Raw genomic sequence first — 56108 nt, forward strand, 5'->3', positions numbered from 1 at the left:
TTGCCCTCCTCCGGGCTCTCGCTGGCCCAGGGTATCCCGAGGCCGGTCGGTGCATGGGAACGAGCCCGACGTCGGTGTCGGGCCCCTGGCGTGGTGCTCGTCACATGCTGCTGCGGGTCCGCCTCAGCCGCGCCGCGCGGCGTCCCACACCCCCAGAAGGTACTGGATGCCCAGCGCCCGGTCGTACAGACCGTATCCCGGCCGCGGCCGGTTCGTGGTGTTCTCGTCCCACAGGTGCCGGCCGTGGTCCGGCCGCACGTAGCCCGTGTACCCCGCCTCGGCGTAGGCCCGCATGATGCCCACCGTGTCGACGTCGCCCTCGCACGCCCGGTGCGCCACCTCGGTGAAGTCGCCGCCGGGGAGGTGCTTGATGTTGCGCACGTGCGAGAAGTGGATGCGGTCCATGAACGTGCGCACCGCGTCGACGGCGTCGTGCGCCGGGTCGGCGGAGAACGAGCCGAGGCACAGCGTCAGGCCGTGGTACGGGCTGTCGTGCAGGGAGAGCACGCGCGCGAGGTCCTCCTTGGTGGACACCACGCGCGGCCAGCCGAACAGGTCGAAGGGCGGGTCGTCCGGGTGCACGCCCAGCTTGACGTCGTGCTCCTCGCAGGCGGGGATCACGGCGTCGAGGAAGTACCGGTAGTTGGCGTACATGTCCTCGTGGGTCACGCCCGCGTAGGCGGCGTCGAGTTCGCGGAAGTGCGCCAGGCGCTCCGGCTCCCAGCCCGGCAGCGTCAGGCCGCCCGCGCCGGCCTCCATCTCTGCGATGAGCGTCTCGGGCGACATCCGGTCGACCACGGCCTTCTCGTAGAACAGGGCGGTGGAGCCGTCCGGCAGAGGGTGCCACAGGTCGGTGCGCAGCCAGTCGAAGACGGGCATGAAGTTGTAGCAGACCACCTTGACCCCGGCCCGGCCGAGGCGCTCGATCGTGGTGACGTAGTTCTCGATCGCCTCGTCGCGGCTCATGCCCAGGACCGTCCTGCCGAGCTTGATCGACTCGTGGACGTTGACGGACTCGACGACCTCGGCGTCGAAGGTCCGCGTGATCCCCGCCATCCGGTGGGCGTCGGTGAGCGTGGTGATCCGGGCGACCTCGGCGTCGATCTCCGCCTGCTCCCAGACCTCGCCGGCCTGCTTGTGGTGCAGGCTCCAGACGATCGTCTCGACGCCCGGGACCTGGCGGACGTGGTCGAGGGTGACGGTGTCGTTGCCCTCGCCGTACCAGCGGAAGCCCATCTTCATCGGTAGCGCTCCTCGTGCTCGTGCTGTCGTGGCGGCGTCGTCGCCGGGGTGCTCCGGCCCCGGGGTGCTGCGGGTGCCGGGGTGCTGCGGGTGCCGGGGTGCTGCGGGTGCTGCGGGTGCGTCAGCGCAGCTCCTGGCCGCGGGCGGCCAGGGCCTCGGCGTGCTCGACGACGGCGGCCACGAGCCGCGCGTCGGTGCCGGCGCCGTCGGGCAGCAGGCCCGGCAGCGCGACGAGCGCCGCCGCCACCGCGGCGACGTCGTCGGCCCCCGCCTCCCGCACGGCTCCCGTGAGCCGTGCGGCGCCCGCCGGGTCGCCCAGGTCGACGCCGTCGCGCACGGCGCGGCGCACGAACTCGGCCCAGGCGGCGAGCCCGTGGGCGACGCCCTGCGGGACCCGGTCGCGCCCGAGGTGCCAGGCCGCCACGGCGCCCCAGCGGACGGGGATCTTCTGCGTGCCGTCGGTGGACACCTGGGTGGTGGTGTGGCCCGTCGCCGGGTTGGCGAACCGGCGCAGCAGCTCCGCGCCGTACGCGGCCAGGTCGGCGCCGGCGGGCGGCACGAGCGTCGGCTGCGCGTCCTCGAACAGGTAGGCCCGCGCGTGCGCGGCGACCCGCGGGTCGGTGACCGCCTCGGCGAGCGTCGCGTGCCCGGCCAGGCGCCCGGCGTAGGCGAGCAGCGAGTGGGTGCCGTTGAGCATGCGCAGCTTGGCGGCCTCCCACGGCGCGACGTCGTCGACGAGCTCGGCGCCGGCGCGCTCCCACGCGGGCCGCGGCCCGGCGAAGCGGTCCTCGATCACCCACTGGCTGAACGGCTCCGCGACGACGCCGGCCTCGTCGCGGGCGCCGACGGCCTCGGCGATCGCCTCGAGCGCCGCGGGCGTGGTGGCGGGCGTGATGCGGTCGACCATCGAGCTGGGGAACGTCACGGACGCGGCGAGCCAGCCCCGCAGGGCGTCGCCGGCGGTCCCGGGCAGCGCCGCGTCGACGAGCTCGGCCACGAGCCCGGCGAGCACGCGGCCGTTGTGCGCGAGGTTGTCGCAGCTGAGCACCGTGACCGGGGCGGCGCCGGCGCGGCGGCGGGCGGCCAGGCCGCGCACGAGGAGCCCGAGCGCCGTCGCGGCGGGCCGCGCGTCGAAGGGCACGCGCTGCTCGCCGGCCGCCTCCTCCGCGGCGAGCACCGTGACGTCGTGGGCCACCTGGGCGGCGTCGAGGCGGCCGTCCGGGCGGCGGCAGTAGCCCTTCTCGGTGACGGTCAGCGTGACCACGTGCGTGGTGGCGGCGGCCAGCGCCGCGAGCAGGCGCGGCGTCTCGTCGCGCGGGGAGGCCACGTCGACGACGGAGCCGACGACGCGGGCGGACGCGAGGCGCCCGCCGTCCTCGCCGGCCCCCACGGTCAGCACCGTGTAGCGCCCGCCCTGACGGCGCGCGGCCCGCGCCGCCCGCGAGGGGCGGGTCATCCCCGCGACGCCGAGGACGCCCCAGCGCAGGTCGCCCGTGGCGGCCATGGCGTCCTCCGTGGCGACGGCCTGGTGCGCCCGGTGGAACGCGCCCCAGCCGAGGTGCACGATCCCCACCTGCTCCGGCACGGCGCGCGGGCCGGCGACGTCGCCGGGCAGCGGGGTGGCGGGGCCCAGCAGGGGCAGGTCGGTCACGGTCATGGAAGGTCCCTCCGGGGGGCGTCGGCGGCGGGGCGCGCACCGGCCGGCACCGCGGGCGCCGGGGCGGTCGACTCGCGCACCGTCAGGGCGGCGGGCATGAGCACCGGCTCGGCGCCGGGCTGCCCCGCCACCTCCGCCAGCAGCTCGGCCTGGGCGGGGTCGAGCGCCTGCACGAGCATGTCGGTGGCGCGCATGCCGAGCTCGCGCAGGTCGGTGTGCACCGAGGTCAGCGGCGGGGTGGTGAGCGTGGCGACGAACGTGTCGTCGAAGCTCACCACGCTGAGGTCCTGCGGCACCCGGACGCCGAGGGCGGCGGCGCGGCGCACCAGGCCCACGGCGACCAGGTCGTTGAACGTCACGGCGGCGGTGGCGCCGGAGGCCACGACGACGCCGGCCGCCTCGTGCCCGCCGTCGGCGTCGGGCCAGAAGGGGCCGAGCGGGACGAGGTCGAGGTCGGGGAGCCGCTCGGCGACGGCGGCGAGGCCCGCGCGGCGCTGCCCGTCGGACCAGGAGCGCGCCGGGCCGCCGACGTAGGCGATGCGGCGGTGGCCGAGCGCGTGCAGGTGCTCGACCGCGAGGCGGACGCCACCGGCGCCGTCGGAGCCGACGGACAGCGTGCGGGCGGTGCGGTGGTTGACCACCACGACGGGCTTGGTGCCCAGCACGTCCCGGTCCTCCAGCACGGCGCGCGGCGAGCACAGCACGACGCCGTCCGTCTGGTGCACCGCCGAGTGCAGCAGCTCGGCCTCGAGCGCCGGGTCCTCCTCGGAGTCGACGACGAACACGCCGAGCCCGTGCGCCCGCGCCCGCTCCGCGACGCCCTTGGCGACCGCGGCGAAGTAGGGGTTGGACAGGTCGGGCACCAGCAGGCCCACGGTGCGGGTGCGGCCCGCGCGCAGCCCGCTCGCGGCGCGGTTGGGCAGGTAGCCGAGCGCGTCGGCGGCGGCCGTGACGCGGTCCCGCGTGGCGACCGCGACCTTGTCCGGGGCGGTGAGGGCGCGCGAGACCGTCGAGATCGACACCCCGGCGGCGCGCGCCACGTCGTGCACGGTGACCACAGCGGCCCCTCCCGGGCTCGGGGCCGCGTCGGTGCGGCCACGTCTGCAAACGTTCGCAGCGACTGTACCGCGCGCGACGGCCCGGCGTCTGCACCGCCGCGCGGGCGCGTGACCGCGGCGGCTCGGCGCGCTACGCTGCAAACGTTCTCAGACGACGAGGAGCACAGCGACGTGACCCCTACCCCGACCGCCCCGGCGGCCGAGCAGGCCCCCGCCACCCACACCGACCGGCCGACCGCCGGGCTCGCCGGGCGGGCGAGCCCCTGGACCCTGCACGAGGACCGCGCCCTGCCCGCGGACCCGGTGACCCGCCCGGTCGCGCGCGAGATCTACCGCGCGGTCCGGGACCTGCCGATCGTCTCGATGCACGGGCACGTGCCGGTCGAGTGGTTCGCCGACGACACCCCCTTCCCCGACCCCGCGCAGCTGCTCGTGGTGCCGGACCACTACCTGCTGCGGCTGCTGGTGTCGCAGGGCGCCACGCTGCCCGAGCTGGGCGTCGGGGCGCTCGACGGCTCCGTCCCGGCCGAGGCCGACCCGCGCGCGGTCTGGCGCCGCTTCTGCGCCGGGTGGCGCCACCTGCGCGGCACCCCCACGCGGTTCTGGCTGGAGACCGAGCTGGTGGAGATCTTCGGCGTCACGCAGCGCCCGTCGGCCGAGACCGCCGACGCGATCTACGACCAGGTCGCCGCGGCGCTCGCCGACCCCGGGTTCCGCCCCCGCGCGCTGCTCGACCGGTTCGGCATCGAGGTCATCGCCACCACCGACCCGGCGTGGTCCTCGCTCGAGCACCACCACCGCCTGCGCGCCGAGGGCCTGGGCGCGCGCGTGCTGCCGACCCTGCGGCCGGACGCGGTGCTGACCCTCGACTCCCCCACCTTCGCCGCCGACGTCGCGCGCACCGGCGCGGCCGCCGGCGTCGAGGTCACCTCGTACGCCACCTACCTCGAGGCGCTGCGCGCCCAGCGCGCGCGGTTCAAGGCGGCCGGCGGGCGGGCCACCGACCACGGCCCGTTCCTGCCGGACACCACGCCGATGGACGACGCCGACGCCGCCCGCCTGCTCGACCGGGCGCTGCGGGCGTCGTCGGGCGGGGCCGACCCCGTGACGCCGGCGGAGGCCGCGGCGTTCGGCGCGCACATGCTGTTCCAGACGGCGGCGATGGCCGCCGAGGACCACCTGGTGATGCAGATCCACCCGGGCGTGGCCCGGGGCCACGCCGCCGCCCGGACCCGGCAGTTCGGGCCGGACAAGGGCTACGACATCCCCGTGGCGGTGGAGTTCACCCGGGCGCTGCAGCCCGTCCTCGACGCGTTCGGGCACCACCCGGGGTTCCGGGCGATCGTGTTCACGATCGACGAGGACGTCTACAGCCGCGAGCTGGCCCCGCTGGCCGGCGTCTACCCCGCGCTGCGGCTCGGTGCGCCGTGGTGGTTCCTCGACTCCCCCGACGCCATGCGCCGGTTCCGCGAGGCCGCCACCGAGACCGCCGGCTTCTCCAACACCTCGGGCTTCGTCGACGACACCCGGGCCTTCTGCTCGATCCCCGCGCGCCACGACCTGGCCCGCCGCGTCGATGCCGGCTACCTCGCCCGCCTCGTGGCGGAGCACCGCCTGGACCTCGACGAGGCGGTCGAGACCGCCGCCGACCTCGCCTACCACCTGCCGCTCGCCGCGTACGCGGCGGCCTGACCCCGGGAGGACCGACGATGGCCACCCCCGCACCGACCACCGACCGCACCGTGCGCACCGCGCCCGGCCCCGCCGCCGTCCCCGTCGACCCCGCCGTCCACCCCGCGTGGCTGCCCGACGCCGCCCTCGCACCCCTCGGCCGCCGGCAGGTCGCCGTCGTCGTCCCCGACGGCGTCGCCGACGCCCTCGCCGACCCGGTCGTGCGCACCGTGCGCGCCGAGGTCACGGCCGCGACCGCCGCGCACGGCGGCGCGGCGCCGGAGCGCGCCGACGACGCGGACGTCGCGCTCGTCCTGGACCCCGGCGCCGCCGGGCGCCTCGGCGGCCCGGAGGCCTTCGAGGTCGCGCGCGCCGCCGGCCGCGTCACCGTGACCGCCGGCACCGGCGCCGGGCTGCTGCACGGGTTCTTCCACCTCGTGCGCGGCGGGGAGCCGGCGCTCGCCGGCGACGGCGACGGCGCCGTCGAGCGGCACGCGCCGGCCACCACCCTGCGGATGCTCGACCACTGGGACAACGTGGCCGTGCACCCGGCGATGGGGCAGGTGGAGCGCGGCTACGCCGGCGGCTCGATCTTCTACGCCGACGGCGAGGTGCGCGCCGACCTGACCCGCGTCGCGCAGTACGCCCGGCTGCTGGCGGCCGCGGGCGTCAACCGGGTGGCGATCAACAACGTCAACGTGCACGCCCGCGAGGCGCGGCTGCTCACCGACGACCTGCCCGAGGTGGCGCGCATCGCCGCCGCGTTCCGGCCCTACGGCATCCGCACCCACCTGTCCGTGAGCTGGGCGTCGCCGGTCGTGCTCGGCGGGCTGACGACGTCGGACCCGCTGGACGAGGACGTGCGCGCGTGGTGGCGCGCGGCCGCCGCGCGCGTGTGGGACGCGATCGAGGACTTCGGCGGCTTCGTGGTCAAGGCCGACTCCGAGGGCCAGCCCGGCCCGTTCGCCTACGGCCGCAGCCACGCCGACGGCGCGAACATGCTCGCCGAGGCGGTGGCCCCGCACGGCGGCCTGGTCCACTGGCGGGCGTTCGTCTACAACCACACCCAGGACTGGCGCGACCGCGGCACGGACCGCGCCCGGGCTGCGTACGACCACTTCGTGCCGCACGACGGCGAGTTCGCCGACAACGTGGTCGTGCAGGTCAAGCACGGGCCGATCGACTTCCAGGTGCGCGAGCCGGTGTCCCCGACGTTCGCCGCGATGCCGCGCACGCGCCTGGCCCTGGAGCTGCAGGTCACTCAGGAGTACACCGGCCAGCAGCGGCACGCGGTGTATCTGGGCCGGCCGTGGAGCCAGGTGCTCGGCTTCCGGTTCTGGGGCGACGGCTCGCCCACCGTGGCCGACGTCGTCGCCGGGCGCGGGCCCGGCGCGGACGGCGGTACCGGTGACGGCGGTGCCGGTGGTGGCGCCGGCCGGGAGGGCGGCGTCGCCGCGGTGTCCAACGTCGGCGACGACCGGTTCTGGACCGGGCACCCCCTGGCGCAGGCCAACCTCTACGCGTTCGGGCGCCTGGCGTGGGACCCCGCGCTGGACCCGGCGGACCTGCTCGACGAGTGGGCCGGGCTGACCTTCCCGGGCGCGGACCGGCGGGTGCGCGAGGCGCTGCACGCGATCCTCGACGAGTCGTGGGAGACGTACGAGATGTACACGGCGCCGCTCGGCGTCGGGTTCATGGTGCGGCCCCACCACCACTACGGCCCGGACGTCGACGGCTACGAGTACACCCCGTGGGGCACGTACCACTTCGCCGACCGGGACGGCATCGGCGTCGACCGCACCCGCGCCACCGGCACCGGCTACACCGGCCAGTACCCGGCACCGTGGCGGGACGTCTACGAAGATCTGGAGACCTGCCCCGACGAGCTGCTGCTGTTCTTCCACCACGTGCCGTACACGCACGTGCTGCGCAGCGGCAGCACGGTGGCCCAGCACGTCTACGACACGCGGTTCGCGGGCCTCGAGCGGGTGCTGCGCACGGTGGAGGCCTGGCAGGCGGTCGCCGACCTCGTGGACCCCGACGTCGCCGAGCGGGTCACCGAGCGCCTCGCCGAGCAGGTGCGGTCGGCCACCGAGTGGCGCGACGTCCTGAACACCTACTTCTGGCGCAAGTCCGGGATCCCGGACGCCAAGGGGCGCGAGATCTACTGACCGGCGGCACGGCCCGGTCGCGCCGACGGCTAGGGAAACGGGACGAAACTCGTCGAGTTTCGTCCCGTTTCCCTAGCCGTCGGCCGGTGTCAGAGGGCCGCGTCAGTCCTCGCGCAGCACGACGACGTCGGTCGGCTCGAGGTGCAGGGTCTCCCCCGCCGCGACGCGCCGGCCCGTGAGCAGGTCGACGCCGGCCGCGTGCGCCGGCACGTCGACCGCGTCGAGGCGGTGGTTGAGCACGAACGCCGTCCGCTCGACGCCGCCGTCGGCGCCCGGCCGCTCGCGCACCGCCAGCTCGACGTCGTCGTACGCGGCGTACGGGCCCACGAGCCCGTGCCGGCCGAGCAGGTGCCGCACCACCCACGCCAGCCCGGTGTCGTCGAGCCCGGTCGCGACGTACCAGGCCTCGCCGCCGTCGCCGCCGTGGGGGCGGTGCCGCGTCACCGCGGGGGTGCCGGCGTAGAACTCGGCCCCGTAGGTGCCGACCACCTCGGCGCCCTGCGGCACCACCACCTCGAACACGAGCTCCGCGTCGGAAACGACGGGGTCCGGGTCGACCTGCTCGCTGCCGCCCGCGCCACCGGCGTCCGGCACGCGCAGCGTCACGGGGTTGACCACGCCGGGCGCGGCGGAGTCGGTCTCCTCGACCCGCAGGCCGAGCAGCGGCGCGAGCGGACCCGGCACGTCGGCGAGGAAGGCGTTGTCGTCCTCGTCGACGCGGCCGGACCAGAAGGAGGCCAGCACCGAGCCGCCGCGAGCGACGACATCCTCGAGCCGCGCGGCGACGTCACCCTTGACCACGTGCAGCGCGGGCGCGACGACCACGTCGTAGCGCGACAGGTCGGCCGTCACCGGCACCACGTCGACCTGGGCGCCGGCCTGCCACAGCGCGCGGTAGTAGCCGAGCACCACGGCCGGGTACTTCACGTGCCGGTTGAAGCCATCGGTGATCTCGGCGGCCCACCAGGAGTCCCAGTCGAACAGCAGCGCCACGCGCGCCGGCGTGCGCGCCCCGAGCACGGCGCCGCCGAGCGCGCCGAGCTCCGCCCCGAGCGTGGCGACCTCGCGGAACGCGCGGGTGTCGGTGCGCCCGGCGTGGTCGAGCACCGCACCGTGGTACTTCTCGCAGGCGCCCTTCGACTGGCGCATCTGGAAGTACAGGACGGCGTCGGCGCCGTGCGCCACGGCCTGCCACGACCACAGCCGCAGCACGCCGGGCCGCTTGACCGGGTTGACGTCCCGGCTGGCGGTGATGGTGGGCGTCTGCTCCATGACCCAGAACGGCTGGCCGTCCTTGAGCCCGCGCATGAGGTCGTGCGCCAGCGCCATGCGGGCGTGCTCGCGGGGCCCGGGCGGGTAGTTGTCCCAGCTCGCGAAGTCGAGGTCGGCCGCCCAGCGGTGGTAGTCGATCGGGCGGAACAGGCCCATGAAGTTGGTCGTCACCGGCGTCGCGGGGTCGTGCCGGCGGATGGCCGCCTTCTCGTCGCGGTAGTTCGCGAGCATCGCTTCGGACATGAACCGCAGGTAGTCCAGGGTGATGCCCTGGAAGGCGGTGTGGTCGGGCCCGCGCCAGTGCTCGCTCAGCGCGTTCGGCGGCACGACCTGCTCCCAGTCGGTGAACAGGTGCGACCAGAACGTGGCGTTCCAGGCGTCGTTGAGCCGCTCCAGCGTGCCGTACCGCGCGCGCAGCCAGTCGCGGAACCCCGCGGCGCACAGGTTGCAGTAGCAGGCGCCGCCGTACTCGTTGCCCACGTGCCAGGCCACGAGGCCGGGGGTGCCGGCGTAGCGCTCGGCGATCCGCTCGGCCAGAGCCACCGACAGCCGCCGGAACGCCGGCGAGCTCGGGCAGTGGTTGTGCCGCTGGCCGTACACGTGCCGGCGGCCCTCGAAGTCGGTCCGGCACACCTCGGGGTACCGGTGCGCCAGCCACGGCGGCATCGCGCCGGTGGCCGTGGCCAGCACGACCTGCTTCCCGCCGTCGACCGCGCGCTGCACGATCGCGTCGAGCCGGTCGAAGTCGTACGTCTCCTCGTCCGGCTGCAGGTACGACCACGCGAAGACGCCGAGCGTCACCGTGTCGATCGCGGCCTTGCCGAAGGCCGCGTAGTCGGCCTCCCACACGTCGCGCGGCCACTGCTCGGGGTTGTAGTCGCCGCCGTAGAGGATCTTCGAGGTCACGGGGACGCCGGGGCTGAGCATGGTTCTCCTGTCGCGAGGGGTGACGGGTCGGGGTCCTACGGGTCCTACGGGTCCTGCGGGTCCGGGGCGCCCGGGCCGGCGGCGCCCTCGACGGTGAAGCGGGCGGTGACGTCCTCGACCATCTGCTGGGCGGTGGTGCGCCAGAAGGCCACGAGGACGACGGCGAAGAGCCACAGCACCGCCTCGCTGGTCAGCCACACCACCCCGACGGCGACCACGACCAGCGCCAGCAGGCCCACGGTGAGGCGCGGCCGGGCCAGGTAGTAGGCCGCCAGCCGCGCCGTGTCACGGGTGCGGAACCCGAAGAACGCCGCGAGCGTCAGGGCGTTGAGCGCCCACAGCAGCACCAGCACGCCGACGACGAGCAGCACGGCCGCGTAGGCGCCGGGCAGGCCGGCGGGCCCCACGTTCGCGATGCCGCCCGCGACGACGCCGAGCGCCACGCAGGCGGGGGTCCACACGCGCAGCGCGTCAGCCCAGTCGAGGCCGTAGCCGCGCAGGAACGCGCGCGCCGGCGCGAGGCCCTCGGCGCGGGTGCGGTCGCGCAGCGCGAAGAGCGCCGCCGCGAGCGCCGGCCCCGCGGGCACCAGGCACAGCGGCACGAGCAGCGCGTTGCCGGCGGAGCGGCCCAGCAGCATCAGCAGCACGACCGAGGGCAGCGTGGCCAGGCACAGCAGCACGCCGACGACCAGGTGCCAGTAGACGAACGCGGCCGCCCGGCCGAGCACGCCGTCGCCCAGCTCGCGTGCGGTGCCGGCCCGCGGCGCGTCAGCCATGGGCCCTCCTCAGGATCGGGGCGGCGTCGGCCCACGCCGGGGTCTCGTCGGCCACGAGCTCGCCCTCCCTGAGCGTGACGGCGCGCCGGCCGGGCGTCAGCCGCAGCGCGGCGCGCCCGTCGACGACGGCGGCGGGATCGGTCACGGCGGCGGCTCCTCGGGTGCGGCGGGTGCGGGTCGGTCGCCCGGAGCGGCGGGCGGCGGGTCTGCGGCTCGGGGCGGACGCGCGACCGGGCCGGGCGCGCGGAGCGCGCCCGGCCCGGGGGGTCACTCCGTGACGCCGGCGGCCTGGTTGACCAGCTCGACGTACCGGTCCATCCCGGCGCCCTCGAGCTCGGCCACGTAGGCGTCCCACTCGGAGATCGGGCGGTCACCGAGGATGAACTGCGCGGTGGCCGTCATGACGATGTCCTCGAGGTTGGTCTGCAGCAGGGACGACTCCTCGCGCTGCATCTCGTCCATCGCGACGCCCGGGCCCTGCTCGGCGACCTCCTTCTCGTTCATCCCGGCGTGGAAGTCGATGACCTCCTGGCGCAGGGTGGACTGCACGAGGTCGGTGGTGGAGCCGTGCGCCAGCGAGAACACGCCGTTGTAGTAGCCGAAGTCGGTGTTGAGCAGCTTCGGGGCGCCCGGGTTCAGCGAGCCCCAGTCGACGTCGTCGGCGAGGGTGCGGGTACCGGAGGCGTCCTTGGTGTAGGTCTCGCCCTCGACGCCCCACTTGGCGAACTCGAGGCCCTCGTCGCTGTAGTACAGCCAGTCGACGAACTGCAGCAGGGCCACGAAGTCGTCGCGCTCGGCGGCCTTGGCCGACAGCGCGACGCCGGACTCGAACTGGCCGCCGGTCGTGGCGTCCATGATGTTCCCGGCCGGGCCCGCGGGCACCACGATCTGGCGGATCTCGGCGTCCTTGTTCCCCGCCTCCTCGAAGCCCGTGCGGTAGCGCACGATCTCCTGGTCGTTGACGCCGAGCGCCGCCACCTTGCCGGTGGTGAGCTTGGCGATCGCGGGGTCGTCCTCCTGCGTCAGGCCCTCGGGGTCGAGCAGGCCCTTGTCCACGAGGTCGTGGAAGTAGGTGAGGAGCTCCTTGTAGCCCTCCGAGGCACCGGTGTACTCGTACTCGCTGCCGGTCCACGTGACGCCGTCGCCGTAGCCCCAGCCGGCCTCGGTGCCGAAGTTGCCGGCCGCAGCCTGCAGCGTGGCCTCCATGGGGCCGTTGATGCTCCAGCGCTCCGTGTAGGGGTACTCCAGCTCCGGGTGGCGCTCCTTGATGACCTCGAGCTGCTCGGTGAACTCGTCCCAGGTCTTCGGGTCCTCGAGCCCGGCCTCCTCCCACCAGTCGGCGCGGATGGCGATGGAGTACGAGGGCTTGGGCTGCTCGAGCAGGCCGGGCAGCACGTAGAACTTGCCGTCGGCGCTGCGCGTGCGGTCGAGCTCCTCCTGCAGCCCCCACTTCTCGACCTTGTCCATGAAGTGGGGCAGGTAGTCGAGGTAGTCGGACACGGGCAGCAGCGCGCCGCCGGAGGTGAGCGTCTCGACGTCCGCCACGTACGTGGAGGGGATGATGTCCGCCGCCTCGCCCGAGCTGATGAGCAGCGAGCGCTTCTGCTGCCAGTCCGCCAGCGGCACCGACTGGAACTCGAAGGAGACGTTGCGGTCCTCCTCGAGGTGCTTGAAGACCGACCAGTCCGCCTGGAACGGGTAGTTCGGGTGGTCGCGGTACATCAGCCCGAACGTCAGCGGCTCGGTCGCCTTGAACGACGTGCCGACGTCGTAGTCCTCCATCGCGCCCGTCGACTTGCCGGACAGGTCGGCCGCGGGCTCCGCGCCGTCCTCACCCCCTCCCGACGAGCATGCCGCGAGCGTGGCGACCAGCGCGGCGGCGGCGGTCGCCGCGACGGCCTTCGATCGGGTGATCCTCATGGTTTCCTCCGGTGGACGACGGCGTTCGGGACGGGCGGGCGTCGGCGTCGACGCCCGCGGCGGTGAGAGGGATGGGACGAGCGGTGGGACGAGCGGGGCGGCCGCGGGTCAGCCCTTGACGGAGCCGAGCATCACGCCGGACACGAAGTACTTCTGGATGAACGGGTACAGACACACGATCGGCAGCACCGTGAGCAGCATCGTCACGGACTTCACGTTGGCACCGATCTGCACGGACTCGGCGCTCAGCGCCTCGCCGGTCCCCGTCGCGCCGGCGATGATGTTCCGCAGGAACACGGTCACCGGGTACAGGTCCGGGTTGTCCATGTAGAGGAACGCCGGGAACCAGGAGTTCCAGAACGCGACCGCGTAGAAGAGCACCATCGTGGCGATGACGGCCTTGCTCAGCGGCAGCACGATCCGGAAGAAGATCCCGTAGGTGGACAGGCCGTCGATCGCGGCGGCCTCCTCCAGCTCCGTGGGGAAGTTCTCGAAGAACGACTTCATCACCAGCAGGTTGAACACGCTGATCGCCTGCGGCAGCACGATCGACCAGATGGTGTTCTTCATCCCGAGCTCGCTGACGAGGATGTAGTTCGGGATGAGGCCGCCGGAGAAGAACATCGTGAAGACGGCGATGCCGATCAGCGCGGCGCGGCCTTTGAGGTGCCGCTTCGACAGCACGTAGGCGAACGTCGTCGTCAGCGCCATGGCGATGGCCGTGGCCACCGCGGTGTAGACGACGGTGTTGCGGTAGTTGACCCAGAACATGTCCTGGGAGACCACCGAGTTGAACGTCGTGAGGTTAAACCCGACCGGCCAGGCGATGACGTCGCCGGCGCGGATGGCGGCCTCCGAGCTGAACGCGCGGGCGGCCAGGTTGAGGAACGGGTACAGGGTCAGCAGGCCCACCAGGGTCAGCGCGACCGTGTTGAGCACGGTGAAGACCCGGTAGCCGGTGGTCTCCTTGACGCGCGTGGTGCTGCCGCGCACCGCCGCGAGGTCGGGGGTGGCGTCGACGGGGTCGAGGACTTCGTTCACCACAGGGAGCTCCCGGTGATCCGGCGCGAGATCGCGTTGGCGGCAAAGACGAGGACGAGGCCGATGAGCGCCTCGAAGAGGCCGATCGCGGTGGCGTAGCTCAGCTGTCCGGACGTCAGGCCGACGCGGTAGACGTACGTGGACAGCACGTCCGCGGTGGGGTAGGTCAGCGGGTTGTAGAGGAGGAAGACCTTCTCGAAACCGACCGCCATGAACTGCCCGACGTTGAGGATGAGCAGCACCATCATGGTCGGGCGGATGCCCGGCAGCGTGATGTGCCAGGTCTGCTTCCAGCGGTTCGCGCCGTCGATCCGGGACGCCTCGTAGAGCTGCTCGTCGATCGTCGTGAGCGCCGCGAGGTAGAGGATGGTGCCCCACCCGACGGTCTGCCAGACCTCCGAGGAGACGTAGATCGTGCGGAACCACTCGGCCCGCTGCATGAACGAGACCGGGTCGCCGCCGAGGGCCTCGACGATCTTGTTGACGGTGCCGTCGAGCGAGGTGAGCTCGAAGACGAAGCCGGCCACGATGACCACGGACATGAAGTGCGGCAGGTAGCTGACCGTCTGCACGGCCTTCTTGAACCAGCGCACCCGCACCTCGTTGAGCATGAGGGCCAGGACGACCGGCAGCGGGAACACCACGACGAGCGTCAGCGCGCCGATGATCGCCGTGTTGGCGAACGTGTCCCAGAACTTCGGGTCCTGGATGAACCGCTCGACGTAGTAGAGGCCGACCCACTCCTCGCCGAAGATCGAGCCGCCCGGCTGGAAGCGGCGGAACGCGATGACGGCGCCCGCCATCGGCACGTACTTGAAGATCAGGAAGAACAGCAGCGGGAGCACCGCGAGGCTGTACAGCCGCCAGTCCTTGCGCAGCGCGCGCGCCCAGCCCTCGCGCCGCCCGGGCCGCGGCCGCAGGGGCGCGTCGTCGGCGGTCTCCCCCAGCGCGACGGGAGGCGCAGCGGTCCTCAGTGACATCGTCGTCCTCTCGAGCGACGACGCCGGGCAGGGACCCCACGTCGTCGTGTGTTCCGAAAGTTTCGGCCTCTGTGCCGATTGCTACCAGGACCGTAGGGGCCCCAGATCGAGGGGTCAACCGTCAATGCGAACGTTTTCGGTCACGAAATAGTCACGGTCTTCGGGGCCTCGACCCACGGTCGGAGCGTCGTGCGGTCGGTGCTCGCGCCGCGGCAGCGCGCGGAGTACCGTCGACGCATCGAAAGTTGCGGCGCCTCCCGAGGCGCCACGACACCCCGCCGACCCTCGGACAGCAACGATGACGTCGCAGACCACCGCGGAGATCGCCGCCGAGCCCCCCGCCCCCGCGGGCACGCCGCCCGCGTCGCCGGAGCGCTCCGGACCGGGCGTCCCGACGATCGCCGCGATCGCCCGCGAGCTCGGCGTCTCGGTACCCACCGTCTCCAAGGTGCTCAACGGCCGGGCCGACGTCGCGCCCGCCACCCGCGCGCGCGTCGAGGAGGCCCTGCGGCGGCACCGCTACCGGCGCCGGCCGTCCCGCCGGCCCGCGGGCACCGGCCTGGTGGACCTCGCGTTCCACGAGCTCGGGTCGATGTGGTCCATGGAGATCATCCGCGGGGTCGAGGCCGCCGCCGCCCGGCGCGGCACGAGCGTGATCCTCTCGGACCTGTCCGGCTCGCACCGCCCGCCGCGCACGTGGCTGGAGACGACGCTCGCCCGGCCGCCGCTCGGCGTGCTGCTCGTGGCGGCGCAGCTCGACCCGGCGCAGCAGCACCGGCTCGTGAGCCGGTCGATCCCCGTCGTCGTGATCGACACCGACGGCGAGCCGCCCGCCGACGTGCCGACCGTCGGCTCCGACAACTGGGCCGGCGGCCTGGCCGCCGCCCGGCACCTGCTCCAGCTCGGGCACCGGCGGGTCGCCGCCATCAGCGGCCCGTCCGACATGCTGTGCTCGCGCGCCCGCATGGACGGGTTCCGCAGCGCCCACGCCGAGGCCGGCGTGCCGCTCGACCCGGCGCTCGTCCGCGAGGGCGACTTCACGCAGGAAGGCGGCTACGCGCAGGCGCTCGACCTGCTGCGGGGCCCGGACCGCCCCACCGCCGTCTTCGCCGGCTCGGACCTGCAGGCGCTCGGCGTGGTGCGCGCCGCCCGCGAGCTGGGCCTGGGTGTGCCCGAGGACCTCTCGGTGGTCGGCTACGACGACCTGCCGATCGTCGAGTGGACCGCCCCGCGCCTGACCACGGTGCGGCAGCCGCTGGCCGACATGGGCGCGCTGGCCACGTCGATGCTGCTCGACCTCGTGGACGGCCGGACCCCGGCGACCCTGCGCGTCAACCTCGCCACCGAGCTCGTGCTCCGGGAGTCGACGGCCCCGCCCGGGGCGTGACGCGCGGCGCGGGCCGCGACGCCGGGCGCGGGACCGCGCGGCAGGCCACGATGGGCACCATGACCACACGGAGCCCCCAGTCGATCCTGTTCATCGGCGGCAGCGGCGTCATCAGCCACGCGAGCGTCGCGCGCGCCGTCGCGCTCGGCCACCGCGTCACCCTGCTCAACCGCGGCCGCTCGAGCCAGCGGCCGCTGCCCGACGGCGTCGAGACGCTCGTCGCCGACGCCACCGACCACGACGCCGTCGACGCCGCCCTGGCCGGGCGGGAGTTCGACGTCGTGGCGCAGTTCCGCGCCTTCACGCCCGACCACGTCGCGCGCGACGTCCAGCGCTTCTCCGGCCGCACCGGGCAGTACGTGTTCATCAGCTCCGCCTCGGCGTACCAGACGCCGCCGGCCCGGGTGCCCGTCACCGAGTCGACGCCGCTGGTCAACCCGTTCTGGCAGTACTCGCGCGACAAGATCGCCTGCGAGGACGTGCTGGTGCGGGCCGCGCGCGAGAACGGCTTCCCGATGACCGTCGTGCGGCCGTCGCACACCTACGACCGCACGCTGATCCCCACCACCGGCGGGTGGACCGACGTGGCGCGGCTGCGCGCCGGGCGGCCCGTCGTCGTGCACGGCGACGGCACGACGCAGTGGACGCTGACGCACACGGAGGACTTCGCCGTCGGGTTCGTCGGCCTGCTCGGCCACCCGCTGGCCGTCGGCGACAGCTTCCACATCACCGGGTCGCACGCGCCCACGTGGGACCAGGTCTACCGCTGGCTCGCCGCGGCGGCCGGCGTCGACGAGCCCGAGCTGGTGCACGTGGCCAGCGAGACGATCGCGCGCGTGCTGCCCGACGTCGGGCCGGGGCTGCTGGGCGACAAGGCCCACTCGATGACCTTCGACACCTCGAAGCTCGAGGCGCTGGTGCCGGAGTTCCGCACCACGGTCACCTACGCCGAGGGCGCCGTCGAGCAGATGGCCTGGTACGACGCGCACCCCGAGGCGCAGGTCGTCGACGCCGACCTCGACGCCGGCTTCGACAAGCTCGTGGAGCACGCCCGCGCGCTGTGACCGCCGGGCCCCGTGCTGAGCGCCGTGCTGAGCGCCGCCCGTCCGGACGGGCGGTGCGCAGCACGTAGCCTGCCGGTATGACTTCCCCCGCTCCCCTGGTGCTCCTGGACCTCGACGGCACGCTGACCGACTCGGCGCCCGGCATCACGGCGTCGGTGGCGCACGCCTACACCTCGCTGGGCCTGCCGGTGCCCGACGCCGCGACGCTGCGCTCGTTCGTCGGCCCGCCGATCACCGACTCGTTCCCGCGCCACGGCGTGCCGGCCGAGCGGGTGCAGGAGGCGATCGCCGCGTACCGGGCGCGCTTCGCCGAGTCGGGCATGTGGGAGAACAGCGTGTTCGACGGCGTCCCGGAGGCGCTGCGCGAGCTGCGCGCGGCCGGGTGCGTCCTGGCGGTGGCCACGTCGAAGCCCGAGGTCTTCGCCAGGCCGATCACCGAGCGGTTCGGCCTCGCGGCGCTGGTCGACGGCGTCTTCGGCGCGCCGCTCGACGAGTCGTCCACCAAGGCCGACGTCATCGCCGCGGCGCTGGCCACGCTGGGGCGCACGGCCGGCGACGCGCCCATGGTGATGGTCGGCGACCGCGAGCACGACGTGCACGGCGCCGCCGCGCACGGGATCGACTGCCTGGGCGTGTCGTGGGGGTACGCCGGGCCGGGCGAGCTCGCGGCGGCGGGCGCCGTCGCCGTCGTCGACGACGTCGCCAAGCTCGCCGACGCGGTGCGCGCGCAGCTGGCCCTCCCCGCCCGTTGACGAGATAGAGACCTCTTCCGCCGAGATAGAGAGCCTCCTCTCTATCTCGCGGGCCGCCCTCTCTATCTCGGCGCCGGACCTCTCTATCTCGGCGGGGACGGCGAAGGGCCCCGGTCTCCGTGCGGAGACCGGGGCCCTTCGCGTGCGGTCGCGGACCGGGATCAGCCGGCCTGGGCGCTCAGCCCGCCGGTCGGCGGGAGGTCGCTGCCCGTCGTGCGCGGCACGTCGGGCGCCGCGGCGGCACCGACGGCGACCGGCTCGACCGGGTGGTCGGCCTTGGCCTCGCCGTGGAAGGTGAACTCCCCGAGGATGCCCTCGCCCTGGCCGTCGACGACCACGACCTCGCCCGGCTTGAGCTCGCCGAACAGGATCTTCTCGGACAGGACGTCCTCGATCTCCCGCTGGATCGCCCGCTTGAGCGGACGGGCGCCGAGCACCGGGTCGTAGCCCTTCTCGGCCAGCAGCACCTTGGCGGCGCCGGTGAGCTCGAGGCCCATGTCCTTGTCGCGCAGGCGGCGGTCCAGCTTGGCGATCTCCAGGTCGACGATCTGCACGATCTCGTCCTGGGTGAGCTGCGGGAACACCACCACGTCGTCGACGCGGTTGAGGAACTCGGGCCGGAAGTGCTGCTTGAGCTCCTCGTTCACCTTGGCCTTCATGCGCGAGTACGACGTGGTGGTGTCGCCGCTCGCGTTGAAGCCCGTGGGCACGCCCTTGGCGATGTCCCGGGTGCCGAGGTTCGTGGTCATGATGATCACGGTGTTCTTGAAGTCGACCACCCGGCCCTGCGAGTCGGTGAGTCGGCCGTCCTCGAGCACCTGCAGCAGGGTGTTGAAGATGTCCGCGTGGGCCTTCTCCACCTCGTCGAACAGGACCACGGAGAACGGCTTGCGGCGCACCTTCTCGGTGAGCTGGCCGCCCTCGTCGTAGCCGACGTACCCGGGCGGGGAGCCGAACAGCCGCGAGACCGTGTGCTTCTCCGAGAACTCCGACATGTCGAGCTGGATCAGCGCGTCCTCGTCCCCGAAGAGGAACTCGGCGAGCGCCTTGGCCAGCTCGGTCTTGCCGACGCCCGTGGGGCCGGCGAAGATGAACGACCCGCCGGGGCGCTTCGGGTCCTTGAGGCCGGCCCGCGTGCGGCGGATGGCCTGCGACAGCGCCTTGATCGCGGCCTCCTGGCCGACGACGCGCTTGTGCAGCTCCTGCTCCATGTGCAGCAGGCGGCTGGACTCCTCCTCGGTCAGCTTGACGACCGGGATGCCCGTGGACATGGCCAGCACCTCGGCGACGAGCTCCTCGTCCACCGTGGCGACGGTGTCGAGGTCGCCCGACTTCCAGGCCTTCTCCCGGTCGGCGCGCTTGCCGGTGAGCTGCTTCTCCTTGTCGCGCAGCCCGGCGGCCTTCTCGAAGTCCTGCTCGTCGATCGCGGACTCCTTCTCTCGGCGCGCCTCGGCGATCTCCTCGTCCAGGACCTTGAGCTCCGGCGGCGCCGTCATGCGGCGGATGCGCAGGCGCGCGCCGGCCTCGTCGATCAGGTCGATCGCCTTGTCCGGCAGGTACCGGTCGTTGATGTACCGGTCGGCGAGCGTCGCGGCGGAGACCAGCGCGCCGTCCGTGATGGACACGCGGTGGTGCGCCTCGTACTTGTCGCGCAGGCCCTTGAGGATCTCGATGGCGTGCTGCAGCGACGGCTCGGCCACCTGGATCGGCTGGAAGCGGCGCTCCAGGGCCGGGTCCTTCTCGACGTACTTGCGGTACTCGTCGAGCGTGGTGGCACCGATGGTCTGCAGCTCGCCGCGGGCCAGCATCGGCTTGAGGATGCTGGCGGCGTCGATCGCGCCCTCGGCGGCGCCCGCCCCGACGAGGGTGTGGATCTCGTCGATGAACAGGATGATGTCGCCGCGGGTGCGGATCTCCTTGAGGACCTTCTTCAGGCGCTCCTCGAAGTCACCGCGGTAGCGCGAGCCGGCCACCAGGGCGCCCAGGTCCAGCGTGTACAGCTGCTTGTCCTTGAGCGTCTCCGGCACGTCGCCGCGGACGATGTCCTGGGCGAGGCCCTCGACGACCGCCGTCTTGCCGACGCCCGGCTCGCCGATCAGCACCGGGTTGTTCTTCGTGCGGCGGGACAGGACCTGCATGACGCGCTCGATCTCCGTCGAGCGGCCGATGACCGGGTCCAGCTTGCCCTCGCGCGCGGCCTGCGTCAGGTTGCGGCCGAACTGGTCCAGGACGGCCGAGCCGGACGGCTGGCCCTCCTGCGGACCGCCGGCGGACACGGGCTCCTTGCCCTGGTAGCCGCTCAGCAGCTGGATGACCTGCTGACGCACCTTGTTGAGGTCGGCGCCCATCTTGGTGAGCACCTGCGCGGCCACGCCCTCGCCCTCACGGATGAGGCCGAGGAGGATGTGCTCCGTGCCGATGTAGTTGTGGCCGAGCTGCAGCGCCTCGCGCAGCGACAGCTCCAGCACCTTCTTGGCACGCGGCGTGAACGGGATGTGCCCGCTCGGGGCCTGCTGGCCCTCGCCGATGATCTCGGTGACCTGCGTGCGCACGCCGTCGAGCGAGATGCCCAGCGACTCCAGCGCCTTGGCGGCCACGCCCTCGCCCTCGTGGATGAGGCCGAGGAGGATGTGCTCCGTGCCGATGTAGTTGTGGTTGAGCATCCTCGCCTCTTCCTGGGCGAGGACGACGACCCGACGGGCTCGGTCCGTGAAACGTTCGAACATGTGCTGCTCCCTCACGAGCGGCGTACCTGCACCCCGCCGGGTTCCCGTGGCCTCTCGGTGGCCACACGGCGACGACAGCCTGACCGCTACGACTCTATGCGTTGCCAACCAGCGGGGTGGCCGACTTCTGCCCGTGTTCGCCAGGGGCGTGACGGCGCGTCTGTTTGCCGGGTCCGGCGGGTGCGGGCAGGCTCGTGGCATGCCCGGTTCGACGCGCGGGCAGGACGGCCGGAAGGGGGAGGTCCCATGGCGAAGGACGACGGCCCGCAGCACCGGTCGTGGGAACAGCTCGTCGCGCGCTTCGCGCGGTCCTCGGGCGTGGTCGGCGAGGTGGACGACCCGCTCACCTGGGGGCTGGACCTCGAGGAGGAGACGGTCACCGGTACCGACCACCGGGACGACCCGACGGCGGAGCGGTTCCTGCGGGCCTACCGCACGTTCGCCGGCGAGTCGCTCGAGGTGGAGACGTTGCACGAGCCGTGCCCGCCGGAACTGGTGGACGACGTCGTGCGCGCCGCGTGCAGCGGGGCGCTCGCCGCGCCCCTGCACGCCGACCTGCGCGCCCCGGTCGAGCCGCCCGCCGGCGCGCCGCGGGGCACAGGACCGGGCACAGGACCGGGCACGGAGCCAGGCACGGAGCCGGACGACGCCGGCGACGCGGCGGACTTCGCCGAGGACTACGCCGACTACCGCAGCGCGATGCGCGCGATCGTCGAGGCGGTGGACGAGGTGCCGCTCGAGGAGGGCACGTTCGTCGTCGACGGCTCGCTCGCGCCGTGCACGCGGGTGGCGGTGCGCGACGTCGTCGCCGTCTACGTGCCCGTGGCCGACCGGGCGCTGGTGGTGACGGGGCCGGCCGACCTGGTCGACCGCGTCGACGTCGTGACGCGCCCCGTCCGGACGCTGCTGTCGGGCGACAGCGGGCGGGGCGAGAGCGAGCGGGGCGACGCAGGCCACGGCCCGGCCTGACACGGCGGCCTGACAGGGTGGCCTGACACAGCGGCCTGACACGGCGGCCTGACGGCACGATCGACAGCGCGGCCTGGCGCCGACGCCGGAGACCCGGCCCCGGGGGCGCGCACGGCGGACGTCGGGCGGGGAGATGCGCCCGTCCCTATGCTGCGAGGGATACGGACGGCGTGCCCGGCCGCGGCGAGGCGCCGGGCGACGAAGGGACGTGGTTCCGATGCGCGGCGTCGTGGTGGGAGCGAGCGGCTCGGCGGAGGCGGACGAGGCCCTCGACTGGGCCCTGCGCGAAGCGGGCTGGCGGGGCCTGTCGCTCGTGGCCGTGCACGTCTGGCCGGGCCGGCGCGGCGTGCCCCAGGCCGAGTACGACCAGGATGTCGAGCAGCGCCGCCGGCAGGTGCTGGAGATGATCGACAGGGCCCGCGCACGCACGGGCCGCGACGTCGAGGTCACCGTCGAGCTGGCCGAGGGCGCCGCGACCGACGCCCTCCTGGAGGCCGCGGCCGACGCCCAGATGCTGGTGCTCGGCCGGCGGCAGCGCGGGCGGATCGGCCGGCTGGTGCTCGGCTCGGTGTCGTCCGAGGTGGTCGAGCGGGCCAAGGTGCCCGTGACGGTGGTCCGCAAGGACGTGCCGCGCCCGCCGGAGGAGAGGACGGCGTTCCCCGACCGGCCGGGCCGCATCGTCGTCGGCGTCGACACGTCGCACGCGAGCGCCGCCGCGCTGTGCCACGGCCTCGAGGTGGCCGGGACGGTCGGCACCGTGCTCGAGGCCGTGTTCGCCTGGCAGATCACCACGCTGGCGCCGCTGCCCGGGTCGTGGGGGTACGCGCCGCCGATCGACGAGTACGAGAAGTTCGCCGCCGCGCGCCTCGACGAGGTGGTCGACCGGGCGCAGGCGAAGACCGGCGTGAGCCTGCCGGCCGACCACCTGGTCCGCACCGTCGTGCACGCTCCGGCGGCCAAGGCGCTGGTCGAGAGGTCCGCGACGGCGGGCCGCGTCGTGGTGGGCGCCCGCGGGATGGGCGGCTTCGACCGCCTCCTGCTGGGCTCCACGAGCCGGCAGGTGCTGGAGTACGCCGCGTGCCCGGTCACGGTGGTCCGCTGACGGACCGCCGCGACCGGGCACGGGCAGGGCACGAGGCCGGCAGGGCCGGCCGGGGGGCTCAGCGTCCGCTGACGACCGGGTCCGCCGACGCGACGGGCACGTCGTCGCGCGCCGGGCCGCCGGAGCCGCCGGCCCCGTCCGGGCCGCCGGCGCCCGGCAGGGCGTGGCGGCGGTCGTCGCGCATGATCAGCGCGGCCGCCACGGTGACCGCGACGATGACCACGGTCATGATCAGATAGGTGTTGCCGAAGCCGATGGCGTCGTAGGCGAAGCCGAACACCGCCGAGAACACGACGATGCCCACCTGCTTGGCCATGTTGAAGCCGATCATGTAGGCCGTCGCGGAGATGCGGACGTCGAACATCCGGGTGATGTACTTCATCACCGAGATGAGCATGAACGGCATCTCGACGGCGGCGAGCAGGCGCCACAGGATCAGCATGCTGGTGTCGGTGAACAGGGCCGAACCCAGCACGCGCACGACGAGGATCGCCCCGAAGATCATCAGGCCGTTCTTCGCGCCGATCCGGTTGATGATGAACGGCGTCACCACCATGATCAGCGCCTCGGCGAGGATCTGGACGAACACGATCCGCGAGAACAGCACCTGCGGGTCGATGTCGCCGGTGACGAAGCGGGCGAAGTAGTTCGGGAACTGCTGGTCGAAGACGTCGTAGAGGGCCGCGGTGCCGAACATCAGCACCATGAAGCCGACGAACGACCGGTTCGTCAGCAGCTGCTTCACCGTCGCCATGCTGACGCGCGACCGTGCCTCCTCGGTCGCCTCCTCGGTCGCCTCCTCGGTCGCCTCCTCGGTCGCCTCCGTCGCGCCGGCGCCGTCCGCCTGCGCCGTCCTAGGCGTGCGTGCGACGAGCAGCAGCACGCCGAGCACGACCGCCGAGAAGGAGCCGGCCCACCAGACGTTGTCCGGGTCGGAGGCCCAGATGAAGCCGCCGACCAGGGAGGCCAGGGCGCCGGCGACCGAGCCGAACAGGCGCACGTGGCCGTACTCGAAGCCGAGGGCGCGCGAGCTGCGCTCGTTGAACGCCTCGACGATGCCGACGCCGGCGTTGAGCGACAGCGACAGGAAGATGCCGCCGACGACGGCGCCGAGGTACTCGTTGGCCTGCGCGACCGGGACGAACACGAAGGCGAAGAAGGGGCCGGTGAGCGCGCCCATCAGCACGACGAAGGCGAACAGGTGCTTGCGCAGCCCGAGGCGGTCCTGGATGTAGCCGTAGAACGGCTGCAGGCAGAACGCGGTGAGGGCCATGACGGAGCTGACGAGGCCGCGGGCGCCCGAGCCCATGCCCGCCTCGGTCTCCAGCCAGCGCGGCAGGAAGGTGAAGGCCAGCTGCCAGATCGCGAAGTAGAAGAAGAACAGGCCGCCGTAGTTCCAGAAGGAGCCCGTGGACAGCGACGCCCGGGTGCTCGGCGCGGTGGCGGGCGTGGTGGCGGGAGCAGCGTCGCTCATCAGAACCGTCCAGACGGGTCGAGCACCTCGGTCGAGGTGGGGGTGGGTCGGGTGTTCGCCAGGGGGGTGCCCCACACCGGGCGGCCGTCGGCGTCGAACGGCAGGACCTGCGCGCAGGCGTGGCGGTTGGGGTCGTACAGCGGGTCGCCGGTGATCTCGGTGTAGGTGCGCGAGTGGAAGACGAGGACGACGTCCCCGTCCGGCGACTCGGTGAACGAGTTGTGCCCGGGACCGTACTGGCCGGCGGCCGGGTCGCTGACGAAGACCGGCTCGGTGCTCTTCGACCACGACGCCGGGTCCAGCAGGTCCGCGTCGGCGTCGGCGGTCAGCAGGCCCATGGCGTACTCGATGCCCGTGGCCGAGCCGGAGTAGGTCAGGTAGAGCCGGCCGTCGCGCTGCAGCACGGACGGGCCCTCGTTGACCCAGAAGCCCTGGGTCTCCCAGTCGTACTCCGGCCGGGTGAGCAGCACGGCGGGCGTGGCCAGCGTCCACGGGTTCGCCGTCCGGGCGATGTAGAGGTTGGAGTGCCCCTTGACCGCCGCGTCCTGCTGCGCCCACACGAGATACTGCACGCCGTCGCGCACGAAGCTGGTGGCGTCGAGCGCGAAGGACTCCCAGCCGGTGTCGACCTGGCCGCGCTCGACCCAGGTGCCGGTCAGCGGGTCGGCGTCGGCGCACTCCAGGACGAAGACGCGGTGGTTGAACGTGTCGTCCGAGCCGGGGACGTCGGCGGTGACGGCGTCGTCGGGCGCGGCGGCGAAGTACACGTACCACCTGCCGTCGACCCGGTGGAGCTCCGGGGCCCAGATCAGGTGGGACTGCGGTCCGGACTCGTGGCGGCGCCAGATGGTCACCTCCTGCGCCGCCTGGAGGTCCTCGAGCCGCTCGGCGCGCCGCAGGACGATGCGGTCGTAGAGCGGGTACGAGCCCGTGAAGTAGTACTGCCCGTCGTGGCGCAGCACGCACGGGTCGGCGCGCTGGAGCACGATCGGGTTGGCACCGATCTGGTCCGTCATCGGTCATCTTCCCCTCGTCGGGAGGCCCCACCACGGCGTGGAAGGCGAGGCACGATGTTGTGCAACGGCTCCAAGGTAAACGATGTAAACGGCGGGACGGCGCCACGCGAGCCCAGATGTGAGCGTTCACACAGCGCCGTGTCAGGACGAGCGCCGGCACGGTGCCGGCACGTGCCGGCACGGTGCCGGCACGGTGCCGGCACGGTGCCGGCACGGTGCCGCCGTCGACGGCACACTGGGCGCATGCCCGCAGCCCCGCCCCCAGCCGGATCCCCCGCCGGCTCTCCCGCCGGGTCCCCCGCCGGTCTGGTCCTCACGCCCGGCGCCGGCGCCGGCCGCGACCACCACACCCTCGTGGCGGTCGAGGCGGCCGTCGCTCCCCTGCCGACCGAGCGTCTCGACTTCCCGTACCGGACCGCCGGCAAGCGGGTGCCGGACCGGCCGCCCGTCGCGATCGCCCACCTCGAGCGGGAGGCCGCACGGTTCGCCGCGGCGCTCGGCGTGGGCACCGAGCGCCTGGTGCTCGGCGGCCGGTCCTACGGCGGCCGCATGTGCTCGATGGCGGTGGCGCAGGGCCTGCCCGCGGCCGGGCTCGTGCTCCTCAGCTACCCGCTGCACCCGCCGGGCAGGCCGGAGCGGCTGCGGGTCGAGCACCTCGGCGACCTGCGGGTGCCGGTGCTCCTCGTGTCCGGCGACCGGGACCCGTTCGGCACCCCCGAGGAGCTCGCCGAGCACACCGCCGTGATCCCCGGGCCGGTCACGCGGGTGACGCTGCCCGGCGCCCACGACGTGCGGGGCCGGGACGCCGAGGTCGCCGACGTCGTCGCCGGCTGGCTGCGCGACCTCGGCCCGGCAACGGCGGCGCCCGCGCCCCGTGCCGGGGCTCAGCGGCCGCCGGCGGGCCGGTCGGGGTAGTCGGCCGGCTTCTTGCCGAGCTCGACGGCGATCTCGTGGCGCGCGGCGAGCACGTGCGGGCGCTCCTCGTCGCGCTGGCGCAGGGCGTCGGCCTGCTGCTCGGGCGCCAGGTGGTCCCAGTACAGGATGCCGTCGAGGTGCTGCGACTCGTGGATGAAGCAGCGGGCCAGGAAGCCGACCGCCTCGAGCTGCACCGGCGCCCCGTGCTGGTCCACGCCCCGCACGGTCGCCACGCTCGGCCGCGCGAGCGGCTCGTAGGCGCCCGGCACCGACAGGCAGCCCTCGTCCTCGGTCTCCAGGTCGGACTCGAGGTCCATCTCCAGGACCGGGTTGACCACGTGGCCCACGTGCCGGTCGCCACGCTCGTCCGTGAGGTCGTAGACGAACACGCGCAGCCCGACGCCGACCTGCGGCGCCGCGAGGCCGACGCCCTCGGCCACCTCCATCGTGGCGAACATGTCGTCGACCAGGCGGGCCAGCTCCGGCGTCGAGAGCTCGGTGACCTCGCGCGCCGGCGTGTGCAGCACCGGCTCCCCGATCTCGGTGATGCGCAGCACGCGCCCGCGCCGGGCCTCCGGCGCCTGCGCGGGGTACGGGTCGACGGGCTCGCCCAGCAGGTACGTGACGGGCCGACGACGACCGAAGCTCCACCCCATGCGGCCGAGCCTACCGGCGGCGAACGGGCCGGCTCCCTGGTGGGCTGGGGCCGACGGCGCACGTGCGGACCCGGCGAGACCCTCAGGAGGCGGCGTGGCGACGACGAGAACCCCGGCGCCCGAGCGGCCGGGCGCGCAGGAGTGGGTGCCGGAGCACGCCGACGTGCCCGCCCTGGCCCGGGCGGCGCACGCGTGCCGCGGCTGCGAGCTGTGGGCACCCGCCACGCAGATGGTGTTCTCCGACGGCCCCGCCGACGCGCCGCTGGTGCTCGTCGGCGAGCAGCCCGGCGACAAGGAGGACCAGGAGGGCGAGCCGTTCGTCGGCCCCGCGGGCCGGGTGCTGCGCGACGCCCTGGCCGCCGCCGGGGTCGGGCCGGACGCCGCCTACGTCACCAACGCCGTCAAGCACTTCCGCTTCGAGGAACGCGGCCGGCGGCGCATCCACAGGACGCCCGACGTCGCGCACGTCCGCGCCTGCCTCCCCTGGCTGCAGGCGGAGCTCGCGGTGGTGCGACCGCGCGTCGTCGTGGCGCTCGGCGCGACCGCCGCCCGCGCGGTGCTGGGCCGGGCGGTGCAGGTGACGAGGCTGCGCGGGCAGGTGCTCGACGACGGCCCGGACCTCGGCACGGGACCGGCCGCCGTCGTCGTCACCACGCACCCCTCGGCGCTGCTGCGCCTGCGCGGGAAGGGCGGCTGGGACGAGGCGTTCGAGGCCCTCGTGGCCGACCTCGCCACCGCGGCCGGCGCCGCCGGGCTAGCCCGGACCTGACCACCGAAGGCGTCGGGGGCGGGCTAGCCCTGTCGAGGTGCGGAACCGGGCGGGGCAGGGGAGGCTGGAACAAGCCTGCCCGGAGGAGTACTTCGCAGTGACGCAGACCGCTGACAGCACCGACGCCGTCGTCCTGCTCTCCGACGCGGGATCCCCGGTCGGGACGGCGCCGCGCGCCACCGTGCACGACACCGACACCCCGCTCCACCTGGCCTTCTCGTGCTACCTGCACGACGACCGCGGCCGCGTCCTGGTGACCCGCCGGGCGCTGGCCAAGCGGACCTGGCCCGGGGTGTGGACCAACTCCTTCTGCGGGCACCCGCGGCCGGGCGAGGCGGTCGAGGACGCCGTGCACCGGTACGCCGAGCACGAGCTGGGGACGCGCGTCACCGGGCTGACGTGCCTGCTGCCCCGGTTCCGCTACCGCGCCGTCGACCCGGGCGGCGTCGTGGAGAACGAGCTGTGCCCGGTGTACGCCGCACGGCTCGACGGCGAGGTCCGGCCGAACCCGGACGAGCTCATGGACCACCGCTGGGTGGAGGCCACCGACCTCGTGCGCGCGGTCGCGGTCGCCCCCTGGGCGCTCAGCCCGTGGATGGTCGAGCAGGTGGCCGAGCTCGTCGGGCTCGGCCACGAGGACGAGAGCAGCAGCGGAGCGGGTCGGGCGTGGCCCTTCGCGGGGACGAGGACACGATGACGGACGTGATGCACGGGACGCCCGTGCCGCCCGTGACGCACGAGGCCGAGGAGCAGTCGGAGGAGGCCCTGGCGCGCGCGCTCGCGACGGGGCGCACGCCCGACGGGACCGCGGACCACGAGGCGCTCTGGGACGCGCTCGACGACGCCGCCGCCGGCGGCAAGCGCGTGCGCCCCCACCTGCTGACGACCGTCTACGGGGCGCTCGGCGGCACGGAGCCGCACATCGCGGCGGAGGTCGCGGCCGGCGTCGAGCTGCTGCACACGGCGCTGATCACGCACGACGACGTCGTCGACGGCGACACCGTCCGGCGCGGCCGGACGAACGTGGTGGGCACGTTCGCCGCCCGTGCGCGGGCCGGCGGGGCCGACCCGCGGCGCGCGGCGCGGTACGGCGACACCGCGGGGATCCTCGTCGGGGACCTGGCCCTCGCGGGCGCGGTGCGGACCGTGGCCCTGTGCGGCGCTGAGCCCGCCGTCGTCTACCGGCTGCTGGAGACGCTGGACCGCGCGCTGTGCGTCACCGTGGCCGGCGAGCTGACGGACGCCCGGCTCGCCCTCGGCGGACGGCACGACGTCGCCGAGTCGCTGCGCACGGCGGAGCACAAGACGGCGGTCTACTCGTTCCAGCTCCCGCTCGAGCTCGCCGCGATCCTGGCCGAGGCGCCGGAGGGCGTGGTCGACGCGCTGGCCCGGTACGGCGCGCACGTCGGGCTGGCCTACCAGCTGCGCGACGACCTCGACGAGCTCTACGCGGACCACGGCGGCACGGGCAAGGACCCCGCCTCCGACCTGCGCGGAGGCAAGTGGACCCCGCTCGTGGCCTACGCGCGCTCCACCCCCGCCTGGTCCGAGATCGCGCCCCTGATGGGCGACCCGACCGTCGGCGACGGCGCGCTGCAGCACGTGCGCGACGTGCTGGTGACGTGCGGGGCGCGCCAGTACGTCGAGGACCTCGTCGCCGACCTCGTGCGCGAGGGGCGCGAGGCGGTGGCGCACCTGCCCGTGGCCCCGGTCCTCGCGGAGTGGGCCGACACCGTGGCGGCCGACACGAGGCGGGCCGCATGACGCTCGTGGCCCCGCGCGCGGGGCGCCCGGCCGCGACGACGTACGACCGCGTGGCCAGCGCCAGCGCCGCGGCCGTCATCCGCGGGTACTCGACGTCGTTCGGCTGGGCGTGCCGCCTGCTGGCCGAGCCCGTGCGCACCCACGTGCGCAACGTCTACGCCCTGGTGCGGGTGGCCGACGAGATCGTCGACGAGCCGGACGGCGGGTGGGCCGACGGCGACCGCGGCGCGGCGCTCGACGCCCTCGAGGCCGAGACGTACGCCGCCCTGCGCACCGGCCGCAGCGCCAACCTCGTGGTGCACGCGTTCGCCGTCACGGCCCGCCGGTCCGGCATCGACCGCGCGCTCGTCGAGCCGTTCTTCCGGTCCATGCGCGCCGACCTCAGCGTGACGACGCACGACCCGCAGAGCTACCGGGACTACGTGCACGGGTCGGCGGAGGTCGTGGGCCTCATGTGCCTGCGCGTCTTCGTCGACGGCGACGACGCCGCCTACGAGCGGCTGGCGCCGGCCGCCGCCCGGCTCGGCGCGGCGTTCCAGAAGCTCAACTTCCTGCGCGACGTCGCCGAGGACCACGGGGTGCGCGGCCGGTCCTACCTGCCCGGCGTCGACTGCTCGGCGCTCACCGACGCCGACCGCGACGACGTCCTCGACGACATCGACGACGACCTCGCCGTCGCCGCCGCGGCCCTGCCCGGCCTGCCGGCGTCCAGCCGCGTGGCCGTGGCCGCGGCGCACGGCCTGTTCGCCGAGCTCGCCCGCCGGCTGCGCGCCACGCCGGCCGAGGTGATCTGCCGCGAGCGCGTGCGGGTCCCCGACCGGGTCAAGGCGACGGTGCTGGCGCGCGTGCTGGTCACGGGCGGGCGCGGGTGAGCGCCGCGCGGTCCGCCGTCGTCGTCGGCGGCGGCGTCGCCGGCCTGGCCACGGCCGCCCTGCTGGCCCGCGACGGGTGGAGCGTGGACCTGCTGGAGCGGTCCGACGCCGTGGGCGGGCGCGCCGGCACGTGGGAGTCGGGCGGGTTCCGCTTCGACACCGGGCCGTCGTGGCTGCTCATGCCGGAGGTGTTCGAACGGTTCTTCGCCGAGGCGGGCACGGCGCTGGCCGAGCGGCTCGACCTGGCCACGCTGGACCCCGCCTACCGGGTGCTCTTCGAGGAGGGCGAGCCGCTGGAGGTCGTGGCGGACCGAGCGGCCAACCTCGCGACGTTCGAGGCGGCCGAGGCCGGCGCCGGTGCGCGGCTGGACCGGTACCTGCGCTCGGCGCGCAGCACGTACGACATCGCGCTGCGGCGGTTCCTGTACACGAGCTTCGACGCGCCGGGGCAGCTGCTGCACCCCGACGTCGCGCTGCGCGGGCACCGCCTCGCCCCCCTGCTGCTGCGGTCGCTGGAGTCCTTCGTCGCGCGGCGGTTCCGCGAGCCGCGGCTGCGGCAGGTGCTCGGCTACCCGGCCGTGTTCCTGGGCACCTCCCCGGACCGGGCGCCGAGCATGTACCACCTGATGAGCGCCCTCGACCTCGAGGGCGGCGTCCGCTACCCCCGCGGCGGCTTCGGCCGCCTCGTGGGCGCGCTGGCCGACGTCGCCCGGGAGGCCGGCGTGCGGCTGCGCACCGGGTGGGAGGCCACCGCGGTCACCACGCGCCCGGCCGACGACGGCGACGGCGCCCGCGCCGGGCGGGCCGGCCGGCGCGCCGCGGTCACGGGCGTGCGCTGCACCGATCCCACGGGCACCGAGCACCACCTGCCCGCCACGCTGGTGGTCGGCGCCGCGGACCTGCACCACGTGGAGACGCAGCTGCTGCCCGAGGCGCTGCAGACCTACCCCGAGCGGTGGTGGCGCCACCGCGACCCCGGCCCCGGCGGCGTGCTGGCGATGCTGGGCGTGCGCGGCCGGGTGCCGGAGCTGGCGCACCACACGCTGCTGTTCACCCGCGACTGGCGGCGCAACTTCGCCGACATCGCCGCGGGTGTCGTGCCCGAGCCGGCCTCGGCCTACGTGTGCGCGCCGTCCCGCACGGACCCCACCGTGGCGCCGCCCGGGCACGAGAACCTCTTCGTGCTGGTCCCGGTGCCCGCCGACCCGGGCCTCGGGCGCGGCGGCGTCGCCGGCCGGGGCGACCCCGCCGTCGAGCGGGTGGCGGACGCCGCGATCGACCAGATCGCGCGGTGGGCCGGGGTGCCGGACCTCGCGGACCGCGTGGTGGTGCGCCGCACCGTGGGGCCGGGCGACTTCGCCGCCGACCTGCACGCCTGGCGCGGCGGCATGCTCGGGCCCGGGCACACGCTGCGGCAGAGCGCGTTCCTGCGCGCCGGGAACGCGTCGCGGAAGGTGGCCGGCCTGTACTACGCGGGCTCCGGGACCATCCCCGGCGTCGGCCTGCCGATGTGCCTCATCAGCGCGGAGATCCTGCGCGACCGGGTCCGCCGGGACCTCGGCGCCGGCGGTGCCGGCGCGGCGGGCGGTGCCGCACGGGGCCGGGCCGGCGGCCGGGTCCGCCGGCCGCGCGCCCGGGTGGGGGCGCCGTGACGGCCCTGCTGTACCTCGGCGCGCTCGTGGTGTCCCTCGTGTGCATGGCGCTGCTCGACCACCGCTTCCGTCTGGTGCTGTGGGCGGACGCGCGGCGCGGCGTGACGGTGCTCGCGGTGGGCGTCGCGTTCTTCCTGGTGTGGGACGTGGCGGCGATCGGCGCCGGGTTCTACGAGCGGGGCGGCAGCGCCGCGATGACCGGGATCATGCTCGCGCCCGAGCTGCCGCTCGAGGAGCTCTTCTTCATCACCTTCCTGTGCTACCTCACGCTGGTCGCGCACGGGCTGGCCCGGCGGGCGCTCGCGGCGCGCGCGCCGGAGCGGGCGACGGGGCGGGCGACGGGGCGGGGGCGGCGATGACGTACCTCGGGCTCGCGCTCGGCTTCGTCGCCGTCTCGGCCGCCGTCGCCCTCGTCGCGGCCGCGGTGCGGCGCCCCGGCCGGGCCTGGTGGGCGGCCACCGCGGCCGTCGCGGCGGTGCTGCTCGTGCTGACCGCCGTCTTCGACAGCCTCATGATCGCCGCAGACCTGTTCCGCTACGACGAGAACGCGCTCGCCGGGGTCCGGGTCTGGCTCACCCCCGTCGAGGACCTCGCCTGGCCGCTGGCCGCCGTCCTGCTGCTGCCCGCGCTGTGGGAGCTGCTGGCTCCCCGGGACGCGCCGCGCGAGCCTCAGCCCGACGACAGCCTGCACGACGACACCCGGCACGACGAAACCCGGCAGGACGAGACTCGGCACGACGAGACTCGGCACGACGAGAGGACCCCACGATGACCGCGGCCGCGGCCCCGGCCACCTCGGCGGTGCGCCAGCTGGTCGGTGCGTCGCGTCCGGTGAGCTGGGTCAACACCGCCTACCCGTTCGCCGCCGCCTACCTCATGGCGGGCGGCGGGCTCGACGTCACCCTCGTGCTGGGCACGCTGTACTTCCTGGTGCCGTACAACCTGCTGATGTACGGGCTCAACGACGTCTTCGACTACGAGTCGGACCTGCGCAACCCGCGCAAGGGCGGGATCGAGGGCGTGGTGCTCTCGCGCCGCTGGCACCGCCTCACGGTCGTGGCCGCCGTCGCGACGAACCTGCCGTTCCTCGTCTACCTCGTGGCCGTCGGCACCGCGGCGTCGGCTGCGGTCCTGGCGGTGAGCGTCTTCGCCGTCGTCGCCTACTCCGCGCCGGGCCTGCGGTTCAAGGAGCGGCCGCTGCTGGACTCGGCCACCTCGAGCACCCACTTCGTCAGCCCGGCGGTCCTCGGCCTGGTGCTGGCCGGCGGCGAGCCGTCCCGGGCGGCGCTCGCGGCGCTGGCCGGGTTCTTCCTGTGGGGCATGGCGTCGCAGGCGTTCGGCGCGGTGCAGGACGTCGAGGCCGACCGCGCCGCCGGCATCGCCTCGGTGGCCACGTGGCTGGGCGCGGCGCGGACCGTGCGCCTGGCGATGGGGCTGTACGCGGCCGGCGGCGTCGTGGCGGCCCTGGCCGGCTGGCCGGGCGGGCTCGCCGGCCTGCTGGTGCTGCCGTACCTGGTGAGCATCGCGCCCTACCGGTCGCTGACGGACGCCGAGTGCGAGCGCGCCCACGCCGGGTGGCAGCGGTTCCTGTGGCTCAACTTCGTCACCGGGTTCCTCGTGACGCAGCTGCTCATCTGGGTCGCGCTGCGGTGAGCCCCGCCGCCCTGCCCACGGTCAGCGTCGTGATCCCCGTGCTCGACGACGCCCCCGCGCTGCGCCGGTGCCTGCGCGCCCTGGCCGCGCAGACCGTCCCCCCGGCGGAGGTGATCGTCGTCGACAACGGCTCGCGCGACGACACGGCCGACGTCGCCCGCGCCCACGGCGCCCGCGTCGTCGCCGAGCCCCGGCCGGGCATCCCGGCCGCCGCGGCCACGGGGTACGACGCCGCGACGGGCGACGTCGTCGGGCGCCTGGACGCCGACTCCGTGCCGGGCCCGCGCTGGGTGGAGGACGTCGCCGCCGCGCTCACCGTGCCCGGCGTGGTCGCGGTGACCGGCACCGGGCGGTTCGCCGAGCACGGCCGGCTGGGCGGCGCGACGGCCGGCGCCTATCTCGGCGCCTACTACGGCCTGTGCTTCCTGGCGCTCGCGCACCTGCCGGTGTGGGGCTCGAGCATGGCGGTGCGCCGGACGGCGTGGCTGGCCGTGCGCGACCGCGTGCACCGCCACGACCCCGAGCTGCACGACGACCTCGACCTCGCGTTCCCGCTGACCCCGCTGGGGCGCGTGCGCCTCGACCGGTCGCTGCGGGTCGACGTCTCGGCCCGGTCGCTGCGCGGCGCCGCCCAGCTGCGCCGGCGCTTCCGCCGCGCCTTCCGCACGCTGGCCGTGAACTGGCGCGACGCGCCGCCCTGGGAGCGCTGGTCGGCGCGCCTCGCCCCCGGGCAGCGGGCAGGCTAGGCGGATGCGTCTCTGGTCCTTGCACCCGCGGTACCTCGACCGGCAGGGGCTCACGGCGTGCTGGCGCGAGGCCCTCCTCGCCCAGGCCGTGCTGCTCGACCGCACCAAGGGGTACCGCAACCACCCCCAGCTCGTGCGGTTCCGCCGCCAGCCCGACCCCGTCGCGGCGGTCGGCGCGTACCTCGTGGCCGTGGCCGCCGAGGCCACGGAGCGCGGCTACCGGTACGACCTCGCCAAGGTGGAGCGCCCGGGCCCGGTCCGGCCGATCCCGGTGACGGCGGGCCAGGTGGCGCACGAGTGGCAGCACCTCACCGCGAAGCTGGCGGCCCGCTCGCCCGACCGCGCGGCGCTGCTGGAGGGCATCGTCTCCCCCGAGGTGCACCCGGTGTTCGAGCTCGTCCCGGGCGACGTCGAGGAGTGGGAGCGGGCCACGGACGGCCGGCCGCGCGAGTGACCCGGCGCCCGGTGGCCGGCGTCGCCGCCGCCCTCGTCGTCGTGGCCGGCCTCGGCGCGCGGGCCGCGCTGCCCCCGGCGCTCGGCGGGCCGGCCGGGGACGCGCTCTACGCGACGCTGGTCGTGGTCCTGGTGGTGCTCCTGCGGCCGCGGACCGCCCCGGCCGTCGCCGCCGCCGTCGGCCTGGCCCTCTGCGTCGCCGTCGAGCTGTTCCAGCTGACCGGGGTGCCGGCGACGCTGGCCGACCGGTGGCCGCTCGCCCGCCTGGTGCTCGGCACCACGTTCGGTGCGCCGGACCTGCTGCGGTACGCCGCCGGCGCCGCGGCCGGCTGGGTGCTGTGCGCGGGCCTGCGGGCGGCCGGACGCCGGCGCGCGCCGTCGTCCGGGACGAGGCTCCGGCCGGCGCGGGACCGGCAGACCTGACCTCGGCTGCTAGCGTGACCGGCCTGACGTTCTGTCAGGTCCTTCCTTCCTCGGGACTCCCCCGGAGGCACCATGAGCGCCACGTCCGTCGCCACCCCGTCCCTGTCGGTCCGGCTGCGCGAGGGCACCCGCGCCGAGCACCAGGCCGCCGAGTCGGAGGGCTTCGTGGGACGGCTGCTCTCCGGCCGCCTCGACGTGGCCGCCTACGCCGACCTCGCCGCCCAGCAGCTCGAGATCTACCGGGCCCTGGAGGAGGCGAGCGCACTCGTGCGGCTCGACCCGCGCGGCGCCGGCCTGGTGTTCGCCGAGCTCGAGCGCGTCCCGGCCATCGAGCGCGACCTGGTGCACCTCCACGGCGCCGGCTGGCGCGACGCGGTCCGGGTCCTGCCGGCGACCCGCGTCTACGCCGCCCGCCTGCGGGACGTCGGCGCCGGGCTGCCGGAGTACGCCGCCCACGCCTACACCCGCTACCTCGGTGACCTGTCCGGGGGCCAGGTCATCAAGCGCATGATGCAGCGTCACTACGGCATGGGCGCCGAGGGCCTGGCCTTCTACGACTTCCCCGAGATCCCCAGGGCCAAGCCGTTCAAGGACCTCTACCGCGAGCGCCTCGACGCGCTGGCCCTGGACCCGGCGGAGACCGACCGCGCCGTCGCCGAGGCGCAGGAGGCGTTCCGCCTCAACCGCGCGGTGTTCGCCGAGCTCGGCGCCGCCCACCCCTGAGCCACCTCGCCGCGGGTGACCGATCCGCTGTGGGTACAGGACACGCCGGGCGATCCGCGGATCACCCGGCGTGTCCTGTACCCACAGCGGGGGGCACGCGGTGGGAGGGTCAGCGGCGCACGGCGTCGATCTTGAGCATCTTGGCGATCACCGAGTCGAGCTCGGCGTCGTCGAAGATCTGCTTCCAGTCCTCCTTGATGATCTTCTCGCGGCCGTAGCCCATCGCGATGTGGCAGGCGTCCGAGAAGGGGTTGGAGCCGCGCAGGCCGTTGGTCAGCGCGATCCAGGTGTGGCCCCAGAGCATGGCGCGCGCGGCCTCGCGCGGCACGCCGACCGTGTTCACGGTCTCCTCGAGCGCCTCGTGGAGGAAGTCGCCGATCATGCAGGCGATGGTCTCGACCAGGGTCGGCTCGAGCACGGCGAGCTGCTTGACGGTGACCCAGTGGACCTGGATGACCGGGGCGTACATCGTCGAGATGACGCCCTCGGCGATCGCGCGGACCTCGTCGGAGCCCTCCTCCAGGGCCGCGACGACCTCCTGCGGGGCGGCGATGCCGCCGAACGTGTCGTCCCACTCCTCCTTGGTGGTGCGCTCGAGGAACACCGACGGGTGGCACGGGTGCGCCACGGCGTAGTGGATGTCCTCGCGCTGGGCGAGCAGGCCGGCGTAGGCGGCGGCCGGGTCGAGGGTGAGCACGATCGCGCCCGGCTTCATGACCGGCACGACGTCCCCGGAGACGGCGCCCAGGACGACGTCCGGCACCGCGAGGATGACGACGTCGGCCTGGCGGGCGGCCTCCAGCGTGTCGGTCACGGTGCGGCCGAGACCCTCGATGCGCTCGCGGCCGGCGGGCGACGCCTCGGCGTAGAGCGTCGTGTAGTCCTCGCTCTTGGCGAAGTTGTTCGAGACGCGGGTGCCCATCTTGCCGCCGGCGCCGATCACGGCGACGGTCAGCTGGCCGGTCTGGGCGGGGAGGGTGTCGGTCATGACCTGCTCCTGAGGTACTCGAGGGTGAGGGTGGTCCACTCCTGCTCGGTGCGGACCGTGGTCTCGGCGTCGGTCTCGCCCGCCGCGGCGTCCTGCCACGGCAGCCAGAACTCGATCACCTGGTTGATGCCGCGCTCGGCGGGGCGCAGCACCTGGCGGATCCCGGCGTAGTCCAGCCGGCCCGTGCCGGTGGGGACGCCGGTGTAGTGGAACCCGACCCACCCGCCGGTGCGGGTGAAGTCGAAGTCCTTGACGTGCCAGCTCCTCGTCCACGGCGCGCAGCGGGCCACGACGTCGTCGGGGTGCTCGAGGTTGGCCACGGTGTTGGCCGGGTCCAGGCAGACGCCCAGCGCCGGCGAGCCGATCTCGGCCACGAGGTCCACGAGCTCGGCCGAGGAGACCTGTTCGTAGGTCTCCAGCGCGAGGGTGACGCCGGCGGCCTCGTACGCCGGCAGCGCCGCGCGCAGCCGGCGGCGCGTCTCGGCGGCGTCCGGGCGGTCGTCGCCGCTGGTCCACATGGAGCGCACCAGCGTGGCGCCGAGCTCCCGCGCGACGTGCAGGTACCGCTCCAGGTGCTCCTCGCGGGTGCCGCGGGTGCCGACCTCGAGCGTGATCCCCAGCCCGTCGGCCAGCGCCCGGACCTCGCGCAGCCGCTCGTCCGGGGCGGTGTCGAGGGGCGCGTGGTCGCAGACCTGGAACAGCCGCACGCCCTGGGCGGCGGCGTCCCGCAGGACGTCGTCGAGCGTCATCGGCGCCGGCACGCGGTCGGACATGCGCCAGAGGTAGGCGTAGGTGCTCAGGCCGATCTCGCTCGTGGCACCGCCGGCCGTCGTGCCGCTCATGCCGCCACCCCCTCGAGGGCGAGCGCCTCGTCGAGGATCACGGCGACGGCGGCCGGGTCGTGCGCGAACCGGCCGAGGAACAGCCCGCGGATGCGGCCCGCGCCGCGGGTCAGCAGGCCGGGGCCGGCGCTGCCGCCGTAGACGACCCGGCTGCCGCCCAGCTCGGGCCGCGCGTCCAGCCACGCCCGCAGCCCGTCGAGGACGCCGACGATGTGCGCGTCGGGCGCCGGGGCCGGGGCGCCGATCGCCCAGACCGGCTCGTAGGCCACGAGCACCGGGCCCACGGTGCCGGCCGATGCGGCCGCCCCCAGCGCGGACTCCAGCTGTCCGGTTACGGCGGCGAGCGCGGTCGACGCGCCCTGCTCCCCCGCGTCACCGGCCGGGGCGGTCTCCTCCCCGACGCACAGCAGCGGCGTCAGGCCGTTGCGCAGGGCGGCGTGCACCTTGTCGGCCACGACCCGGTCGTCCTCGCCGAACAGGCGGCGGCGCTCGGCGTGCCCGACCTCGACGAGGTCGCAGCCGACCTCGCGCAGCTCGCGGCCGGACACCTCGCCGGTGTACGCGCCCTCGTCGGCCCAGGCGAGGTCCTGCGCACCGAGGTGCACCCGGGTGCCGGCCAGCGCCTCGCGCACCGGCACCAGGGCCGGGAACGTGGGGACGACGAACAGGTCGACCAGGCCGCCGGTGACGGCCGGGTGGGTGCGGGCGACGTCGGCGACCGCGCGCGCCCACTCGAGGGTGCGCGCGTGACCGAAGTACATCTTCAGCGACACGCCCACGGTCAGCGGCGGCGCCCCCGCGCCGCCGTCGCCCGGGGAGGTCGGGATCTCGGGGCTCAGCACGACGCCGGTCCCCCGACGGCGGCCGGCTCCGGGGTCGCGCCACGCCCGGCCTCGTAGTCCGCGAGCACCTGCACCTTGGCGGCCGACGCGCCGGCCGGGTCGAACCGGTAGGTCAGCCACTCGCGCACCAGGCGCCGCGCCAGCTCGAGGCCGACGACCCGCTGGCCCAGGCACAGCACCTGCGCGTCGTTCGACAGGACCGAGCGCTCGACGGAGAACGAGTCGTGCGCGGTGACGGCGCGGATGCCGGGCACCTTGTTGGCGCTGATCGCGACGCCCAGGCCGGTGCCGCACACCAGGAGCGCGCGGTCGGCCTCGCCGCGGGCCACCAGCTCGGCCGCGGCGATCGCCACGGACGGGTAGGGGGTGTGCGACGCGGCATCGACGCCGACGTCGGCCACCAGGACGACGCCGTCGTCGGCGAGCAGGTCGGCCTTGAGGGCCTCCTTGTAGTCGAGGCCGGCGTCGTCCGAGCCGACGACGATCCGCAGCTTCTCGGTCCGGGTGTCGGTCATGGTGCTCCTCCTGGGTGGTGCGTCGGTCGCGGTGCGGCGGGATGCGGCGCGGGCGTCAGGCGGGGACGGCGAGCGTGGCCAGCACCGCGGCGGCGACGAGGGCGAACGACACCGCACCGGCGTCGGGGGTGCCGACGGCGTGCTCGGCGTGCGTGCGGGCGCGGCCCATCCGCGGCAGCAGGTCCGCCGTGGCGTCGGCGGCCTCGCGGGCCGCCGCGGTGGCGGTGGCCCACGCGGCGGCCAGATCGTCGCCGGCCTCGACGCGGGCGGTGAGCGTGGCGTCGAACGGCACGAGGGCGTCGACCATGGTCTTGTCGCCCACGGTGGCGCCGAACGCGAGGATCGCCTCGGCGGCGGCGTGCACGCCGCGGGCGACGGTCACGGCCGCGGGCCGCTCCTCGTCCCCGACGGCGCGCCCGAGCGCTGTCAGCGCGGCGCCCCACAGCGCGCCGGACGTGCCGCCGGCCCGGTCGGACCAGGCATCGCCCGCCACGGCGAGCAGGGTGCCGGCCCCGGCGCCGCGCGCGAGGGCGTCGGCCACCGCGGCGCCGGCGGCGTGGACGCCCCGCTGCATGCCGATGCCGTGGTCGCCGTCGCCGGCCACCGCGTCGATCCGGCCGAGCTCGTCGACGTGCTCGTCGATGGTGGCGCGCGCGGCGGCGAGCGCCTCGGCGACCCGGCGCGCGGCCTCCTGCGACTCCTCCGAGGCCGGCGGGATCGCCGTCGCGGCGTCGGCGGCGAGGGTGGCGGCGTCCACGCGCCCGGCCGGCACGGCGGCGCCCTTGCGGTAGGCCGGGGTGTCGGCGGGCGCGGCCCACAGCTCCTCGAGCTCGGCGTCCGACCAGAACAGCGTCAGCGAGACGCCGGCCATGTCGAAGCTGGTGACCAGCTCGCCCACCTCGGGCTCGACGACGACCGTGCCGGCCGCCTCGAGCAGCTGCTGCACGCGGCGGAAGACGACGAACAGCTCCTCGTACTTCACCGAGCCCAGGCCGTTGAGGATGGGCACGACGTGCGCGCCGGCGACCTCGACGCCGTCCGGCACCTCCGCCAGGAGGCGCCCGACCAGCAGCTCGGCGAGCTCGTCGGCGCTCGGCACGTCGGTCTCGTCGATCCCGCGCTCGCCGTGGATCCCCATGCCGACGGCCATGCGGCCCTCGGGCACGGTGAACAGCGGCTCGTCCGCCCCGGGCAGGGAGCAGCCGGAGAAGGCCACGCCGAAGGACCGGGTGCGCTCGTTGGCACGCTCGGCGACGGCGGCGACCTCGTCGAGGCTGCGGCCCTGCTCGGCCGCCGCACCGGCGGTCTTGAACACGCACAGGTCCCCCGCGATGCCGCGGCGCCGGTGTCGCTCGTCGACCCCGGCGCTCGCGACGTCGTCGGTCACCCGCACGGTGCGCACCGGGATGCCCTCGGCCTCCAGCGCGCGCTGGGCGGCGTCGAAGTTGAGCACGTCGCCGGCGTAGTTGCCGTACGAGAGCAGCACGCCGCCGCCGTGGTGGCTGGCCCGGGCGACCGCCGCGACCTGCTGGGCCGACGGGCTGGCGAAGAGGTTGCCCATCGCGGCACCGGCAGCGACGCCGTGGCCCACCAGGCCGCCGAAGGCCGGGTAGTGGCCGGAGCCGCCGCCGACCACGAGCGCGACGGTGCCGGGGGCCGACGTCGTCGCCCGGGCGACGCCGCCGTGCACGCGCCGCACCCAGCGGCCGTTGGCGGCGACGAAGCCCTCGATCATCTCGTCGGCGAACCGCGCCGGGTCGTTGAACAGGCGGGTCATGCGGGGGCCTCGGCCTTCTCGTGCGCGGGGGCGGCAGGGATGTCGCCGGTGCGGCCGCGGCGGGCCAGCACGGCCATCAGCACCGCGGACAGCAGCATGAAGAAGCCGACGATGAACATGGGCACCTGGTAGCCGCCCGTCCAGTCGGCGACCGCGCCGGTGACGTACGGGGCGGCGAAGCCGGCCATGTTGCCCAGCGTGTTGATCAGGGCCACGCCCGCCGCGGCGGCGGCGCCGGTCAGGAACCGCGTGGGCACGGTCCAGAAGTTGGGCAGCGCGGCGAAGATCGCCATGGCGGTGACGGCGACGACGGCGATCGTGGCCGCGGGCGAGCCCATGTACAGGGCGAGCGGGATGCTCACACCGCCGGCGACGGCGGGGATGACGATGTGCCAGGTGCGCAGGCCGCGGCGCGAGGCGTCGCGGGACCAGAACCAGAGCGCGATCGCCGCGGGCACGTACGGGATGGCGGTGATCAGGCCCTTCTGGAACAGGTCGAAGGTGGTGCCGAACTGCTCCTGGAAGCCGTCGATGATCGTGGGCAGGAAGAAGCTCAGGGCGTACAGGCCGTAGATGAAGCCGAAGTACACCAGCGCGAGCATCCACACGCGGCCGCTGCCGAACGCGATCTTCAGGCCGCCCTTGGCGTGGTCGCTGCCGGCCTTGCCGGCGTTCTCCGTGGCCAGCTCGGTCTCGAGCCAGGTCACCTCCTCGGCGGTCAGCCAGCCCGCCTGCGACGGCTTGTCCTTGAGCACGACCAGGCACAGCAGGCCGACGACGATCGCCGGGACCGAGACGCACAGGAACATGAAGCGCCAGCCCTCGAGGCCCAGGGCGGCGTCGTGCGACATGAGCCAGCCGGCCAGCGGCGCCCCGATGACGTTGGTCAGCGGCTGCGCCAGGTAGAACAGCGCGAGCATCTTGCCGCGGTGGCGGGCCGGGACCCACATCGACAGGAACAGGATCGCGCCGGGGAAGAACCCGGCCTCGGCGACGCCGAGCAGGAAGCGCAGGCCGACCAGCTGCGGGTAGCTCTGCACCCAGGTGAACAGCAGCGAGACGATGCCCCAGGTGATCATGATCCGCGCCAGCCAGACGCGCGCGCCGAACTTGTGCAGCGCCAGGTTCGAGGGCACCTCGAGCAGGATGTAGCCGATGAAGAACACGCCGGAGGCGAAGCCGAACTGGGCGGCGCTCAGGGCGAGGTCGGCCTCGAGGCCGTTCGGGGCGGCGAACCCGATCGCGGTGCGGTCGAGGAAGTTGATGAAGAACATCAGGGCCACGAACGGCACGATGCGGAGCGAGATCTTGCGGATCGTCGACTGCTCGACGGCGGAGGCCGTACGGCCTCCGGGGGCGGGGATGTCCACGGTGACTCCTGCTTCGGGTGAACGACGCTGCTCGGACTGAGCGCTGCAACGGTGGTGCGCGCCACCGATCCTGACGGCGACCACCGCAACTTGTCAACCGGTTGACCAATTCCCTCCGACGCCGGACCGGTCCCGGTACGCTTCCGCCATGCCCGTGTTCAGGGAGGACGACCCGCTGAGCGTCCGGCTCGAGCTCGAGTCGGTGCCCACCGGCTCCCCCGCGTCCGTCGTCGCCCGGCAGCTCGTCCAGCTGCTCACCGACGGCGAGCTGACGCCCGGGTCGCGCCTGCCCTCCGAGCGGCTGCTCGCCGAGCGCCTCGGCGTCGGCCGCTCCGCGGTGCGCGAGGCCATCGCCGCGCTGGAGATCCTCGGGATCGTGCAGGTCCGTCCCGGCTCCGGGACCTACCTGCGCGGTGGCACGTCGGAGCTGCTGCCCACGACTCTGGCCTGGGGCCTCATGCTGGCCGCCGACCGCACGCACGAGCTGCTCGAGGTGCGCTCGTCGCTCGAGTGCACGGCCGCCGTGCTGGCCGCGGAGCACGCCACCGACGACGAGCTGGACCAGCTCGGCCACTACCTCGAGCAGCAGGCGGCGCACCTCGACGACCCCGAGGCGTTCATCGACGCCGACATCCGGTTCCACGTCCAGATCGCGCGCTCGGCACGCAACGAGGTGCTGGCCGACCTGCTGCAGAGCATGCGCTCGCTGCTGCGGGTGTGGGTGGACCGCGGCGTGCGGACCCGGGAGAGCACCGAGGCCGCCTACGAGGAGCACCGCCGGGTGCTGGCGGCCATGCGCACCCGCGACCGCGCCGCGACGGAGGCGGCGATGGGCAGCCACATGACCACGGCCAGCGCCCGCATCCGGGCGACCGAGGCCGACGCCGCGGGCGCCGTCGCCGACTGATCCTTCCACTTGTGGGTACAGGACACGCCGGGCGATCCGCGGATCACCCGGCGTGTTCTGTACCCACAACGGCGGCTGCCCTTGCCGGGCCCCGGGACCCGCCCGACGCTGGACCGGTGACCGCCGCTCCCCGCCTGACCTCCCTGCACCGCGGCCGCCTCACGTTCGCGGTGCACGACGCCGGGCCGGCGGACGGCCCGCCGGTCGTGCTGCTGCACGGCTTCCCGGAGGACTCCTCGAGCTGGTCGCGCGTCGTCCCGCTGCTGCACGACGCCGGCCTGCGCACCGTCGCCCTCGACCAGCGCGGCTACTCCCCCGGCGCGCGGCCCGGCGCCCGGGCGGCCTACCGGCTGGAGCACCTCGTCGCCGACGTCGGCGCCCTGCTGGGCGCCACCGGGCCGGCGCACGTCGTCGGGCACGACTGGGGCGGGAACGTCGCCTGGGCGCTGTCCGCGTGGGCGCCGGAGCGCGTGCGCAGCCTCACCGTGCTGTCCACGCCGCACCCCCGGGCCCTGGCCCGCTCGCTGGTGCGCTCCGACCAGGCGCTGCGCTCGCTGTACGTCGGCTTCTTCCAGGTGCCCGCGGTGCCCGAGGCCGTGCTGCGCCGGTGGCTCGCCCCGGCGCTCGAGCGCACCGGGCTGCCGGCGCCGGACGCGGCCCGCTACGCCGCCCGCCTGGGCGACCCGGCGGCCCTGCGCGGGATCCTCGGCTGGTACCGGGCGCTGCCGCTGGCCCGCACGCGGGTCGGCGACGTCGAGGTGCCGACGACGTACGTGTGGGGCGCGCGGGACGTGGCCCTCGGCCGCGTGGCCGCCGAGGCGACCGAGCGCCACGTGCGCGCGCCGTACCGGTTCGTCGCGCTCGACGCGAACCACTGGCTGCCGGAGACCGAGCCCGACGAGGTCGCCGCGGCGGTGGTCCGGCAGGTCACGGCGACGGCGCCGGGCTCGGCGGGCGAGGGCGCCTCGGGCGGGTGACGGTGGAGGCTTCCCGTCCCCGCTCCCAGGAGACCGCCATGGACCACCGCAGCTCCATCCGGCGCCGCCCGTCACCCCGCCCGCTCGCCGCCGCGCTCCTCGCGACCGGCCTCGCCGTCGTGGGCGCCGTCCCCGCGCTCGCACCTGCTGCCGCCGACCCGCGCCAGGAGGAGGGCACGCCCCTGGCCGTGGGCACCGGCGGGGCGATCAGCACCGTCGACCCCGAGGCCAGCCGCGTCGGGCTGGAGGTGCTGCGCCGCGGCGGCAACGCCGTCGACGCCGCCGTCGCGGCCGCCGCGGCGCTCGGCGTCACCGAGCCGTACAGCGCCGGCATCGGCGGCGGCGGGTACTTCCTGCACTACGACGCCGAGACCGGCGTCGTCGAGACCATCGACGGGCGCGAGACCGCGCCGGCGGCGATGCCGCGCGACGCGTTCATCGACCCGGCCACCGGCGAGCCGTACAACTTCACGCCGGAGCTGGTCACCAGCGGCGTGTCGGTCGGCACGCCGGGCACGCCGGCCACCTGGGACCTGGCGCTCGAGCGCTGGGGCACCCTGTCGCTGGGCGAGGCGCTCAAGCCGGCCACCCAGCTGGCGCGGCGCGGCTTCGTCGTCGACGAGACGTTCCGCAGCCAGACGCTCGACAACGCCGAGCGGTTCGCCGCGTTCCCCGCCACCGCGGAGCTCTTCCTGCCGGGCGGCGACGCCCCGGCCGTCGGCAGCGTCTTCCGCAACCGGGACCTGGCGCACACCTACGGCCTGCTGGCGAAGCACGGCGTCGAGGCCTTCTACTCCGGCCGCCTCGCCGAGGAGATGGTCAGCGCCGTCCAGGACCCGGTCACCGACCCGGGCACCGACCTGCCGGTGCCGCCCGGCTACCTCGAGGTCGAGGACCTGGCCGGCTACGAGGCGCTGGTGCGCGAGCCGACGCGCGTCGGCTACCGCGGCCTCGACGTCTACGGCATGGGACCGTCCTCGAGCGGTGGCTCCACCGTGGGCGAGGCGCTGAACATCCTCGAGACGTTCGACCTGGCCGGGATGTCCGACGTCGAGTACCTGCACCACTACCTCGAGGCCAGCGCGCTGGCCTTCGCCGACCGGAACGCCGCCGTCGGCGACCCCGCCTACGTGGACGTCCCGCTCAAGGCGCTGCTGTCCGACGAGTACGCCGCCGAGCGCGCGTGCCTGATCGACCCCGACGCGGCGCTGCCCAAGCCGCAGCCGGCGGGCGACCTCACCGCCGACGGCGAGCCGTGCGCGTCGTCGGCCCCTGCCGAGCGGCCTGACACGGAGAACGTCTCGACGACGAACCTCACCGTGGTGGACGCCGCGGGCGACGTCGTGGAGTACACGCTGACGATCGAGCAGACGGGCGGCTCCGGCATCGTGGTGCCCGGACGCGGGTTCCTGCTGAACAACGAGCTGACGGACTTCACCACGGTGTGGGACGAGGCGGACCCGAACCGGATCGAGCCGGGCAAGCGGCCGCGCTCGTCGATCTCCCCCACGCTGGTGATGCAGGACGGGGCGCCGGTGCTCGCGCTCGGCTCTCCTGGGGGGTCGACGATCATCACCACGGTGCTGCAGACGCTGACCAACCGGATCGACCGCGGCATGCCGATCGCCGAGGCGCTCGCCGCGCCGCGGGCCGCGCAGCGCAACACCGCGACGGTGACGGCCGAGCCGGCGTTCGTCGAGGCCTACGGGCCGCAGCTCGAGGCGTACGGGCACGTGCTCGAGGCGTCGGGCGACGCGTTCTCCAGCGCGGCGGAGATCGGCGCGGCCACCGCGATCGAGATCGGACCCGACGGCCTGCTCACCGCCGTCGCCGAGCCGGAGCGCCGTGGCGGCGGGTCGGCGCTGGTCGTGGACCCGGTGCACCCCTGACGTCCCGTCTGGGCCTTGTGGGTACAGGACACGCCGTGCGGATCACGATCCGCACGGCGTGTTCTGTACCCACAACGATGCCAGCCGCCCCGAGAGGGCGCCGCCGGCGCCGTCAGAAGTCGAAGTCGCCGATGTTCTCCTTGTCGAACACGAACGGCTCGCCGAGCACCACCACGCCGTCGGCCTCGACGGTGTACTCCCCGAGCCTGCCTGCCTCGAAGGTGTCGCCCTCCTCGCCGGTGATGTCGCCGTTGACCAGCGCGGCCGTCGCGTACGTGGCGAGGTAGCCCAGGTCGCCCGGGTTCCACAGCGCGAACGCCGTGACCGTGCCGTCCTCGACGTACGGCCGCATCTGGTTCGGCGTGCCGAGGCCCGTCAGGGCGACCTTGCCCTTGTACTCCGAGTTCTGCAGGTACCGGGCCGCGGCCGCGATGCCCACCGTCGTCGGCGAGACGATCCCCTTGAGGTCCGGGTGGTTCTGCAGCAGCGCCTCGGTCTCGTCGAAGGACTTCTGGTCCTCGTCGTCGCCGTACACGGTGTCGACCAGCGTGATGTTCGCGTAGTCGGGGTTGGACGCCAGCTCCTCCTCCATCATCGCGATCCAGGCGTTCTGGTTCGTCGCGTTGGCGCTGGCCGACAGGATCGCGATCTCGCCCTCGCCGCCGATCTGCTCGGCGATGAGCTCGAGCTGCTTGGCGGCGATGCCCTCGGCCGTGGCCTGGTTGACGAACAGGTCGCGGCACTCGGGGCTGGTGTCGGAGTCGAAGGTGACCACCTTCGTGCCGGCGCCGCGGGCCTCCTCGATCGCGTCGCAGATCGCCGTCGGGTCGTTGGCCGAGACGATGAGGCCGCCCACGCCCTGCTGGGCGGCGGTGTTGATGTACTGCACCTGGGCGTCGGGGCTGGCCTGCTCGGGCCCGACCTCCTCGATGGTCGCGTCCAGCTCGCCCGCCGCCTCCTCGGCCCCGGCCGTGCTGACGTCGAAGTACGGGTTGCCGAGGTTCTTGGGGAGCATCGTCAGGGTCAGCTCGCCGCCGCCCTCGCCGCCGCCGCCGGCGGTCTCGCCGCCGCCACCGCCGTCCCCGCCACCACCGCAGGCGGCCAGGGTCAGGGCGGCGCTGAGGGTCACGGCGACGAGCGCCGCGCTGCGCTGGGAGTGGAACTTCATCGTTCTACCTTTCGCCTGGGTCAGACGCCGGCGGACGCCGCGCGCTGGGAGGAGGACCCCGGGGCCTCGGAGGAGGGGCGGGACCTCGGACGCCGGAGCCGGCCGGACACGTACGCCACCAGGCCGCCGGAGACCACCGACACGATCAGCAGCACCCCGATGACGATGTTGGTGACGTTGACGGTCACGCCCTCGAGCCGCAGCGCGCTGGCGATCACGCCGATGAGCACGACGCCGGCGAGCACGCCGTGCAGCCGGCCGCGCCCGCCGAAGATGGACACCCCGCCGAGCAGCACGGCGGCGATCACCTGCAGCTCCAGCCCGGTCGCGTTGTCGCCGCGGGCGCTGCCGAACCGCAGGGTGAAGTAGAGGCCGGCGAACGCCGAGACGACGCCGGACAGCACGAACAGCACGAGCTTGGTGCGCGCCACGTGCACGCCGCTGAAGTGGGCCGCCTCGCCGCCGAGCCCGATGTCGTAGACGCCGCGGCCGAACGGGGAGAAGTGCAGCAGCAGCGTGAAGACCACCGCCAGCACCGCGAACGGGACCATCACGAGCGGGACGCTGCTCTCCCCGATCGTCCCGGTGGCCATGTCGGTCCACGCCTCGGGGAAGTCGGTCACGGCCGTGGTTCCGAGCAGCCCGACGGCGATGCCGCGGAAGAGCGCGAGCGTGCCGATCGTCACGGCCAGGGACGGCAGCCCGACGTACGCGACGAGGACCCCGTTGAGCGCGCCGCAGGCGGCGCCGACCAGCAGGGCGACCGCGCCCGCGGCCGGGACCGACATCCCGGCCTGGTGCAGCACCCCGAGCAGCACGCTGCTCAGCCCGACGATGCTGGCGACCGACAGGTCGATCTCGCCGGTGATGATGATCAGCGTCATCGGCAGGGCGATGAGCAGGATCGGCGCGACGTCCTGGAGCAGGAACTTCAGCGTGAGCGGGCCGTCGAAGTTGGGCACGGTGACGAGCGCCCACACGATGACGGCGACGGTCAGGGCGATGATCGCCGTCTCGCGGGTCAGCAGCACCCGCTTCCACAGGGGCCGGGAGTAGGCGGCGTACGCACGGGTCGGGGTGCTCATGAGACGTCCCTCGCTCGGACCAGCCTGCGGGCCTGGCGCGCCGCCAGCACCCGGTCCAGCACGATCGCGCCCAGGATGAGGGCGCCCCACACGGCGCGCTGCCAGAAGTCGGCGATGCCGAGGCTCGGCAGCGCCCGGTTGATGGTCACCAGCAGGAACGCGCCGATGGCGGCGCCCCACACGGTGCCGCTGCCGCCGAAGATGGCCACGCCGCCGATGACGACGGCGGCCACGGCCTGCAGCTCGAACCCGGAGCCGACGCTGGAGCTCACCGTGCCGTACCGGGCGGTGTAGACGACGCCGGCCAGCCCGGCGAGCGCCCCGCTGAGGACGAACGCGGCCACGACGCGGCGGCGGACGTCGAGCCCGTACAGCACCGCGGCGTCGGGGTCGGAGCCGATGGCGTACAGCTCCCGCCCGCCGCGGGCGGTGTACAGGTAGTAGCCGACGACGACGAGCACGGCCAGCGCCACGAGCGTGAGCACCGGGATGGTGAGCACCGACCGGTTGGCCAGCGACAGGAACCCGGGCGGCAGGTCGCCGGCGTTGATCCGGTCGCTGCCGGCCCAGGTCAGCATGATGCCGCGGTAGGCGTACAGCGTCCCCAGGGTGATCACGAGCGCCGGGACGCGGGCGAGCGCGACGAGCAGGCCGTTGACCAGGCCGAGCAGCCCACCGGCGACGACGCACGCGGCGAAGACGGCGGCGACGGGCACGCCCGGCAGGTCGATGAACATGCGCCCGGTGAGGTAGGCCGTCAGCGCCATCACCGAGCCGACCGACAGGTCCACGTTGCGGGTGATGATCACGGCGGCCTGCCCGACGGCGAGCAGCAGCAGGATCGAGGGGTTGAGCAGGAAGTTGCGCCAGCCGTCCGCGCTGAACAGGAACCCGCTGTTGCGCGCCGTGGCGGCGGCCACGACGACGACCAGCACCAGGAAGATCGACAGCTCCCGCGAGCGCAGGACGACGTTGAGCATGCGCCGCCCGCGCGAGAGCCGGCTCGGCTCGACGAGCAGCGCCTCCGACGTCGACGCCTCGGCCCCGTCCTCGTGCCGCAGGACCGGCTGGTTCATGACGCGGCCTCCGTGGGTGCGACGGTCGACGGGTGGGGCGCCGCCCCGTGCTGCGCCGCGTGCTGCGTCGCCGGGTGGTGCGTCGCGGCGAGCATGACGGCCTCGGGCGTGGCCTCCGCGCGCGGCAGGTCGGCGGTGATGCGCCCCTCGGCGACGACGACGACCCGGTCCGCCATGCCGAGGACCTCGGGCAGCTCCGACGAGATCATGAGGATGGCGATGCCGCGCCCGGCCAGCTCGGACAGCAGCCGGTGCACCTCCGCCTTGGTGCCGACGTCGATGCCGCGGGTGGGCTCGTCGATGATGAGCAGCCGCGGCTCGGTGGCCAGCCACTTGGCGATGACGACCTTCTGCTGGTTGCCGCCGCTCATCGTGGCCGCGTGCATGTCCAGCGCGCCGGTCTTGACCTCCAGGCGCGCCGCCCACGGCGCGGCCGCGGCGTTCTCGGCCCGGGCGGTGAGCAGCCCGAGCCGGGCGAGCCCGGCGCGGACGACGCCGGCCACGTTGCGGGACACCGACGCGTCGATGACCAGGCCCTGGTGGCGGCGGTCCTCGGGGACGAACGCCATGCCGGCGTCGATCGCCGCCCGCGGGCTGCCCGGCGGCACGGGCCTGCCGTCCAGGCGCACCGAGCCGGCGTCGTACCGGTCGACGCCGAACACGGCGCGCGCGATCTCGCTGCGCCCGGCCCCGACCAGCCCCGCGAGCCCGACGATCTCCCCCGCCCGGACCGTGAGGGAGACGTCCTGGAACACCCCGGCGGACGTCAGCCCCCGCACCTCGAGGACCGGGTCGCCGATCGGGGCCGGCGTCTTGGGGAACAGCTCGGCGACGTCGCGGCCCACCATCGCCGCGACGATCCGCTCCACCGGCGTCTCGGCCGTGGCGTGCGTGGCGATGTACTCGCCGTCGCGCATCACCGTCACGGTGTCGCACAGCGCGAAGACCTCGTCGAACCGGTGGGAGATGAACACCAGGGCGCGGCCCTCGTCGCGCAGGCTGCGCGCCACGGCGAAGAGCCGCTCGACCTCGACGCCGCTGAGCGCCGCGGTGGGCTCGTCCATGACGAGCAGCCTCGCGTCGAGGGAGATGGCCTTGGCGATCTCGATGATCTGCTGGTCGGCGATCGACAGGCCCTCGGCCTTGCGGCGCGGGTCGATGCGCACGCCGAGCCGCTCGAACAGCCGCGCGGCCTCGGCGTACATCGCGGCGCGGTCGATCCGGCGCAGCCCGCCGAGCGGGTGACGGCCCATGAAGATGTTCTCGGTGACCGACAGGTCCGGGAACAGCGTGGGCTCCTGGTAGATGACCGCCACGCCGTGCGCCTTGGACTCCGCCGTCGAGCCGAAGTCCACCGGCCGGCCGTCCAGCAGCAGCTCGCCGCCGTCGCGGCGGTACACCCCGGCCACGATCTTCACGAGGGTCGACTTGCCCGCGCCGTTCTCCCCCACCAGCGCGTGGATGGAGCCGGGCGCGACGACGAGCGACCCGGACCGCAGGGCCACCACCGGCCCGAACGCCTTGCGCACGCCACGCAGCTCCAGCGTGGGCACCACGTCAGCGGGGTGCTCCGCCATCGCCCCTCCCAGGGAATGAACCGATACAGCGGATCTGGGCACCGTAGGATCCCCGGTCCCGCGGCGTCAATGATCCGGCCGGTCACGGCTCCGTACCGGTCGCGGATTCCACCCGCAGGGGCGGCCGCGCGGCGAGCGCGGCCGCCCCTGCGGCGGACCGGCGGCGTCCCCGGGTCACGAAAGGCGGGTCACGAAAGGCGGGTCACGACCGGCGGGTCACGACCGGCGGGTCACGACCATGACGCCTCGACGTCGAGCACCCACGTGACGCCGAAGCGGTCGGTGAGCATCCCGTACAGCGGCGCCCAGCCGGACGGGGCCAGGGGCACCACGACGGTGGCACCCTCGGCGAGCCGCGCCCAGTAGCGGGCGATCTCCGCGGCGTCCGCGCCGCGCACGGACGCGAAGAACGGGATGGTGCCCGGCTCCCACCGCGTGGCCGGCGGCACGTCGTAGGCCATGACGCGGAACCCGGCGTCCGAGGCGACCTGGCCCCACATGACCTGGTCGGCGGCCGTCGGGTCGGTGACGGCCTGCGCGTCGGCGTAGGTGACGACGGTGAGCTCGCCGCCGAACACGGACCGGTAGAGCTCCAGCGCCGCGCGGGCGTCGCCGCGGAAGTTGAGGTGCGGGGTGACGGTGACGGACATGGGAGTGCTCCTTGCTCTGGTGGAGGTGCTCGGTCGGGCGCCGGCAGCCGGCGCTGACGCCACGCTCCCAGCAGAAGCGGTCGGATCGCGGCCGCTTCTGTGCCTAGGGTCGTGACCATGAGCGACGCGACCTCCCGGCTGCTGCGGCTGCTGTCGCTGCTGCAGACACCGCGCGACCGGCCCGGCGCCGCGCTGGCCGAGCGGCTCGGCGTCAGCCCGCGCACGCTGCGCCGGGACGTCGACCGCCTGCGTCAGATGGGCTACCGCGTCCGCGCGATCAAGGGACCGGACGGCGGGTACCGGCTCGACGCCGGCACGGAGCTGCCGCCGCTGCTGTTCGACGACGAGCAGGCCGTGGCGCTCGCCGTCGCCCTGCGCGCGCAGGCTGCTGCCGGGGACGGGCTGGGCGAGGCCGCCGCGCGCGCCCTGGCCACGGTGCGCCAGGTGCTGCCCGCGCGGCTGCGCCCCCGGCTCGACGCCGTACGGTTCGCGGCGATGCCCTCCGGTCCGCCCGGGGCGAGCGCCGTCGAGCCGGCCACCCTGCTCGCGCTCGCCGCCGCGATCGACCGCCGCGAGGTGCTGCGGTTCGACCACCCGGCGGCCGGGACCGAGCCGTCGGCCGCCCCCTCGCCGGCGCCCCCGCGCCGCGCCGAGCCGCACCACCTGGTGCTGCGCGGCGGCCGCTGGTACCTGGTCGCCTGGGACCTCGACCGCCAGGACTGGCGCACCTTCCGCGCCGACCGCGTCACCCCGCGCACGCCGACCGGTCCGCGCTTCGCCCGGCGGGAGGTCCCGGGCGGTGACGTCGTCGCCTTCGTCGCGGCGCGCTTCCGTGGCGGCTCCGGGGACTTCGTCGCGCCGGGCTGGCCGTGCACGGGCGAGGCCGTGCTGGCGCTGCCGGCGGCCTCGGTGGCCCCGTTCGCGGGCGACGCCGTCGTCGAGGCGCTCGGGCCCGGGCGCAGCCGCGTGCTGGCCGGGTCGTGGTCCTGGCCGGCGCTGGCCACCTGGCTGGGCCGGTTCGACGCCGAGATCGAGGCGGTGCGCCCGCCGGAGCTCGCGGAGGCCTTCGCCGCGCTCGCCGACCGGTTCGCGCGGGCGGCGTCGCCGGCGTCCCCCGGCGCCTGAGGTCAGGCGCCGGGCGCCGGCGGGCCCGCGCGCCGGTGCTCGAGGCGCCGCCGCTGCGACGCGACGTAGGTGCGCGCGCGGCGCTGCCCGCCCCGCTCGGCGATCGCCCGGTCCAGGGCGTCGAGCGAGCGGACGACGGCGGCCTCGTCCGGGTGCCACCCGCGACGCTCGCACTCCTCGAGCCACTCGACGACGCCGCGGTGCCCGCGCTCGGCGTTGCACCGCCGGCACGCCGGGACCTCGTTCTCCAGCCACGACGGGCCGCCCTTGGCGCGCGGCACGAGGTGCTCGCGCGTCGGGTGCACGAGCGGGCCGAACGCGCGCCCGCACCACACGCACCGCGCGCCGTCCCGCTCGACCGCGAGGCGCAGCCGCTCGGCGCGCGCCACCTGGCGACGGTCGTCGGGCCTCACCAGGCCGACGCTACGTCCGGGTCACCGCGCGCGCCGGACGGGCCCGGGCTCGGCCGCGCCCCGCGCTCACCAGCCGAACGTCGCCCACACGACCTTGCCGCCGCCCGCGACCGGGTGCCAGCCCCAGGCGCGCGAGACGCGCTCGACGATGTGCAGCCCGTGCCCGCCGGGCAGCCCGGCGCGGCCCGAGCGCGGCTGCGGGCCGGCCGTGTCGCGGTCGCGGACCTCGACGCGGATCGTCTCGCCCTCGCCGCGGAACCGCAGGGCGACCGCCCTGGTGCTCACCGCGTGCCGGACGGCGTTGGTCACCAGCTCGCTCGTCGCCAGCTCCAGGGCCGCCAGCGTGCCCGCGGGCGCCCCTCGCTCCACGGCGCGCTCCCGCACCCAGTGGCGCGCCGTCGCCACCGACGCCATCTCCGCGTCCAGCCGGCACTCGACCTGGACGTCGTCGTCGGCCGGCGCGGACGCCACGTCCGGCGCACCGTGCTCCGCGCCGGCGCGGACCGCGACGATGGCGATGTCGTCGTCGGCCGCAGTCGGGACCATGCGGGCGAGGACGGCGTCGGCCAGGTGCTCCAGGTCGCGCTCGTGGGACCCGGCCAGGGCGTGCGTGAGCTCCTCCAGGCGCTCGGGGAGCGCCGCCTGGCGCTGCTCGACGAGGCCGTCGGTGTAGAGCATGAAGGTGTCGCCGGGGGTGATCTCGATGGTGTGGTCGGTCCGCGGACGCCCCGACCCGAGGCCGAGCGGCAGGTCGTTGCGCCGCCAGAGCATCTCGACCCCGCCGTCGGCCCGCACCACGACGGGCGGCGGGTGCCCGGCCGAGGACCAGCGCAGGGTCCGCACCTCGTGCTCGTCGGACGCCTGCTCGATCCGGGCGACGATGACGGTCGACAGGGCGTCCACGCCCAGGCTCAGCCCCTGCACGGCGTCGTCGACCCGGCGCAGGACGTCGGCCGGCGTCCCGTCGTGGTCGTACGCGATCGCCCGCACCAGCCCGCGGATCTGGCTCATCGTGACGGCCGCGTAGAGGTCGTGCCCCACCACGTCGCCGATCACCAGCACGGTGGCGCCGTCGCGGGTGACGAAGGCGTCGTACCAGTCGCCGCCGATCTTCAGGTCGTCGGCCGCCGGCTGGTAGCGCACCGCGAGCCGCAGGTGGTCCGGCTCCGGTGGCGTGCTCAGCACGGCCTGCTGCAGGGCCAGCGACGTGGCGCGCTCCCGGGCGGCCTCCCGCTCCAGGCGGTTGGCGCGCTCGCGCAGCACCGCGACCACCTCCCGCTGGGCGAGGGTGTTCCGCAGGCCGGAGCCCACCGTGGCGCCCACGACCGACAGGAACCGCCGGTACTCGTCGTCCAGCGGCATCCGGGGGGACGCCTCGAGCACGAGGACGCCGACGACGCCCTGCCGCCCGCCGTGCAGCGGGGTGACCACGGTCGCGCCGGACACGCCCGACTGGCCGGTGCGCACCGCGTCGCTGACCAGGTCGCGCTCGACGTCGGGGCGGGCGCACGCGGACGTCTCGGTGAGCAGGTCGAGCCGGCTGTCCGCCCGGACGTAGAACGCGGCGCGCGCGACGTCCACGCTCGGGTCCAGGACCTTGACCACCGCCGTGCCGAGCGCCTCGACGCTCTCGACGTGCGCGCCGGTGGCCACGTGGAGCTCGTCGAGGATCGCGAGGCGACGAGCCGCGCGCACCTGCTGGGTCGTCTCGGCGGAGATGTCGAGCAGCCCCGCGATGTTGCCGTCGTCGTCCTTCAGCGGGCTGTAGGAGAAGGTGAACACGCCCTCCTCGACGAACCCCGAGCGGTCGAAGTCGAGGACCATGTCCTCGGTCCAGGTGGGCTCGCCCGTCTGCAGCACCTGGTCGAACAGGGGGCCGACCTGGTCCCACAGCTCCGCCCACACCTCGGCCGCCGGGGCGCCGAGCGCACCGGCGCGGTGCTTCACCTCGCCGAGGATGTCGCGGTAGCCGTCGTTGTAGATCAGCGTGAGGTCCGGTCCCCACACGAGCATGACCGGGAACCGGGTGGACCAGCACATCTCCACGGTGTGGCGCAGCGACATCGGCCAGGTCTCGGGCGGGCCGAGGGGCGTGCGCTCCCACGCGACCTCACGCGCCTCGTGACCGACCTCGCTGAGCTCGGTTGCCGCTACGAACCATGCTGCCGTCACCGGGAAATCGTACGAGCACGCGCCGGGGTTCACCTGCCGTCGCGGGCGCCCGGCCCGCCGTCGGGGCAGTGGGCGGCCCCGGCGGCGGCCGGGCCCCGCTCCGGCACGGACCCCGACGCCAGCAGCGCGGTGGCCGGCAGGACCAGGAGGCCGTCCGCCCGGCCGGCCGTGAGGTCCTCGTACGCCCGGCGCATCGCCCGGCGCGTCGCGAGGTCCTGGGCCAGGTACGTCCGCCCGACCGCGGCGAGCCCCGCCTCGACGCCGACCCACAGGTCCTCGGCCGGGACGCGGAACGTCCAGGACGCCTCGGACACCGTGACGTCGTCGAGGCCGGCCTCGGCCATCAGGCGCGCCATGCCGCGCGGGTCGCGGGCGAGGCCGCCCGCAGGCGGCGCGAGCTCGGGAGGCCGACGGGCGCCGGCCCGGTCGACGACCTCGTCCCACAGGCGGCTCAGCCGCGACGGCGGCGCGGCGGGCCAGACGCTGACGCGGACGGTGCCGCCGGCGCGCGTGACCCTGGCGAGCTCGCGCACGGCGTGGCGCGGCCGGTCGACGTGGTCGAGGACGAAGCTCGCGACCGCCGCGTCGAAGACTCGGTCGGCGAACGGCAGGTGCGGCAGGGCGGCGTGCAGGAAGGTGACCTCCGGCCGTCTCGTCGCCGCGCGGTCGACCATCGTCGGCTCGGCGTCGACGGCGGTGACGCGGTGCCCCGCGTCGCTCAGCGCGCCGGCCAGGTTGCCGGTCCCGGTCCCGGCGTCGAGCACGTGCGTCGGCGCGGGCACGGTGGGGAGGCCGCGCACCATGTGCGGGACCGCACCGGCGCACAGCCGACCGAACGACACGTCGAACTCGGCGGCGACGCCTCGCCACCGAGTCGCCACACGACGACGCTACTCCCCCCGCC

52 protein-coding genes (1 of these 52 only partly in view) are annotated in these 56108 nt (G+C 74.8%); 24 read left to right on the forward strand and 28 right to left on the reverse strand.

The window, feature by feature from the left end; all coding sequences use genetic code 11:
• Window positions 1–123: 123 nt before the first annotated feature.
• The 3 genes from U5M74_RS10760 to U5M74_RS10770 all read right to left on the reverse strand — a co-directional run bounded on the left by U5M74_RS10760 (window position 124) and on the right by U5M74_RS10770 (window position 3957).
• Window positions 124–1242 carry a mannonate dehydratase gene (locus U5M74_RS10760; RefSeq protein ID WP_410908892.1) on the reverse strand — a complete coding sequence of 373 codons (1119 nt, stop codon included), beginning with the start codon at window positions 1240–1242 and terminating at the stop codon, window positions 124–126.
• A 121-nt stretch (window positions 1243–1363) separates the two neighbouring features.
• Entirely contained in the window at window positions 1364–2899 is a 1536-nt protein-coding gene (locus U5M74_RS10765) for a mannitol dehydrogenase family protein (RefSeq protein ID WP_410908894.1), read from the reverse strand.
• Window positions 2896–3957 (reverse strand): LacI family DNA-binding transcriptional regulator, encoded by a 1062-nt coding sequence (locus U5M74_RS10770; protein ID WP_410908896.1) that lies wholly within the window; start codon window positions 3955–3957, stop codon window positions 2896–2898. Before U5M74_RS10770 ends, U5M74_RS10765 begins: the two co-directional genes overlap by 4 nt.
• Before the next feature lie 270 nt (window positions 3958–4227).
• On the opposite strand from U5M74_RS10770, the gene uxaC reads away from it, so the two are divergent.
• Together uxaC and U5M74_RS10780 are read left to right on the forward strand one after the other, a co-directional pair.
• Window positions 4228–5649 carry a glucuronate isomerase gene (gene uxaC, locus U5M74_RS10775; protein ID WP_410909011.1) on the forward strand — a complete coding sequence of 474 codons (1422 nt, stop codon included), beginning with the start codon at window positions 4228–4230 and terminating at the stop codon, window positions 5647–5649.
• 17 nt (window positions 5650–5666) lie between these two features.
• Window positions 5667–7799, forward strand: coding sequence for an alpha-glucuronidase (locus tag U5M74_RS10780; protein ID WP_410908898.1), 2133 nt, complete (start codon window positions 5667–5669; stop codon window positions 7797–7799).
• A gap of 102 nt (window positions 7800–7901) precedes the next feature.
• Here U5M74_RS10780 and U5M74_RS10785 read toward each other — a convergent pair whose 3' ends face one another.
• The 6 genes from U5M74_RS10785 to U5M74_RS10810 all read right to left on the reverse strand — a co-directional run bounded on the left by U5M74_RS10785 (window position 7902) and on the right by U5M74_RS10810 (window position 14715).
• Window positions 7902–9998 carry a beta-galactosidase gene (locus U5M74_RS10785; protein WP_410908900.1) on the reverse strand — a complete coding sequence of 699 codons (2097 nt, stop codon included), beginning with the start codon at window positions 9996–9998 and terminating at the stop codon, window positions 7902–7904.
• Between the two features lie 44 nt (window positions 9999–10042).
• Complete coding sequence (locus U5M74_RS10790; protein ID WP_410908902.1) at window positions 10043–10774, reverse strand: glycosyltransferase; 732 nt, start codon at window positions 10772–10774, stop codon at window positions 10043–10045.
• The gene (locus U5M74_RS10795) at window positions 10767–10919 is read right to left on the reverse strand and encodes a hypothetical protein (protein ID WP_410908904.1); all 153 of its coding nucleotides are present in this window, start codon (window positions 10917–10919) and stop codon (window positions 10767–10769) included. The genes U5M74_RS10790 and U5M74_RS10795 overlap by 8 nt, the downstream gene beginning before the upstream one ends.
• 122 nt (window positions 10920–11041) lie before the next feature.
• Entirely contained in the window at window positions 11042–12694 is a 1653-nt protein-coding gene (locus U5M74_RS10800; protein WP_410908906.1) for an extracellular solute-binding protein, read from the reverse strand.
• Window positions 12695–12802: 108 nt separating this feature from the next.
• Window positions 12803–13738 carry a carbohydrate ABC transporter permease gene (locus U5M74_RS10805; RefSeq protein ID WP_410908908.1) on the reverse strand — a complete coding sequence of 312 codons (936 nt, stop codon included), beginning with the start codon at window positions 13736–13738 and terminating at the stop codon, window positions 12803–12805.
• Window positions 13732–14715: an ABC transporter permease gene (locus U5M74_RS10810; protein WP_410908910.1), complete on the reverse strand. Its 984-nt coding sequence runs from the start codon at window positions 14713–14715 to the stop codon at window positions 13732–13734. The genes U5M74_RS10805 and U5M74_RS10810 overlap by 7 nt, the downstream gene beginning before the upstream one ends.
• A gap of 298 nt (window positions 14716–15013) precedes the next feature.
• On the opposite strand from U5M74_RS10810, the gene U5M74_RS10815 reads away from it, so the two are divergent.
• The 3 genes from U5M74_RS10815 to U5M74_RS10825 all read left to right on the forward strand — a co-directional run bounded on the left by U5M74_RS10815 (window position 15014) and on the right by U5M74_RS10825 (window position 17918).
• Window positions 15014–16102: a LacI family DNA-binding transcriptional regulator gene (locus U5M74_RS10815; RefSeq protein WP_410908912.1), complete on the forward strand. Its 1089-nt coding sequence runs from the start codon at window positions 15014–15016 to the stop codon at window positions 16100–16102.
• A 59-nt stretch (window positions 16103–16161) separates the two neighbouring features.
• The gene (locus U5M74_RS10820) at window positions 16162–17166 is read left to right on the forward strand and encodes an NAD-dependent epimerase/dehydratase family protein (protein ID WP_410908914.1); all 1005 of its coding nucleotides are present in this window, start codon (window positions 16162–16164) and stop codon (window positions 17164–17166) included.
• Between the two features lie 77 nt (window positions 17167–17243).
• On the forward strand, window positions 17244–17918 hold the full coding sequence (locus U5M74_RS10825) for an HAD hydrolase-like protein (protein ID WP_410908916.1): 675 nt from the start codon (window positions 17244–17246) through the stop codon (window positions 17916–17918).
• A gap of 161 nt (window positions 17919–18079) precedes the next feature.
• Here the strand turns inward: U5M74_RS10825 and U5M74_RS10830 are convergent, their stop codons facing one another.
• Complete coding sequence (locus tag U5M74_RS10830; RefSeq protein WP_410908918.1) at window positions 18080–20644, reverse strand: ATP-dependent Clp protease ATP-binding subunit; 2565 nt, start codon at window positions 20642–20644, stop codon at window positions 18080–18082.
• A 246-nt stretch (window positions 20645–20890) separates the two neighbouring features.
• On the opposite strand from U5M74_RS10830, the gene U5M74_RS10835 reads away from it, so the two are divergent.
• Entirely contained in the window at window positions 20891–21613 is a 723-nt protein-coding gene (locus U5M74_RS10835) for a hypothetical protein (RefSeq protein WP_410908920.1), read from the forward strand.
• Window positions 21614–21830: 217 nt separating this feature from the next.
• Window positions 21831–22715, forward strand: a complete 885-nt coding sequence (locus U5M74_RS10840; RefSeq protein WP_410909012.1) for a universal stress protein — start codon at window positions 21831–21833, stop codon at window positions 22713–22715.
• A gap of 58 nt (window positions 22716–22773) precedes the next feature.
• Here U5M74_RS10840 and U5M74_RS10845 read toward each other — a convergent pair whose 3' ends face one another.
• Both U5M74_RS10845 and U5M74_RS10850 read right to left on the reverse strand, forming a co-directional pair.
• Window positions 22774–24189, reverse strand: coding sequence for an oligosaccharide MFS transporter (locus tag U5M74_RS10845; RefSeq protein WP_410908922.1), 1416 nt, complete (start codon window positions 24187–24189; stop codon window positions 22774–22776).
• Window positions 24189–25205 (reverse strand): family 43 glycosylhydrolase, encoded by a 1017-nt coding sequence (locus U5M74_RS10850; RefSeq protein ID WP_410908924.1) that lies wholly within the window; start codon window positions 25203–25205, stop codon window positions 24189–24191. The genes U5M74_RS10845 and U5M74_RS10850 overlap by 1 nt, the downstream gene beginning before the upstream one ends.
• A 243-nt stretch (window positions 25206–25448) precedes the next feature.
• Between U5M74_RS10850 and U5M74_RS10855 the strand changes: the two genes are divergently transcribed.
• A complete protein-coding gene (locus U5M74_RS10855) occupies window positions 25449–26120 on the forward strand; it encodes an alpha/beta family hydrolase (protein ID WP_410908926.1) in 672 nt (223 codons plus the stop codon).
• On the opposite strand, the gene def is transcribed toward U5M74_RS10855, so the two are convergent.
• Window positions 26090–26776: a peptide deformylase gene (def, locus tag U5M74_RS10860; protein WP_410908928.1), complete on the reverse strand. Its 687-nt coding sequence runs from the start codon at window positions 26774–26776 to the stop codon at window positions 26090–26092. The genes U5M74_RS10855 and def overlap by 31 nt on opposite strands.
• 94 nt (window positions 26777–26870) lie before the next feature.
• Here def and U5M74_RS10865 point away from each other — a divergent pair, with 94 nt between their 5' ends.
• From U5M74_RS10865 to U5M74_RS10920, 12 genes are all read left to right on the forward strand, one after another.
• Entirely contained in the window at window positions 26871–27545 is a 675-nt protein-coding gene (locus U5M74_RS10865; RefSeq protein WP_410908930.1) for a UdgX family uracil-DNA binding protein, read from the forward strand.
• 97 nt (window positions 27546–27642) lie between these two features.
• The gene (gene idi, locus U5M74_RS10870; protein WP_410908932.1) at window positions 27643–28242 is read left to right on the forward strand and encodes an isopentenyl-diphosphate Delta-isomerase; all 600 of its coding nucleotides are present in this window, start codon (window positions 27643–27645) and stop codon (window positions 28240–28242) included.
• Window positions 28239–29309, forward strand: coding sequence for a polyprenyl synthetase family protein (locus U5M74_RS10875; RefSeq protein ID WP_410908934.1), 1071 nt, complete (start codon window positions 28239–28241; stop codon window positions 29307–29309). Before idi ends, U5M74_RS10875 begins: the two co-directional genes overlap by 4 nt.
• Complete coding sequence (locus U5M74_RS10880) at window positions 29306–30181, forward strand: phytoene/squalene synthase family protein (RefSeq protein ID WP_410908936.1); 876 nt, start codon at window positions 29306–29308, stop codon at window positions 30179–30181. Before U5M74_RS10875 ends, U5M74_RS10880 begins: the two co-directional genes overlap by 4 nt.
• Window positions 30178–31833 (forward strand): phytoene desaturase family protein, encoded by a 1656-nt coding sequence (gene crtI, locus U5M74_RS10885; protein ID WP_410908938.1) that lies wholly within the window; start codon window positions 30178–30180, stop codon window positions 31831–31833. Before U5M74_RS10880 ends, crtI begins: the two co-directional genes overlap by 4 nt.
• On the forward strand, window positions 31830–32192 hold the full coding sequence (locus tag U5M74_RS10890) for a lycopene cyclase domain-containing protein (RefSeq protein WP_410908940.1): 363 nt from the start codon (window positions 31830–31832) through the stop codon (window positions 32190–32192). Before crtI ends, U5M74_RS10890 begins: the two co-directional genes overlap by 4 nt.
• Window positions 32189–32605: a lycopene cyclase domain-containing protein gene (locus U5M74_RS10895; protein WP_410908942.1), complete on the forward strand. Its 417-nt coding sequence runs from the start codon at window positions 32189–32191 to the stop codon at window positions 32603–32605. Before U5M74_RS10890 ends, U5M74_RS10895 begins: the two co-directional genes overlap by 4 nt.
• A complete protein-coding gene (locus tag U5M74_RS10900; protein WP_410908944.1) occupies window positions 32602–33486 on the forward strand; it encodes a prenyltransferase in 885 nt (294 codons plus the stop codon). The genes U5M74_RS10895 and U5M74_RS10900 overlap by 4 nt, the downstream gene beginning before the upstream one ends.
• Window positions 33483–34232: a glycosyltransferase family 2 protein gene (locus tag U5M74_RS10905; protein WP_410908946.1), complete on the forward strand. Its 750-nt coding sequence runs from the start codon at window positions 33483–33485 to the stop codon at window positions 34230–34232. The genes U5M74_RS10900 and U5M74_RS10905 overlap by 4 nt, the downstream gene beginning before the upstream one ends.
• 4 nt (window positions 34233–34236) lie before the next feature.
• On the forward strand, window positions 34237–34686 hold the full coding sequence (locus U5M74_RS10910; RefSeq protein ID WP_410908948.1) for a pyrimidine dimer DNA glycosylase/endonuclease V: 450 nt from the start codon (window positions 34237–34239) through the stop codon (window positions 34684–34686).
• 11 nt (window positions 34687–34697) lie between these two features.
• Window positions 34698–35108, forward strand: a complete 411-nt coding sequence (locus tag U5M74_RS10915) for a DUF2809 domain-containing protein (protein WP_410908950.1) — start codon at window positions 34698–34700, stop codon at window positions 35106–35108.
• A gap of 72 nt (window positions 35109–35180) precedes the next feature.
• On the forward strand, window positions 35181–35831 hold the full coding sequence (locus U5M74_RS10920) for a heme oxygenase (biliverdin-producing) (RefSeq protein WP_410908952.1): 651 nt from the start codon (window positions 35181–35183) through the stop codon (window positions 35829–35831).
• A gap of 109 nt (window positions 35832–35940) precedes the next feature.
• On the opposite strand, the gene U5M74_RS10925 is transcribed toward U5M74_RS10920, so the two are convergent.
• The 6 genes from U5M74_RS10925 to U5M74_RS10950 are packed head-to-tail and all read right to left on the reverse strand — an operon-like array spanning window position 35941 to window position 42165.
• The gene (locus U5M74_RS10925; protein WP_410908954.1) at window positions 35941–36819 is read right to left on the reverse strand and encodes a phosphogluconate dehydrogenase C-terminal domain-containing protein; all 879 of its coding nucleotides are present in this window, start codon (window positions 36817–36819) and stop codon (window positions 35941–35943) included.
• Window positions 36816–37661, reverse strand: coding sequence for a sugar phosphate isomerase/epimerase family protein (locus tag U5M74_RS10930; RefSeq protein ID WP_410908956.1), 846 nt, complete (start codon window positions 37659–37661; stop codon window positions 36816–36818). Before U5M74_RS10930 ends, U5M74_RS10925 begins: the two co-directional genes overlap by 4 nt.
• Entirely contained in the window at window positions 37658–38503 is an 846-nt protein-coding gene (locus U5M74_RS10935; RefSeq protein ID WP_410908958.1) for a triose-phosphate isomerase family protein, read from the reverse strand. Before U5M74_RS10935 ends, U5M74_RS10930 begins: the two co-directional genes overlap by 4 nt.
• The gene (locus U5M74_RS10940) at window positions 38497–39018 is read right to left on the reverse strand and encodes a ribose-5-phosphate isomerase (protein ID WP_410908960.1); all 522 of its coding nucleotides are present in this window, start codon (window positions 39016–39018) and stop codon (window positions 38497–38499) included. The genes U5M74_RS10935 and U5M74_RS10940 overlap by 7 nt, the downstream gene beginning before the upstream one ends.
• Window positions 39019–39073: 55 nt before the next feature.
• On the reverse strand, window positions 39074–40795 hold the full coding sequence (locus U5M74_RS10945) for a dihydroxyacetone kinase family protein (protein ID WP_410908962.1): 1722 nt from the start codon (window positions 40793–40795) through the stop codon (window positions 39074–39076).
• Window positions 40792–42165, reverse strand: coding sequence for an MFS transporter (locus U5M74_RS10950; protein WP_410908964.1), 1374 nt, complete (start codon window positions 42163–42165; stop codon window positions 40792–40794). The genes U5M74_RS10945 and U5M74_RS10950 overlap by 4 nt, the downstream gene beginning before the upstream one ends.
• Before the next feature lie 148 nt (window positions 42166–42313).
• On the opposite strand from U5M74_RS10950, the gene U5M74_RS10955 reads away from it, so the two are divergent.
• From U5M74_RS10955 to ggt, 3 genes are all read left to right on the forward strand, one after another.
• The gene (locus tag U5M74_RS10955) at window positions 42314–43072 is read left to right on the forward strand and encodes a FadR/GntR family transcriptional regulator (RefSeq protein ID WP_410908966.1); all 759 of its coding nucleotides are present in this window, start codon (window positions 42314–42316) and stop codon (window positions 43070–43072) included.
• Window positions 43073–43188: 116 nt separating this feature from the next.
• On the forward strand, window positions 43189–44049 hold the full coding sequence (locus U5M74_RS10960) for an alpha/beta fold hydrolase (protein WP_410908968.1): 861 nt from the start codon (window positions 43189–43191) through the stop codon (window positions 44047–44049).
• 38 nt (window positions 44050–44087) lie between these two features.
• Window positions 44088–45938, forward strand: coding sequence for a gamma-glutamyltransferase (gene ggt / locus U5M74_RS10965; RefSeq protein ID WP_410908970.1), 1851 nt, complete (start codon window positions 44088–44090; stop codon window positions 45936–45938).
• Window positions 45939–46050: 112 nt separating this feature from the next.
• On the opposite strand, the gene rhaS is transcribed toward ggt, so the two are convergent.
• The 5 genes from rhaS to U5M74_RS10990 form a co-directional block, all read right to left on the reverse strand.
• Window positions 46051–47106 carry a rhamnose ABC transporter substrate-binding protein gene (rhaS, locus tag U5M74_RS10970; RefSeq protein WP_410908972.1) on the reverse strand — a complete coding sequence of 352 codons (1056 nt, stop codon included), beginning with the start codon at window positions 47104–47106 and terminating at the stop codon, window positions 46051–46053.
• Between the two features lie 20 nt (window positions 47107–47126).
• A complete protein-coding gene (locus U5M74_RS10975; protein ID WP_410908974.1) occupies window positions 47127–48191 on the reverse strand; it encodes an ABC transporter permease in 1065 nt (354 codons plus the stop codon).
• On the reverse strand, window positions 48188–49171 hold the full coding sequence (locus tag U5M74_RS10980; protein WP_410909013.1) for an ABC transporter permease: 984 nt from the start codon (window positions 49169–49171) through the stop codon (window positions 48188–48190). Before U5M74_RS10980 ends, U5M74_RS10975 begins: the two co-directional genes overlap by 4 nt.
• Window positions 49172–49263: 92 nt before the next feature.
• Window positions 49264–50844, reverse strand: coding sequence for a sugar ABC transporter ATP-binding protein (locus tag U5M74_RS10985; protein WP_410908976.1), 1581 nt, complete (start codon window positions 50842–50844; stop codon window positions 49264–49266).
• 230 nt (window positions 50845–51074) lie between these two features.
• Entirely contained in the window at window positions 51075–51494 is a 420-nt protein-coding gene (locus tag U5M74_RS10990) for a VOC family protein (protein ID WP_410908978.1), read from the reverse strand.
• Window positions 51495–51611: 117 nt separating this feature from the next.
• Between U5M74_RS10990 and U5M74_RS10995 the strand changes: the two genes are divergently transcribed.
• On the forward strand, window positions 51612–52619 hold the full coding sequence (locus tag U5M74_RS10995; protein ID WP_410908980.1) for a helix-turn-helix transcriptional regulator: 1008 nt from the start codon (window positions 51612–51614) through the stop codon (window positions 52617–52619).
• 2 nt (window positions 52620–52621) lie between these two features.
• Here the strand turns inward: U5M74_RS10995 and U5M74_RS11000 are convergent, their stop codons facing one another.
• From U5M74_RS11000 to U5M74_RS11015, 4 genes are all read right to left on the reverse strand, one after another.
• Window positions 52622–53032 carry an HNH endonuclease gene (locus U5M74_RS11000; protein ID WP_410908982.1) on the reverse strand — a complete coding sequence of 137 codons (411 nt, stop codon included), beginning with the start codon at window positions 53030–53032 and terminating at the stop codon, window positions 52622–52624.
• A gap of 66 nt (window positions 53033–53098) precedes the next feature.
• Window positions 53099–55204, reverse strand: coding sequence for a SpoIIE family protein phosphatase (locus U5M74_RS11005; RefSeq protein ID WP_410908983.1), 2106 nt, complete (start codon window positions 55202–55204; stop codon window positions 53099–53101).
• A 29-nt stretch (window positions 55205–55233) separates the two neighbouring features.
• Window positions 55234–56085 carry a class I SAM-dependent methyltransferase gene (locus U5M74_RS11010; protein WP_410908985.1) on the reverse strand — a complete coding sequence of 284 codons (852 nt, stop codon included), beginning with the start codon at window positions 56083–56085 and terminating at the stop codon, window positions 55234–55236.
• 9 nt (window positions 56086–56094) lie between these two features.
• Window positions 56095–56108, reverse strand: the end of a protein-coding gene (locus U5M74_RS11015; RefSeq protein ID WP_410908987.1) for a LuxR C-terminal-related transcriptional regulator. 2614 nt of this gene lie beyond the right edge of the window; 14 of the gene's 2628 nt are visible here — the last part of the coding sequence; its start codon lies off the right edge, out of view — the gene reads right to left on this strand; its stop codon occupies window positions 56095–56097.

Source organism: Puerhibacterium sp. TATVAM-FAB25 (assembly GCF_046535855.1).
Classification (GTDB): domain Bacteria; phylum Actinomycetota; class Actinomycetes; order Actinomycetales; family Cellulomonadaceae; genus Puerhibacterium; species Puerhibacterium variabilis_A.

What these genes read in the sequence shown, in the direction of transcription:
- U5M74_RS10985 (WP_410908976.1), bottom strand. Translation starts at nt 50,844, where the DNA reads ATGGCGGAGCACCCCGCTGACGTGGTGCCCACGCTGGAGCTGCGTGGC.
- U5M74_RS10760 (WP_410908892.1), bottom strand. Translation starts at nt 1,242, where the DNA reads ATGAAGATGGGCTTCCGCTGGTACGGCGAGGGCAACGACACCGTCACC.
- U5M74_RS10820 (WP_410908914.1), top strand. Translation starts at nt 16,162, where the DNA reads ATGACCACACGGAGCCCCCAGTCGATCCTGTTCATCGGCGGCAGCGGC.
- U5M74_RS10855 (WP_410908926.1), top strand. Translation starts at nt 25,449, where the DNA reads ATGCCCGCAGCCCCGCCCCCAGCCGGATCCCCCGCCGGCTCTCCCGCC.
- U5M74_RS10765 (WP_410908894.1), bottom strand. Translation starts at nt 2,899, where the DNA reads ATGACCGTGACCGACCTGCCCCTGCTGGGCCCCGCCACCCCGCTGCCC.
- U5M74_RS10980 (WP_410909013.1), bottom strand. Translation starts at nt 49,171, where the DNA reads ATGCTCAACGTCGTCCTGCGCTCGCGGGAGCTGTCGATCTTCCTGGTG.
- U5M74_RS10895 (WP_410908942.1), top strand. Translation starts at nt 32,189, where the DNA reads ATGACGTACCTCGGGCTCGCGCTCGGCTTCGTCGCCGTCTCGGCCGCC.
- U5M74_RS10940 (WP_410908960.1), bottom strand. Translation starts at nt 39,018, where the DNA reads ATGACCGACACCCGGACCGAGAAGCTGCGGATCGTCGTCGGCTCGGAC.
- U5M74_RS10875 (WP_410908934.1), top strand. Translation starts at nt 28,239, where the DNA reads ATGACGGACGTGATGCACGGGACGCCCGTGCCGCCCGTGACGCACGAG.
- U5M74_RS10945 (WP_410908962.1), bottom strand. Translation starts at nt 40,795, where the DNA reads ATGACCCGCCTGTTCAACGACCCGGCGCGGTTCGCCGACGAGATGATC.
- U5M74_RS10930 (WP_410908956.1), bottom strand. Translation starts at nt 37,661, where the DNA reads ATGAGCGGCACGACGGCCGGCGGTGCCACGAGCGAGATCGGCCTGAGC.
- def (WP_410908928.1), bottom strand. Translation starts at nt 26,776, where the DNA reads ATGGGGTGGAGCTTCGGTCGTCGTCGGCCCGTCACGTACCTGCTGGGC.
- U5M74_RS10955 (WP_410908966.1), top strand. Translation starts at nt 42,314, where the DNA reads ATGCCCGTGTTCAGGGAGGACGACCCGCTGAGCGTCCGGCTCGAGCTC.
- U5M74_RS10880 (WP_410908936.1), top strand. Translation starts at nt 29,306, where the DNA reads ATGACGCTCGTGGCCCCGCGCGCGGGGCGCCCGGCCGCGACGACGTAC.
- rhaS (WP_410908972.1), bottom strand. Translation starts at nt 47,106, where the DNA reads ATGAAGTTCCACTCCCAGCGCAGCGCGGCGCTCGTCGCCGTGACCCTC.
- U5M74_RS10845 (WP_410908922.1), bottom strand. Translation starts at nt 24,189, where the DNA reads ATGAGCGACGCTGCTCCCGCCACCACGCCCGCCACCGCGCCGAGCACC.
- U5M74_RS10900 (WP_410908944.1), top strand. Translation starts at nt 32,602, where the DNA reads ATGACCGCGGCCGCGGCCCCGGCCACCTCGGCGGTGCGCCAGCTGGTC.
- U5M74_RS10925 (WP_410908954.1), bottom strand. Translation starts at nt 36,819, where the DNA reads ATGACCGACACCCTCCCCGCCCAGACCGGCCAGCTGACCGTCGCCGTG.
- U5M74_RS10920 (WP_410908952.1), top strand. Translation starts at nt 35,181, where the DNA reads ATGAGCGCCACGTCCGTCGCCACCCCGTCCCTGTCGGTCCGGCTGCGC.
- U5M74_RS10780 (WP_410908898.1), top strand. Translation starts at nt 5,667, where the DNA reads ATGGCCACCCCCGCACCGACCACCGACCGCACCGTGCGCACCGCGCCC.
- U5M74_RS10790 (WP_410908902.1), bottom strand. Translation starts at nt 10,774, where the DNA reads ATGGCTGACGCGCCGCGGGCCGGCACCGCACGCGAGCTGGGCGACGGC.
- U5M74_RS10995 (WP_410908980.1), top strand. Translation starts at nt 51,612, where the DNA reads ATGAGCGACGCGACCTCCCGGCTGCTGCGGCTGCTGTCGCTGCTGCAG.
- U5M74_RS10800 (WP_410908906.1), bottom strand. Translation starts at nt 12,694, where the DNA reads ATGAGGATCACCCGATCGAAGGCCGTCGCGGCGACCGCCGCCGCCGCG.
- U5M74_RS10975 (WP_410908974.1), bottom strand. Translation starts at nt 48,191, where the DNA reads ATGAGCACCCCGACCCGTGCGTACGCCGCCTACTCCCGGCCCCTGTGG.
- U5M74_RS10835 (WP_410908920.1), top strand. Translation starts at nt 20,891, where the DNA reads ATGGCGAAGGACGACGGCCCGCAGCACCGGTCGTGGGAACAGCTCGTC.
- U5M74_RS10850 (WP_410908924.1), bottom strand. Translation starts at nt 25,205, where the DNA reads ATGACGGACCAGATCGGTGCCAACCCGATCGTGCTCCAGCGCGCCGAC.
- U5M74_RS10785 (WP_410908900.1), bottom strand. Translation starts at nt 9,998, where the DNA reads ATGCTCAGCCCCGGCGTCCCCGTGACCTCGAAGATCCTCTACGGCGGC.
- U5M74_RS10810 (WP_410908910.1), bottom strand. Translation starts at nt 14,715, where the DNA reads ATGTCACTGAGGACCGCTGCGCCTCCCGTCGCGCTGGGGGAGACCGCC.
- U5M74_RS10825 (WP_410908916.1), top strand. Translation starts at nt 17,244, where the DNA reads ATGACTTCCCCCGCTCCCCTGGTGCTCCTGGACCTCGACGGCACGCTG.
- U5M74_RS10830 (WP_410908918.1), bottom strand. Translation starts at nt 20,644, where the DNA reads ATGTTCGAACGTTTCACGGACCGAGCCCGTCGGGTCGTCGTCCTCGCC.
- U5M74_RS10815 (WP_410908912.1), top strand. Translation starts at nt 15,014, where the DNA reads ATGACGTCGCAGACCACCGCGGAGATCGCCGCCGAGCCCCCCGCCCCC.
- U5M74_RS10990 (WP_410908978.1), bottom strand. Translation starts at nt 51,494, where the DNA reads ATGTCCGTCACCGTCACCCCGCACCTCAACTTCCGCGGCGACGCCCGC.
- U5M74_RS10910 (WP_410908948.1), top strand. Translation starts at nt 34,237, where the DNA reads ATGCGTCTCTGGTCCTTGCACCCGCGGTACCTCGACCGGCAGGGGCTC.
- ggt (WP_410908970.1), top strand. Translation starts at nt 44,088, where the DNA reads ATGGACCACCGCAGCTCCATCCGGCGCCGCCCGTCACCCCGCCCGCTC.
- U5M74_RS10840 (WP_410909012.1), top strand. Translation starts at nt 21,831, where the DNA reads ATGCGCGGCGTCGTGGTGGGAGCGAGCGGCTCGGCGGAGGCGGACGAG.